Raw genomic sequence first — 54,802 nt, 5'->3', positions numbered from 1 at the left:
GCCTGGCACAGCTCAAGGCGCTCGGCGGCGATGCCCTGGCCGAGCGCCTGCAACAGGCGATGACCGACTATGTCCAAAATCAGTTGGCTCCGTATCTGCAGCAGGCTATGGATCAGGTGATGAAGGCGATCAGCGAGCAGGTGGCAACAACCGTGTCGACCCAGCTTAAGGCCGGCGCGGCAGGGCTCATGGACCAGATGGTGACGCAGATGTCTTCGAGTTTTGCCAACCTGGCGAGCGCCATGCGCGTGGATGCGAGCGCCTTTGCTCGTGCCATCCACTTCAACATGGACGCCGAGGACCTGAGCTCGCTCATGATGAGCTATGCCAAGGCGTCGAAGCTCACCTACGACAACAATCTGACCACGTTGGGCTACGCGGATGAAGCGGATCCCATCTCGGTCAAGATTTTCCCGCGTGACTTTGAGGCCAAGGAGCGCGTACTTGACCATATCGATGCGTACAACAAGCAGGTCAAAGCCGCCGGCCACGACGAGCAGGCAATCTCGTACACCGACTACATGGGCATCATCATGGGCTCGGTGACTGATATCGTGAATACCATCAGCTTGGTGCTCATCGCGTTCGTGAGCATCAGCCTGGTCGTGAGCTCCATCATGATTGGCATCATCACCTACATCAGCGTGCTGGAGCGCAAAAAGGAGATTGGCATCCTGCGCGCGATCGGCGCGTCGAAGCGCAACGTGGCCAACGTATTCAATGCCGAGACCTTTATCGAGGGCCTCATTGCCGGTGTCTTTGCCATTGTCGTTGTGGTGCTCGTGAGTTTTCCGGTTAATGCCTGGGCGCTTGCTGCCAAACAGGTACCCAATCTGATGAGCCTGCCCGTGCAGGATGCGCTGGCGCTCATTGCAATTTCGGTGCTGCTGACGGTCGTTGCCGGCCTGCTGCCGGCCCGCAGTGCATCCAAAAAAGACCCCGTGGAAGCCCTGCGCTCCGAATAATGTGACAAAGGGACTGTCCCTTTGTCACATTGAGTGACATGTAAATCGAGGTCTAATACTTTTCCCGAGAAGTGAACGAGTCAAAATGGACCCCCGAAGCATCGACACTTTTGAGATGCAATTTCCTGCGGTTTTGCCAGCCAAATCCTGCGGGTTTGGCGTCTAAAAATGTCGATGCTTCGGGGGTTCAAATATAGCCGTTCACTTCTCGGGAAAAGTATTAGACCTTGAGATATAGACGGCGTTTGCGAGCGTCAATTAGAGCGTAAGTTGCTAGTCCTCCTTTGCGGAGAGCATGAGGCTAATTTCCGGATGGGTGTACTTGTCGAACTCTTCTTTGGGCTCGGTGTCAAAGGTGTAGTACGACTTGATAGATTCGTCCTCCGTCTTGATGCTGATTTCTTTATATAGGGATCCGGCTAAAAATGCCTGTTTAAATTTATCCGACAGGCTGCATGGCGTGAGGAGGCCCGGTGTGGCAACGGAAATGTCCAACCCGTTGAGCGGGGCGCAGAGTGTCGCGATATCCTGCTCGCTGCAGGCGAGGTTGTTTGCAAGGCTTGCCTCGGGGTCGATCTGACTGGTGTAATCGACGTCCGTGAGCATGCCATCTGCATCGAAAGAAAGGTAGACATAGGCTGCTTGAGCGCCGAGGTCAATATCACCCAGATAGCCGATAATGCGGTAGCCGTAGTCGTGATACGACTCGTATGGGTCGTCTGCCGCGACGCGTTTGCACACGGGCTCCAAGGCATCTTGCGCGGCGAGCATGCCGGCGACCTCCGCGGAGCGGTCTTTGTTGGTTTGGGCTACCGCAAGCCTGCTCTGTAGCTCCTTCCACTGTTTGACCTGCATTCCAAAGCGTGGCGCAAGAGCGCAATAGCAAAAGATGATGAGTTCGATTGCGGTGAGTGCAATGGCGGTATATATACCCGCGGGTTGGAATTCCTTTTGGTGGAACGCGATATCGTTGATCATTTGGAGCGGCAACATCAACAGGCATGCTACGAACGACATGACGAGTGCAGTCGCTGCGATCTTGGGGTATGTGCAGTACCGCTGGATGCGTTTCTTTTCTTGCTCGGTGAGCGGCTGCACGGGGCCTCGACACTCATCGTTTTTCGGGGGCGATGCGCATACGCTCTTGAGTATATGAGTGGAGGGTGTCTGTTGTTCAGACATGGCGGTCAGCAGCGTGCTGTTGGTGATCGACTGATCGCGAACGTCCTCTTTTGGACAAGGAAAAAGTGGCGAGTGAGGGAGCTGCTGTGGGGCGGCCCTGCTTGCTGTTTGCGGGCGCCATTCACCTTCGTTGCACAGGGATGGTCGGAGGGCTGGTTGGTGTCAAGCAACCGCCTCCGCCTTGTGGGCCGCCTCAAGGACAAGGCATAATGCATGTGACAAAGGGGCGGTTCCTTTGCCGCATTGATTTGAGAGTAGATGTTGATGATTCTATCGTTGGCCCCCATGGAGGGGATTACCGGGCATGTGTTCCGTCGCGTGCATGCGGAGTGCTTCGGTGCGCTCGACTGCTATTACACGCCGTTTTTGCCGCCGCCGCGGGTGGGCAACCGCTTTGGCGGCAAGGCGTTTAAGGAAATCGATCCGGCTAACAACCAAGGGCTTAACGTGGCGCCTCAGCTGATGTCCAAGAACGCGGATGAGTTTGTGTGGGCGGCGCGCGTGCTCGCCGACATGGGTTACCGCGAGGTTAATCTCAACCTTGGTTGCCCCTCGGGTACGGTTGTTGCCAAGGGTAAAGGATCGGGCTTCTTGCGCAACTTGGACGAGCTCGAGGTGTTCTTGAGTGACGTGTGCGAGCGATCGCCCTTGCCGGTGTCGGTAAAAACCAGGCTGGGGCTGGAGAGCGACGACGAATACGAGCGCGTGCTCGACCTGTACTGTCGCATGCCGCTGGCAGAGTTGATCGTGCATCCGCGCGTACAGAAGGATCGCTATACGGGCTCGCCGCGCAAAGGGTTTTATGGCGAGACGTTGGAGCGGGCACCGTTTCCGGTGGCATACAACGGCGATATTTTTGATCTTGAGGACATGGAGGCGCTGGTGGAGGCCTATCCCGGTACACGCCATGTGATGCTGGGGCGTGGCTTGCTTGCGAACCCCGCGCTGGCCCGCATGGTCAAGGGCGGCCCTGCTGCCACGGCAGCCGAACTGCAGCGCTTCCACGACACGCTGTTTGCGGCATATGCAGAAGAGATTGGCGGCAACGCGGTCTTTCGCATGAAGGAGTGGTGGTTCTACGCTAAATGCGCCTTCGCCGATCCTGCTACCGTTCACAAACTCGTACGCAAGACTAAAAAGGTCGACGAATACCGCGCCGCCGTCGAGCGCGTCTTTCGCGAGCAGCCACTTGCGCCCATAGCCCGCTTCCACGGTTAGCTAGTCATTGGGGACGTTCTTTAACGGCTAGTCATTTAAGAACGTCCCCAATGACTATGTTGCAAAAGCTGTACGTCAGCATCCAAAGATATCGAAAAATGTCGACTTTGGATGCTGGCGTACATGTTTGGATTCGGTGGGGGACTAGGCAATCATTGCGTCAAGGGTAATGAGTTCTCTGAGTCGCTCTGTGCGTGTTTGCCCATGGCGCTTTGCCTTCTCGTCAAACGCTTCAAGAACCGATTCACCCACACGTGCCGATAAAACAACGCTTGGCTCATCAGAGATCGACGGCCTTCCCAGCTTGATGGTGCGACCCTTCGGCCACTCATCTTTTTCGTATGCCTCCGCGGCTTTCTCCAACTCTCCGGGGGCAAATCCGATCATCTTTTCGAGTTGCTTAGCGTCCATAGCGCCTCCTATCGATCGATCCCGATTTCCCTGAGCACCTTGCGCGTAGGAGGGACAAGGGCGTGGTAAATGATATAGCCATCTCGATTGGAGCAATATCGAGCGATGAGCTCCATGAGACGGCTTCTTCCATCAAGTCCAACGAGAACGTAATCGATACCTCCGTTTTCAAGATCACGCCTGAACCATGCAAAAGCGGAGTTCCAGGCGCAGGTGATATCCGTCTCCGTCAGCCCGTGTTTGAGGGCGTGGGGGTGGATTGCGATGAGCTCCATAAGGGCCTCTCTTTTTGTATACAGTTTTGTAAACAAAAATGCAAGCAGTTAATAGGCTTAAGCGACTTGTTTTGATTGGACTTTTCGATGTAAAGCCGACATCGGAGGCTCCACTACTCCTTCGCTTTTTAGTTCGGTATGTGAACGTCCGTTGAACTCCCAGAGGGGAGCGTTTTCATAGATTATCGAGAGGAGCTTGGAGACTTCGGCTGTTTTCTTGCGTTCGTAAAACTCGGGCCGTACGACAATCAATAAGAAAGCTGCGTCTTCGGTAATTTGCTGTGCTGTCGGCATACCGTTGAGTCCAACGGAACGCAAAAGCTTTGTCATGATGAAATCGAACTCATCTTCTCTTGCATGGAGATCGGATGCCTTAATCTCAGGGTCTCTCAGGACGTACTGCTTGAGTCGTTCGACAGATCGACTGCACTTTATATGCCCGCAGATGACTTCGTCATAACTGAGCCTTTTGATTGGGAGACGTTCGTGACCGGCGAAGATGGCTGCCACTCTGATGCCAACGCGCCGTTCGCGCAGCGCGCGCATCTCACCGGTGTATTCGCTGCGTCGTTCATATTTTCGATAGGAGTATCCGTAGTCATCGTAGTAATAAGGGGCTTCATCGACAGCGTCATCGAGCTCAGGCGCTATGAGATAGAGTTTTCCATCTCTGGATATGACGCAGGGATTGTCGATTTGCCCCGATTCGTTCCTGATTTGCCAAATAGTTTCATTTATCTCAAATCTCGAGACTGGATTGGGGGCACAGGAGTTGTAGAGCTCAATAAGTTCATCGAGTGAAATGATTCCACAGGCATCTGTGTAGGCGCGGGCGAAGCGCCGTACTTCTTGATTTGATTCAAGCACACGGCGCTCCCAAGCATCCAAAACGTCCTGCGGACTTCGATAGCGGGCATGACGATCGATGCGCGATGCGCTCCAACGGTTATCAGCGGCAACGTTCATCAGATCCAAGCGCAGATCTTTGTCGGCGATGCGAGCGAGCGACTGATAGTGTTCTAGATCAAGCTCCGGTCGAAAACTCATGTCTTCCGGAACAGTTCGTGCGAGCTTTATGCAACGCTTGAGATAGGTCGGGCCCAGGCTTGGGCTAAAGTGCTGCTTGAGGTGGCAAGCGATGGGCGAGAGTAGGCCATTTAGATTGGAAATGGGGTATCCGGCAATCTCTTGCTCGAGACGGCGCCCGATGAGCAGAGCCCCTTCCGAAGAGGCCTCATGGTCGGTGCCTTTCTGGCCGAGGTGTTTGGCCTCGACAATCCTGCTGATATCCGAGCAGGTGTTTGAAATAATGTCGGGTGAAAGGGTTGGTATCTTTTTTGCCATAGCGATGCGCTCCTGTGTGACTCACGGAAAAGAAACAGTCTGATTGTGAGTGCCGTTCTTTGATGGCGACGGCGAACAGGAGCGCAGCCTGTCTGAGATGGGCGAGTGCGGTAACCACCGATCTTACTTACCGAGCTCGCTCCAGCGTGTCATTGGGGACCTCCGCAGGAGCTCTCGACCAGTCTCATGCCTTGGGATGAGTATAACACAGAGAGCAAACATATGTTCTATATATTTGAGAAACCGAAGCCCTACCCACTCATTTAAGAACGTCCCCAACGAGTACTCGCACGCTAGAGCAGGTTCTCCTGTACCCATGCGATGATGTCGCTCGATTCGTAGAGCGGCTTGCCGTCGATGAACAGACAGGGAACCTGGCGTTTTCCGCCGACGGCGATAAGCGTCTGCTCGGCATCGGGGTCGGTCGAGATGTTGCGCTCGGGAACGGTCACGCTGTTATCCGCCAAAAAGCGCCTGACCTTCATGCAATACGGGCAGCCGGTCATAACGTACAGCGTGAGCTCATGATTAGTAGCCATAGGTCTCCAATCGGTTGAGGTTTTGATTGAAATACCCAAAGCCGCCGCGGTCTATGCATGAGCTGACGACGACTCGATGGCCTGTACCAGAAACGCCGTGGCTCCGGTGCCGCAGGGCTTGTCGTAGTAGTCGATAAAGCGCTGGTCAGCAAGATAGCCGTGGGCGAGGCCCAGGTATGCTTCGTCTTGGGGCTTGTGCCCCCAGTTAAGGCCAATCCATCGACGGTGCATCGCGACAAGTTTGCGGGCCTCGCTTCCATCCGCATCGCCGTCGCCCATGGCAATCGAAAGCTGACCCAGAATAGCGCGTTCAAGTTCCTTCATGTCGTTCCATGTCTCGGGGTCCATGTCCAGCAGTGCTTCGTTTGCTGCGTCGATCGCCTCGTCGCCATAGCGCGCCCGCGCCTCGGCACCGTAGCGCTCCTCGTTTTCTTGCACGGAGCGCCAGCGCTCTAGTTGTGGCAGGACGGCGCCCATGAGCGAGACGGCTTCGTCGAGCGACATGCCGGTGTTTTGCGCCAGCCGCGGGGCACAATCCTCGATCATCGCCTCCATGGTGGTGTCGTAGGTGTACTGGCCGTGGTCGTAGCACCACTTGCAGTAATGGTCGGTCGTGGCGCCCACAGCATCGGTGCCGCAGTCGTCGGGTGTGAGTATCATGCCGCAGCTCTGGCAATAGTGCTCGGGCATTTCGAGCAGGTGGGACAGCGGTTCTCCGGTTACGGCGGCAATGAGCTTCATCATGTCGATGCCCGGGGTGACTTCGCCGCGTTCCCAACGGCTGACGGCTTGGCGTGTGACGAAGAGCTTGGCGGCGAGCTGCTCTTGGGTAAGGTGATGGGCGCGGCGAATGGCAATGAGCTTTTCTGCAAAGGCCATAGCGACTCCTTTCTGCTGGTTGATGGCTTAAGCATACGCGGCGGCCAGCTTCCTTCCAAGCAACCGTTGGTTGCACGACGGGAGACCGCGGCGAAGAATTGCGCGCTGCACCCCACACCTCCATGCCGTACAATGACCGGCATGGAACCTATCGCACACATACATACCGACCTGCCGCAGAAGTTCGGCATTCCGCGCAACAGCTTTTTGGCGCCCCATCTGCAGGGACGCATCGTCTTTGAGCCGGAATTTGCCTCCAACGCAGCAGTTGAGGGTCTGGACTCCTTCTCTCACCTATGGCTGCTGTGGCGCTTCGAAAACGGAACGCCCGGCGGCGCGGCTAAGGATATAGCTGCCGATGCCAAGACGCAGGACAGGTCCGGCACCAACGTCAAGTGGTCGAAGACTGTGCGCCCGCCGCGTCTGGGCGGAGCCGAGCGCGTGGGCGTGTATGCCACACGCAGCCCGTTTCGCCCCAATCCCATCGGTCTTACCTGCGTCAAGCTCAGCCGCGTTGAGCGCACCGACGACGGCCCCATCATCCATGTACTGGGGGCCGACCTTCGTGACGGCACGCCCATCTACGACATTAAGCCCTACATCCCGTTTGCGGACTGCCACCCGGATGCGACCGGCGGCTGGATTGAGGGTGCTCCGTGGCAAGAGCTCGATGTTGAGTTCCCGCAAGCGCTTCAAGACATGGTCCCGCCCGCAAAGCTCCCCGGCCTGGTCGAGGTTCTTCGCCAAGATCCGCGCCGCGCGGGCAGCAAGCACGAGCCAAACCGCGTTTACCACTTGGCTTACGCCGGACTCGACATATCGTTTACGGTTGACGGGGCCAGGTTGACGGTAACCGCCATCAACGACGCGCGAGACTAGCCAGCCATTCGTCAGCACCCGTCAAATTAAGCGCCAAACCCCATCCCAAAATCGCCTACGCTGGTGGACAATAACGCCTACCGAATCATTCCGCTCTGCACGGGGGCTCAGCATGAAATACGACTTCACTTAATCATCGACCGCCACGGCATGGACTCCATCGCCGTTGACTCTTGGGGTGAGATCCCCGGTATGGCTCCGAACGCACCCGACGAGGGCTTCGACCGCATTCCCATGTGGGTGGCGGACATGAACTTCGCCACGGTGCCCACGGTCCAGGAGCACATCATTCAGCGCGCCCAGCACCCCATGTTTGGTTACTTCAATCCGCGTTCCGAGTACTTCGACCGCATCATCGAATGGCAGAGCCGCCGTAATGGCGTCGAGGGCCTGGCGCCTGAGCATATCGGCTACGAAAACGGCGTGCTGGGCGGTGTCGTGTCGACACTGCGCGCGTATGTCCAGCCGGGCGATGCGGTGTTGGTCCACAGCCCCACCTACATCGGCTTCACCAAGTCCATCGAGGCCGCGGGCTATCGCATTGTCCACAGCCCGCTTCAGCTCGACGACCAGAGCGTGTGGCGCATGGACTTTGAGGACATGGAGCGCAAACTCGCCCAAAATCACATCCATGCCGCAGTGTTCTGCTCACCGCACAATCCCTGCGGCCGCGTATGGGAGCGCGACGAGATCGAGCGCGCCATGGACATTTATCGCGAGCACGATTGCGTGGTGATCTCGGACGAGATTTGGTCCGATATCATTCTGCCGGGACACAAGCACATCCCGACGCAGTCGGTGAGCGAGGATGCCCGCATGCGCACGGTTGCCCTCTATGCGCCGAGCAAGACGTTTAACCTGGCGGGTCTGGTCGGCAGCTACCACATTGTCTACAACGAGACGCTGCGCGACCGCATGTGCGCTGTGTCTAACAAGACCCATTACAACGAGATGAATGTCCTTTCGATGCATGCGCTTATCGGTGCCTACCAACCGCAGGGCTACGAGTGGGTGGACGAACTCAACCAGGTGCTTGCCGACAATATCGAGTACTTCTGCGATTACGTGGACGAGCATTTTGAGGGCGTGTCCTATTCGCGTCCGCAGGGCACGTACATGGTGTTTCTGGACTGCACCGAGTGGTGCCGCGAGCATGGCCGCGATATTCAGTGGTTGCTCGACGAGGGGGCACGCGTGGGCGTGGGGTATCAGGATGGACGTCCGTTCCATGGCCCCTGCCACATTCGCGTGAATCTGGCGCTGCCGCTTTCGCGCGTAAGGGAAGCGTGCGACCGCCTAGACCGTTACGTTTTTGGGGTATAGGGGTCGCACGATTCGGGTACTGCGGCTTGCGCCCGTGTCGTCAACGTGCGTGGGCGCATAGGGCGCAGAGGGTTGCGAGCGCGTTTTCCACGTTTGCTACTTTTCTTGAATTTGCTTGCCGCAAAGGTGTTCAACCGTAATTTCATACAGCTGGACGACCCTGATACTTTGCTTAATCTCCTCTTCGACCTCTTCGGCAGAAGGATAGTACTTGAGGGCAAACTGTCGGACTTTGTCTTCGACAAACGCCGGGTCATCGTTCACGAGGCGGCAACGGCCAAAAACCACAGTGCTTTGAACATAGGGTGCCCAGTCGTCGTCTTTGTACCAATCGTTGCCATAGACGGTAAAGCAGACTTTGTCGCTGCGTTTGAGTGCATCGACCTTATGCCCCGCCTTGGCTCCATGAAAGTAAATTTTGTCGTGCTCGGGGTCAAAGTAGTAGTTAACGGGAATGGCGTAAGGATAGCCGTCGTCTCCGTTGACGGCAAAAATGCCGCGTTTGCAATTAACAAGCAGCTCTCGTGCCTCTTGATCGGTGATAGCACGCTTCTTTCTACGAAGAGGTCTAAACATCGTGGGTTTCCTTTCTTTCCGCGTGTTGCGTGCACGGCGGTGGGTGGTATGTCTATATCAAGATACTAGTTCAGGCTGCGAGGCCGACGGGAACATCCTATTTGTCGCAGATTGAAACGCACTTTTTTGTTGTGGAAGGATTGTCCCTTACAACTCGTCGTCTAGGGGCATTCTCGATGGCTGGTTCCGTTTGCGGGGGAGGCGTGGGACAATACCGACCAAAAGCGATTGCTTGTCCTGAAAAAAGGGGGTCTCGATGAAAAAGCTGAGGACGCTGGCCGATGTGTTGCGTCAAGCCGGTTTCGTGCGCATCACGGGCCTTTTTCTCGTCTTTTATCTTCTGTGTTCAATGGCTGTTTGGCTCTCTGAGCCAACAACTCTTACGTTTGGCGATGGCCTTTGGTTTAGCTTTGAAACCGTATCGACGATCGGCTTTGGCGACATTCCGGCCGAAACGCCGGTCGCCCGTGTCATCACGGTCGTCCTGAGCGTTATCAGCATTTTTTACATTGCCATGCTCACGGGCGTGGCGGTGAGCTACTGCAATATGCTCATCAAGATGCATCAAAAGGACACTATGGCGCGCTTTATGGATGATCTTGAGCATTTGGAAGAGCTCGATCGTGACGAGCTCGCCGATCTGTCGCGCCGCGTGCGCGAATATCGCCGGCGCCAGCGCTAAAACGGGCGCCGCGCGTCACGATGAGGGGGACTGAATTTGAATATCACCGTGTATCTGGGTGCCAGTATCGGCAATGACCCGGCGTTTCTGCCTGCGGTGCAGGAGCTGGGCAACTGGATTGGCGCCAACGGGCACGCGCTCGTGTACGGCGGATCCAAATCGGGCCTGATGGGCGCGCTCGCCGATAGCGTGCTTAATGCCGGCGGGCACGTGACGGGTGTGGAGCCGAGCTTTTTTATCGAGGCCGAGTTTCAACATGACGGTATCGACGACCTCATCGTGACGAGCGATATGGCGGAGCGTAAGGCAAAGATGATCGAGCTCGGCGATGCGTTCATTGCCTTTCCCGGTGGGACGGGCACGCTCGAGGAGATTGCCGAGGTTATGTCCGCGGTGTCGTTGGGGCACCTGAGTGCTCCGTGCATCCTGTATAACCTGGACGGTTACTACAACGACCTCGAGGCGCTGCTCGGACACATGATTGATAAGGGCTTATCAAGCCCACGGCGCCAGCAAGGCATTTACTTTGCCGAGGATCTGTACGAAATCGCATCAATTATCAACGGATAAGCCTTGAGCCTGTCCCGCTGTGGTCCCCGGTGGCTCCGTTTGCAGCGCAGACGGTTGGCTTGTCTGGGCCACACTCGTTCTACAATAAAACGTATCTATGTCGACTTTGACCGCGGGAGGACCCGATGGATAAGCTCGCTAAACCTACAAACCGCGCGCTGTTTTTAGTTAGCGTTGCCGTGACCGGTGCGTTCGCAGGTGCCGCGGTCTGGCTGTTCTTTTTTGTGATGGAGCACGGCATCGACTATCTATGGACCGAGATTCCGCACGCACTGGGCGTCGCTTCGCCCGAGCTCGCCAGCGGCCCGTTTGGCTTTCTGCCGTACCCGTTTTTTGTCTGCCTGCTGGGCGGCCTGTTAATCGGTCTGTACGAAAAGATGACAGACACCAAGACCGATAACCTCAATCAGGTGATGGCTAAGGTCAAGCAAGATGGGCGCTACCCGTACGACAATCTGGGCAAGCTTTCGCTTGCGGCATTGCTGCCGCTGCTGTTTGGCGGAAGTATTGGACCGGAGGCCGGCCTGACCGGCGTTATCGCGGGCCTGTGCAGCTGGGTCGGCGACCGCATGCGTCGCTTTGGCGCCGAGTTTAGGGAGCTCACGCTGCTAGGTACCCAGGCTGCCCTGACGGCGCTCTTTACCGCGCCTGTCTTTGGCTTTGTGGCGCCGCTCGCCGGTAGCGCCGACGGCCAGGGCGAAGATGCCGACGATGAGTCCGCGTCCGACGAGATCACCATCAAGCTGCCCAAGGCGCAAAAGACCGTGGTCTACGGCATTGCGATTGCCGGCGGTCTGGGCACTTACCTGTTGCTTGGCCAGCTCGTGGGCGGCGGCATGGGCATGCCCAGGTTCGAGTCCGCCGAGGTGGGCAACCTGGAGCTTGCCTGGCTCATTCCGCTGGCGTTGCTCGGCACCGTTTGCGGTTGGCTGTACTTTGTCTCCGAGCATGCAAGCGAGGCGCTGTCCCATGCAATAGGGGAGCGTCCTGTCGTCAAAGCCATGCTGGCCGGCCTGGCGCTCGCCATCTGTGGCACGCTCCTGCCCTACACCATGTTTGCCGGCGAGACCCAGGCCGATGTGCTCATGGAAACCTATCTGACCATTCCCGCCGGCATGCTTATCGCGACCGGTCTTGTCAAGGCCATGCTGACCCCTGCCCTCATCAATATGGGCTGGCGTGGCGGTCACTTCTTCCCGGTTATCTTCTCGGGCGTAAGCCTGGGCTATGGCCTTGCCATCCTCACCGGCGCCGATCCGGTCTTTTGCGTCGCCGTCTGCACGGCATCGACGATGGGCGCCGTCATGCGCCAACCCGTTATGGTCGTGGGCCTGCTGCTCATGTGCTTCCCGCTCAAGGGCATCGTCTGCATGATCATCGCCGCAGCCATCGCCGCCGGCATTCCACTGCCCAAGCCGCTGCGCAAGTAGCATATTGCGCTTTGCGTTTGTTCAGAACTCGTTTTGAAGAAGCCGCGCGAGGCCATTTGTTTACGGCCTCGCGCGGCTAATGTTTAGAGCTTTCTCAGCACAATGGCGATGGTGTTGAGGTATTCGAGCGCACCGGCTTCAACGGCAGCGCGGTCGCCTGCTGCGTACTCGTTGTCGCAGGCGAGCCAGTCTTTCCATGCTTCGTCCGTGCAGAGCATAGGCTGCATCGAGACAATCTCGACGCCGGGGGTCGGCTCGATCATGGCGCGCCACCAGGCTATGTCGTGCATATAGTCGAGCTGCTCGGGTGTCCAGGATTTGAGCAGGCAAACGGGCAGGTTGTCGTGGCAGTCGCGAACCATGCCGGGGATGCTTAAGTAGAGCATCCCACCTTGCTTTACGTAGGGGAGTAGGCGCTCACCCAGATAGTGTGGGTCACGGCCGTAGTAGTTGTACGAGTCGATACTTACGACCGCATCAAAATAGTCGTGCTCAAACGGCAGCCCCTGCGAGGCGTCTGCCTTAACAGGGTGAATCGTGTCGCGCGAGATACCGAGCGAATCGAAGAACGCACGGTTTTCGACGGGGTCGCTCCACAGATCGACAGCGTAGGTGTCAAACCCGTATTCGCGGGCGAGTAGGGCGCTGGTGATACCGGTGCCCGATCCAAGGTCGCAGACGCGGACGCCGCAGGGGATATGCACATCGCGAAGCAGCTCTTCGCAGAGCTTGAGGGGATTGGGGCCCATAATCTTAGAGCGTACGAGTGTCGCGCCGAAGCTAGTTGCTTTTGGGAAGGATTGAGATTCCTGGGTTTGCATTGTTCTTTCCTATCAGGTGCAAAAATGGCAGATGACGGAGGCGGAACGGCGCAACAAACCACGGCCGTTGGACGGCCGTTTTCGTGGTTCTATGCGATTGACCGTTCCCTAAAGAACAATGACCAAAAAGACATCCCCTTGGATGATCGAGACTGAGCCGAGGCCCGTGACGTTTATATTGTAAAACGTCACGGGCGTGCCGGGATATGCCGTTTGTCACGGATTTGCGAGCGTCTAGATCTCGCTTGGCATCGGCGCTATTTCCAAATCGCGAGCGCGGCGGTGCCCAGGACGATGAAGGCGAGACCGATGGCGCTGCGCCGTGAGAGTTTTTCGTTGAATGCCAGGTGCGCAAATAGTACCGATACGACAATCGATAGTTTGTCGATCTGCACCACGACGCTCACCTGGCCTGTGGCGATGGCGTGGTAGCACAGCAGCCACGATGCGCCAGTCGCAATGCCCGATGCCGCGAGAAATACGAGTTCGTAGCGGTCTACGTGCACGGCTTGGTCCATCTTGCCTTTAGCTGCCACGATTGCCCATGCCATAACCAGTACCACACAGGTACGGATTGCCGTGGCCAGGTTGGACTCGACGCCTTCGATGCCAACCTTGGCAAGGATGGACGTGAGCGCCGCGAACACGGCGGCGCCGAGGGCGTAAGCGAGCCAGGTCCGGTCTTGCTGCCGCTCGGGTCCGGCAGACTGCTTCTTCTCGATCATTAAAAACGTGCCGAGGGTGATGACAGCGGTTCCCACGAGCTTAACCGCAAGGTTGCTCGTCTCGCCAAAAAGCACGATGGCGATCAGTGCAGCGAGTACGGTGCTCATCTTGTCGACCGGTACGACCTTATTGACGTCTCCGATGCCCAACGCCTTAAAGTAACAGATCCACGAAGCACCGGTAGCGAGTCCCGAGAGGACGAGAAAGAGCCAAGATCTGGGTTCGATGCTGCCGATGGTTCCAATGGATCCAGAAATGCCCGCCATTGCCCAGGCGAAAACGAGCACCACGCAGGTGCGAATGGCCGTCGCGACATCGGAGTCGGTCTGCTTGATGCCGCATTTGGCCAGGACTGATGTGACGCCGGCAAAGAAAGCCGACACAAATGCTGCTGCGACCCACGACACGGGTGAAATGCCTCCCCAAAGAACGACCGCGCCAGATTTACGGCGCTCGTCCGATGATACCGTCCCGCCATGAAGCTTTGATATCGCTGTGGTGAGACAGGGGCCATAGTTCGAGAGGGCATTTGGTTAAGGCTCGAATCGAAGGTGAATGGTTTTCCGCGAAGTGAACGAGTAAATCTGGACCCCTGGAACATGCACACTTTTTTCGAACAAAACTGCAGGATTCTTAGACAAAAACCGCAGGAATTGAGTCCTTAAAAATGTCGATGCTACAGGGCACTGTTTTTACTCGTTCACTTCTCGGAAAAGTATTCACCTTCGATATGCTGACGGTGTCTTTTTGGTTGCCAAGAACTAGACGGCCTGCTGTGAAGGGCGGTGGTGACGCTATGCCGCCTCGTTTCATTGAAAAAATAAGCGGGGTACCACCTAAGCTTTTTTAGCCGTCGATTACAGATCGCGTACTCGATAAACCTTGGTGCTGACAGCGCAGCTGATTACACATAGTGCGAGCGCCAGTACGGCAGTTCCTGCACACAGACAGCCAAGAACGGCGGGATCGGGATTCGCCCCGGCAATCGACATGAGCCAGTTGCTGATGGGGTTGGAGGAGCTTAGCGTGGCCATGGCAAGGCATCCGAGCAGGGCAAACAGGCCAACGGATAGGCGCAGCGCCTCCATGTGTCCAAATCGAAAGAACAGCGGCTGCGCCAAAAACACCATCATGAGGGAGATGAGCATCGATGCTGCCGAGGCGATTGCGATTTCAAAGACCGTCTGTCCCGTCGAAGGAATGCCCGCGCTGTTGAAGAGCGGGATGGAGGCGATGCTCAAAAGCGTGGCGGCGCACGTCATGACGGCCGAGAAGACAACGATGCTCAGGTAGCGGGCACAAATAATGTCTTTGCGCGTGAGGGGCAGCGTTGCCCGATAACGCTCCCATCCGTTTTGATTGTCGAAGCCTGCCAGCGAGCTCATGACCATGATAGGCGACATGGCGCTGAGCGCGCAGGCGCCGGCACTCATGCCGGAGTCGCCACCTGACGTGTTGGCGAGGGTCAGCACAACGAATATGAAGAGGCCGACGCCCGCTATGCTTGGGACAAGCGTGCGAACGATGGCGAGCTCGGACATAAAGGCGCGTTTCATTTCGAAGCCCCTTTCAGCGTGAGGCGTAGATAATCGTCAATGGTTGCCCGATCGCAGGGAATCTCGGGGAAGGCCTCGAGCGTTTCGCGACGGTTGGGCACGAGCACGTCCACGCTATAAGCGTGGTGGGCGGCACGGGCGCCTTCGACGCAAGCCATAAGCTCGGCGGCCTGCGCTTGGGTACAGTGGGCGATGCCGGCGCGGTCGGTAATGTCCTCGCGTGGCAGGTCAAACACAATCGAGCCGTTATCGATGCAGATGATGCGGTCGGCAGCGCGATCGAGGTCGGACGTAATGTGACTCGAGAGCAGCACGCTGCGCTGGCCGTCGGCGACAAAGGCAAGCAGCTCATCGAGCAGCTCCTCGCGTGCCATGGGATCAAGACCCGCGGTGGCTTCGTCCAAAACGAGCAGCTTGGCCTTGTGACTGAGCGCACAGGCAAGCTGCAGCTTCATGCCCATGCCGCGGGAGAGGTCCTTGACCTTCGCCTTGGGATCCAAGCCAAATCGGTCGATGAGGCTGGCGAAGGTGCCGCGGCTCCAGGTGGGGTACGCCGGGCTTACGAGTGCCTCAACTTCGCTCACCTTGAGTGTGGAAGGGAAAGGACACGTGTCCAGCACGAGGCCGATACGGGTGCGCAAGCAGCGCTGCACTTCACCGGGTACGTCGGCGCCACAGCACTGCCCAAACAGGTGCACCTCGCCGGCATCGAGTTTGATAAGCCCGAGCGCGGCGCGAATGGTCGTTGTTTTGCCAGCACCGTTTGCGCCCACAAAGCCAACAATCTGGCCGGGCTCCACGGCGAGCGTGACATCGCGTAGTGAAAAGCGGTCGCTTACAGCGCGTGAGATGCCTTTGAGTTCAAGCAAGTTTTGCATGGTATAGCCTTTCTTGCAGATGGCTACTGCATGGTTTCGGGGGCTACCAGGTCGAGCATTTCGTGCAGTTTGTCGCGCGTGACGCCCAAGGCTTCGGCTTGGCTCGCCGCTTTCGCAAGCAGATCTTCGATATGGCATAGCTGGTTTTCGCGCAAGAGCTCCTGGTTGCCCTCGGCGACAAAACAGCCCTTGCCCTGCACGGTGCAGATAAACCCGAGTTGCTCTAGGTCGGCGTAGGCGCGCTTGGTGGTGATGACGCTCACGCCCAGGTCGCTCGCGAGTGCACGGATGCTGGGGAGTTTGGCTCCCGCAGCGAGCGTGCCCGATAAGATCTGAGCTTTGACTTGCGAGGTTATCTGCTCGTAGATGGGCTTGTCGCTCGAATTGGATAGGATGATGTCCACAGCGGCTCCTTAGCTGTTGGGCTACACGTGTATATAACCGGTAAGCACAGTATATATACACTATGCACAGTTATGCAAGAGGTAAATAGGGATTGTCCGCTCGTTCATTCATCTCAATCTGTAACATCTGGAACCGATTTGGACGGCTACTTGTTACAGATTGAGATTTTGCTGGTGGGCCCCACCTGGTTGTCTCAATCTGTAACAACTGGAGAAGTTTTTGGCTGCTAGATGTTACAGATCGAGATCTTTCTGGGACGCCCACCTGTTTGTCTAAATCTGTAACAGGTAGAGGTTCAAAAACCGTCTAGATGTTACAGATCGAGACAAACTGCTGCGGAGTGCCGTCATCGACTGCTACACAGGCCCCAACTGATGAATTTGTCCAGATAGGCGCCCTAGAGCGGAATTTCGCGGCTACAATAGTGCGGTTACAACGACGTAATGCACTCAATGCAAGAAAGGATCCGCATGGCAAGCCTGTCGGATGAAATCTCGTCGCGCCGCACATTCGCGATCATCAGCCACCCGGATGCCGGTAAGACCACGCTTACCGAGAAGCTGCTGCTCTATACCGGCAGCATCCAGACCGCCGGCTCGGTCAAGGGCAAGAGCTCGGCCAAGCATGCCGTCTCGGACTGGATGGACATCGAGAAGGAGCGCGGCATTTCCGTCACCTCCTCGGTGCTGCAGTTCACTTACAACGGCGCCTGCGTCAACATCCTCGATACCCCCGGTCACCAGGACTTTTCGGAGGATACCTACCGTACCCTTATGGCCGCTGACGCCGCAGTCATGGTCATCGACGGCGCCAAGGGCGTCGAGGCCCAGACCAAGAAGCTCTTTAAGGTCTGTACGCTGCGCCACATTCCCATCTTCACCTTTGTGAACAAGCTCGACCACGAGGCTCGCGATCCGTTTGAGCTCATGGAAGAGATCGAGAATGTCCTGGGCATCAATACGTATCCCATGAACTGGCCGATTGGCAGCGGCCGCAATTTCCGCGGCGTGTTCGATCGTCAGACCCGTCGCGTCATTGCCTTTGAAGGCGACGGTCACGCCAACGCCACCAAGAAGGTCGCCGAGGTCGAGGCCGAGCTGGGCGATTCTTCCATGGATGAGCTCATCGGCGAGGAGAACCATAAGAACCTGATGGACGACATCGAGCTGCTCGATGGCGCCGGCGACGAGCTCGACTTGGATGCCGTGGCCTGCGGCAAGCTGAGCCCGGCGTTCTTTGGCTCGGCGCTTACCAACTTTGGCGTGGAACCCTTCCTTAAGGAGTTCCTGCGTCTGGCCCCGACGCCGCGTGCCTATACCGATACGCTTACCAGTGAACCGGTCGATCCCTGCCGCGACGACTTTAGCGGCTTTGTGTTTAAGATCCAGGCCAACATGGACAAGAACCACCGCGACCGCATCGCCTTTGTGCGCATTTGCTCGGGTAAGTTCGAGCGCGGCATGGATGCCTTCCACGTGCAGGGCAACCGCAAGCTTAAGCTTGCCACGGGCACGTCGATGATGGCCGACGACCGCGCCATCGTGGACGAGGCGTACGCGGGCGATATCGTGGGCCTGTTCGACCCGGGTATCTTTAGCGTCGGCGACACCGTGTGCTCCGGCAAGCGCCATGTGCAGTACCCACAGATCCCGACGTTTGCCCCCGAGATGTTCGCTCGCATTACGCAGGTCGACACGCTCAAGCGCAAGCAGTTCGTCAAGGGCATGGAGGAGCTTGCCCAGGAGGGCGCCATCCAGATCTTCCGCGAGCTGGGTGCCGGCATGGAGAGCGTCATCGTGGGCGTGGTCGGCGTGCTACAGTTTGAGGTGCTCGAGCGCCGCCTCAAGGCCGAGTACCGTGTTGAGGTTCGTCGCCAGCCGCTGCCCTATACGGACATTCGCTGGATCCAGAACGACCCCGACACCATCGATATCCCGGGCCTTTCGCTCACGCGCGACACGCTGCGCGTCGAGGACATGCGCGGTGGCAAGCTGTTGCTGTTTACGAGCCCGTGGAACGTGGATTGGGCAACCGACCACAATCCCGACCTTATCCTGTCGGAGTTTGGCAACGTAGTCTTTTAACGCATCGGCGCGGTGGCCCTGCGGGGCTGCCGCGCTGCCTGCTTGCCTGATGCCGCATGAGCGGCTATCATGCCCACCGTCGCCTCAAGACCGGGGCGTCCGAGCAGTTCGGGTCCGATATCCTGCTCGTTAAACCTAAAACCAAAGGAGTACATAATGATCAAGAAGGTCATGGAGGACTACAAGGTCCTGTTGCGGAGCATTCCCGCGGCAACGGTTTCGCTGTTTTTCGTGAGCGTTATCATGATGAACCTGCTGGCCAACAAAGAGCTCATCAGCCTGCCGTATCTGGCACTCGATTGCGGCTTTGTGGTGAGCTGGGTCTCGTTTTTGTGCCAGGACATGATCTGCAAGCGCTTTGGCGCCAAGGCATCCATCAAAATCTCTATCCTCGCACTGGCGGTCAACCTTGCCGTGAGCCTGTGCTTTTGGGCGTGCTCGCTCACACCCGGTATGTGGGGCGCCTACTACGACACGGGCATGATCGAGGTCAACACCGCCCTTAACGCCACTATCGGCGGCACCTGGTACGTGGTGCTGGGCTCTTCGCTGGCAATGCTCGCTTCTGCCGTGGTTAACTCCACGCTCAACCAGTCGCTCGGCCGTATGCTCAAAAAGAATAACTTTGCGAGCTTCGCCTTCCGCTCCTATGTGTCCACGGGTGTTGGCCAGTTTATCGACAACCTGGTCTTTGCCATTGTGGTGAGCCACACGTTCTTTGGTTGGACCTGGGTGCAGGTCCTTATGTGCTCGCTGACCGGCGCTGTTGCCGAGCTGCTGTGCGAGGTCTTCCTGAGCCCCGTGGGCTATAAGGTCGTGCGCGGCTGGGAGCGTGAGAATGTGGGCGCCGAGTACCTTGAGCGCCACGCAACCGCCTAAGGAGCAAGTATGCGGGTTTTGATTACGGGCGCTTCGGGCGGTATCGGAGCCGCGTGCGTGCAGCGCTTTTTGGACGAGGGCCACGAGGTAGTGGGCTTTGATCTGCTGCCGGCGGCGATCGAACACGAGCGCTACCGCCATCTGATTGTTGATGTCCGCGAGCCGGGCTCGTTTCCAGGCGACCTTGAACCCCAAGTGATCGTGAACGTTGCGGGTACGCAGGATTCGGTCGACGATATCGCCGCCAACCTGTGTGGCACCATCAACGTGACCGAGCGCTACGCCTTTGTGGGGGAGGGGCTTGTCGCCAAGCCGGCGCCCGCTATCAAATCCGTGGTCAATGTGGGGTCGGCGAGTGGGCATACGGGATCGGAGTTTCCCGCCTATGCTGCCAGCAAGGGCGGCGTTATCGCCTACACCAAGAACCTTGCAAACCGCCTGGCACCGCAGGCCATCGCCAACAGTGTGGACCCGGGTGGCGTTATCACGCCGCTCAACCGTTGCGTGATGGAAGACGAACACCTGTGGAACCAGATTATGGAGCTTACACCGCTTAAACGCTGGGCAACCGCCCAAGAGATCGCCGAGTGGATCTACTTTGTGGGCGTGACCAACCGGTTTATGACCGGGCAGAGCCTGCTCATTGATGGCGGCGAGGCCGGCCGCACACAATTTATTTGGCCCGAATAGGAAACGCGCCCGATGGAAAGCCGGCGGGCGCGTTTTTGATGTATCGATTTTTAGGCGAGACAAGTCCAGTTGACGGGGGTCGAGCCGTGCTGTTCGAGTAGCCGATTGGCTGCCGAGAAGGGTCGCGACCCCATAAAAGCGGGGAGTTCTGCCGTGGCACGGTTGGCCGAAAGCGGCGAGGGGTGCGTGGAGGCAAGGCAGAACTTGCCGGTTGTTTTGCCCGCGTCGATTGCGGCGAGCTTGCCCTCAACCATCTGCTGGGCAAAGCGGCCCCATGCCAAAAAGACTACCGGTTGGGGTAGCTGGCAGCAGCGTTCGATAACGTAGTCGGTGAGCGTACTCCAGCCCAGCTTGGCGTGTGAGTTCGCGGCATGCTCGCGCACGGTGAGCGTAGTGTTGAGGAGCAGGACGCCCTGTTGTGCCCATGGCGTCAGATCTCCCGTGGCGGGAATGGGACAACTCAGATCGGCTTTGAGTTCCTTATAGATATTGCGCAGGCTTGGCGGCAACTTGGTTTGCGTCGCGGGGACCGAGAACGATAACCCCATGGCCTGGTTGGGCCCGTGATAAGGATCTTGGCCCAAGATGACAACTTTGACCTGGTCGGCCGGCGTGTAGGCGAGGGCATTGAGGATGTCGTCTTGTGCCGGGTAGATGGTCTGCTCGGCACGTAAAAGGGCGATGCGCTCGAGCAGCTGGTCCGTAGTGTCACGTACCGGCTGCGGCGCATCGCCCAACCAAGTTGCTATGTTGCGGTCACGAGTTGCGGTGTCCATGGAGCTCCTTTATGGCAAATGCTATGTTGGCATCTATTGTAAAGGTGCACCGGTTGCCTTTATGCCGCGGCTGTATGAGGGGCGGGGTCTACGAGGCGCGCTCGGGCGCTCCTGCCATATGAGCGCGTCCATGTGCGCGGAGGTGCGGAAGCTCGACGGTTGCCGCCATGACGCCGGTGAGGATGAGAGCTGCACCCAGGAAGGCGATGGGGCTCAGGACCTCGCCGACTAGGAAGAACGAAAAGACGGCGGAGCAGACTGGCTCGAGCGAGAAGGCAAAGCCGGTGGTCTCGGCGGGCACGTGGGGCTGCACGAGCGTCTGGGTGATAAAGCCGTAGGCAGAGCAGATGAGTGCGAGTGCGACGACGACCACGACCTCGCCCGGCGTGCCGGGGAGTGTGAAACCGCCAAAGGTGAATGCGGCGATGCCCGAGAATAAGCCGCCGAAGCCCAGCTGCCAAACGCCCAGAGCAAGCGGATCGACTTCTTCGACAAAGCGCTTGGCCACGATAATGTGGCCGGCATAGACAAAGGCGGAGAGCAGCATGATGAGCGCGCCCGGGTTCAGGCTGGTGAAGTCGGCGCCCGAGAGCAGCAACATACCGCAGGTGACGATGGCGGTGCCGACGAGCACTTTGCGCTCGGGGGCGCGGTGCAGCAGGGCGGCGTTGGCAAACGGCACGATTACGACCGTCAGGCTCTGCAAAAAGCCGGCAGTGGAGGCAGAGGTGAGGCTGGAGCCCAGGCACATGCAGGTGAGCTCGGTTGCCATGATGGCGCCGATGATGGCGGCACGGACCATAAGGTCGCGGTTAATGCGCAACGCGCGCTTGTGGAAGAGCAGCAGGCAGGCCACAAAAGCGATGACGCAGCGTAGCGCGACGATACTCGTGGCGTTCATGCTGTCCATGCCGATCTTCATGAGGGGATACGAAAAGCCCCATGCGACGGGAACGGAAAATGAGAGCGCGATTGCTTTTTTGCGATCCATGGGACTCCTTTTGTTGCAGAACGGTTTCGTAAAAAGGATTCTGCTCCCAGATTTGGATGTAGTAAAGCGAATGTATCTTCAGTATGATTAAGAAATGCTAATGTCATTAGGAAAAGCACTGGCAAAACGTTTTACGGCTGCATTGTTGTGGAGGCACGATGGCGTCGCGGTATCAGATTGTTTGTATGGTGGTCGATTGCGGCAGCCTGAAACGCGCGGCGGACGAGCTGGGCTATACGCAAAGTGCGGTGAGCCAGGCCGTCAAGGCACTCGAGCGCGAGCTGGGTACCACGCTTATCGAGCGCGGTAAGCAGGGCGTTTCGCTTACGCGCGACGGTAAACAATATCTGCCGTATCTGCGCCAGATTGTGACTGCCGAGGCTGAGCTCGAGGGCAAGCGCCAGGAGCTGCTGGGGCTTTCGTCGTCCGATATTCGCATCGCGACGTTTACCAACGTGAGTCGAACCGTGTTACCGCGCGTGATCCGCGACTTTGGGGCGCTGCATCCGGGCGTACGCTTTACCCTCAAGCAGGGCGACTACACGCGCAACGCCCAATGGGTGCACGACGGCGTAGTGGATTTTTGCTTTACGGCACGTGGGTTTATCGCAGGGCTCGAGAAGCGCGTGGTCTATCACGACGAGTTGGTGGCACTGTTGCCTGTCGCGCATCCGCTGGCGGCAAAGGAAAAAGTGACGCTCGCCGACCAGGCTTCCGAGCCGTTTGTGCTGCTGGATGAGGGCGAACAGAGCCTGGTGCTCGATGCATTCGCGGCGCATGGGCTGTCGCCGCACGTGACGAGCGAGGTGACCGACGACTACACCATCATGGCGATGGTGGAGGAGGGTCTAGGCGTGAGTATGCTCTACCGTCGTACTGTGGAGGGCATGCGGGCCGATATTCGCGTACGTCCCATCGTGCACGCCCCCTCACGCGACGTAGTGGCGGCCTGGCGCAGCTGGGACACCATGCCTATCGCCACGAGGCGCTTTATCGACTATATGAGCTCGCATATTGTCAATTAATGACTGGCGTGGCGTTGAGTGCGGTGTTTAGCAGGCTGTCGCTTTGGCTTGGGTAGCGCGATGGGTGCGTGCCGGGTGGCAGAGTAGTACCGCCACGACCATAAAGAACGCCGTGGTGCCCAGGCTGATGGGGTAGACCATCATGATGTTCGCAAAGGTGCGGAAGTGCGGGAACACGCAGAATACCCAATAGAAGCGGATGCCGCAGACGCAGATCATGGTGATAAGGGCGGGTATGAGCGAGATACCAAAGCCGCGCAGGTAGCCGGACATGTTCTCGTAGAGCATGATAAAGGCGTATGCAGGGAAGATAGAGCACACGCGGATATAGCCGATTGAGACGATGTTGGGATCGCTGTTGAACAACGACAGGATCTCGCGCCCCAGGCCGACAATAACAATAATCGTGGTGAGCGCGACGACACCGCCTTCGACCAGGCAGACCTTAAGGGTCTTGGTGCAGCGGTCGATCAGCCGGGCACCGTGGTTTTGTCCCACAAAGGTGGTGCAAGCCTGGCTAAAGCTGTTGAGCAGGTTGTAGCACACGCACTCCAGGCTCATGGCGGCGCTCGAGGCCGCCATGACCTCGGTGCCCAGGCTGTTGATGGCGGACTGGATGATGATGTTGGCGACGGCAAAGACGGCGCTTTGGATGCCGGCGGGCAGGCCGATCTTGACGATGCGCTTGAGGGCGACGGGGTCGATAGCAAGGTCGCGCGGGGTGACGCGGACGACGGAGTCGGTCTTGAGCAGGCGGATAAAGAGTGTAGCGGCGCTGACGGTGTAGGCGATGGCGGTGGCGATGGCGACACCCGCGACGCCCCAGTGGAGTACGGGGACAAAGATGAGGTCCAGGCCAATGTTGAGGACGGTGGACACGGCAAGCGCTTGCAGCGGCATGCGGGTGATGCCGACGGAGCGGAAGATCGCGGCCTCAAAGTTGTAGAGCAAGATTGAGGGCATGCTGAGCAAAAAGACGCGTAGATAGAGCGAAGCGAGCGGCATGGTCTCGGCGGGAACGTTGAGCGCGGCGAGCATGGGCTCGGCAAAGATCTCGCCCAGAGCGATGACGGCAAAGCCCACGAGCGCCATTAAAATCGAGGTATGGACGGCGCGTTTGACCATATTCTGATCGTTGCGGCCGATAGCGTTGGCGATGACCACGTTGGAGCCAAGCGACATGCCAATAAACAGGTTGAGCATAAGGCTGGTAAGCGGAACATTGGAGCCGACTGCCGCCATGGCGAGGGTTCCCTGGTCGCCCGAGAAGTTACCGATAATGACCGTGGCGATGAGGTTTGACAGCTGCTCCAAGATGCTCGTGGCGGCCACGGGCAAGGCGAACAGGGGGATATTGCGCCACAGTGAGCCGGTGGTCATGTCGATGTGCTTAGATGCGGTATCAGCCATACGCTCTCAATTTCTAACGTGCTATTTCGTGCTTATTTGCGCAGACGATGATACTCCTAATCACCTAGTCATTGGGGGCGTTCTTAAACGACTGGTCATTCAAGAACGTCCCCAATGACTAGGTGGGGAAGGCGTGCGACAATGGTATACGTTGTGTTGTTCGCGCTAAGGAGTTGCCATGTTGTTGTGTCCCGTTTGCCATGAGCCGTTGGTGGACGACGAGCGCGGTGCTGCATGCGCGGGCGGACACCGGTTTGACCGTGCGCGCGAGGGTTATCTATATCTGCTACGTTCGTCCAAGAGCGGCGACTCCATGGGCGATCCCAAGTCGCAGGCACGCAGCCGTCGTGACTTTTTGAACCGTGGCTACTATGCGCCGCTGCGCGATGCAATGGTCGAGCTGGTGCGCAAACGGGTTTCTGGGCGTGCTGCGTCTACAGGCGGTCCCATGACGCTGCTCGATATTTGCTGCGGTGAGGGTTACTACACCAGCGCGATGGGCGCGGTGCCGGGCGTGGACGCTTATGGCTTTGACCTGGGCAAAGAAATGGTACGCCTGGCGGCCAAGCGCGGCGATGCGACCTATTTTGTGGCCAACATGAAAGACATCCCAGTGGCCGATGGCGCCTTCGATATGGTGACCGAGCTCTTTGCTCCCTTTAACGAGCGTGAGTTTGCCCGCGTGTTGGCGCCGGAGGGTTCGCTCTACACCGTGGTGCCGGGTGCCCGTCATCTCTTTGGGCTCAAGGAGGTGCTCTACGACACGCCGTACCTCAACGACGAAAAGCTTCCGAAGACGATGGAGCTTAAACTGGTCGGCACACAGCGGGTGTCCGCGAATATTACGCTCCAGACCCAGGCCGACATCGAGGCGGTGTTCCAGATGACGCCGTACTACTACCGCACACGCCCTACCGACAAAGAGCGCCTGGCAAACCTGGACACCCTTAAAACCGACATCGACTTCATCATTGCCGAGTACCGCCACAGCTAACCAACCTGCCAAAAAGGGACAGGTTTATTTTGGCAGGTTTTATCTGGGCAAATGTAAAGGGCCGACCGCGTTACTGCGCGATCGGCCCATGTTAGTTGCTTGGCTGCAGGGGTTATGAGAAGCGAGTGCCTACAGGCGGTCCTTGTTCTCGGCCTTAACGGCGTGCGCCTGCTGAACAAAGAACAGGTCGTAGACCACGATGACAAAGGCACCGATATTGACGGCGCTGCCGCCGAGTGCGGGAAGTGTGAGCACGGCCTGCGCAATCGTGGCGATTGCGGCAACGATGCCGAGCTTAAACGCGCTATCCACCTGCGAGGGCTTGTTGGCGCCCTTGATGCCCGCAACACCTGCGGAAAGATCGACAATGCCCTTGACGACAAGCACGACCGCGGCGAGCATGGCGTTCGACCCGTACGTGGAATCGAGGCTGCCCCTGGCGATACCGATGCCGGCGATGACGAGGCTGGCGATGCCCAAAACAAAGTAGATGAGGGCAAGGATTTTGAGAGTCTTGCGAGCGGAGCTCATGGCTGGTCCTTTCGATACGAGTACGCCGATCTGGCGTAGCCCATGTGTTGCACATATGGTGAAGCACATTGTAGTTCAACGCAGCGATGCGTGCGCCTGAAAGCGCTTTGAGCCCGCGCAGCCCAATCCGACCTTTCAAAAAGGAAAGCTGGACGTAAGCCAAATCGATGGCAGCTCATGTGCGGCGCTGCGATGATGAGACCGTAACAAGGAGCTGTTCTTAAGGAGGAGCCATGATGTACGGAGCAGGGCGAGTGCATGAGCCGCGGTCGTTGGGAAGGCGCATGGGCGATTCTGTGATCGCTGCCGTGTGCACGGGATTGATGGCGGTGCTTTGCATTGGGATGCTGTGGGCCATGTCGCATGTGGGACAATAGCGGACGGTTGGGTGCTGGCATAAACGGCGCTCACGTATTCATTTTGCTTGTTAAGGAGTACCCATGGGCGTCGTCGATCCCTTTTCTGTTGCTCGGGCCGCGAGGCTTGAGCTGACCGGGAAGTCCGCGGGCCTCACGCTCACCGACGGCACGATGGAGTTGCGTGCCGATTTTGTCCGCATGCTGCCACGGCTCAAACAGGGTCGTCTGCAGCAAGAGCTGTTGGTAAAGGCTGCGCGCGCAAAAGGCGTCGAGTGCCCATGGGCGATTGATGCCACGGCAGGCTTTGGCGAGGATTCGCTGCTGCTGGCGGCTGCGGGCTTTACCGTCGATCTGTATGAGCAGGATTGCGTGATCGCGGCGCTCCTCAAGGATGCCTTGGATCGCGCGGCAGATAATCCGGCGCTTGCGACTGCCGTGGCCCGCATGCGCTTACATGCGGGCGAGGACAGCATTGCCGGCCTTCACCATATAACTGAGTTGATCGGGCAGGGCGAGCTCACCGCTCCCGACGTGGTGTATCTGGACCCCATGTTTCCCGAGCGCACAAAGAGCGCGGCGGTTAAAAAGAAGTTTCAACTCCTGCATCATCTGGAACAGCCGTGTGCCGATGAGGAGACGCTGGTCGAAGCTGCGCTTGCGGTGCGCCCGCGCAAGGTCGTTATCAAGCGGCCGGTGAAGGGGCCGTTGCTTGCCGGCGTTAAGCCGAGCTATCAACTTGCGGGCAAGGCCGTTCGTTACGATGTTTTGGTGCCGCCGCGCCCGTAGCTTGCGGGCGATGGTTGGCGCTCCGTCAGTGCCGTGCCGATGCGGGGCCTATTTCCAAGGGTGCGACGTCAGGTGCCAGCCGCCGCAGTATTCGCATTTGTAGCAGGCCAAACCACGCCGCCCGCGGTTTTCGCAGTCGGCCATAACGGCCTCGGCCTCGGCGCGTGTGCCGTAACGGTTTTTGCGCTCGCACGACTTGTAGCGCCAGGCTTCATCGCGCTCGGCGTTCAGGGCGTCGCGGCGCTCGTCCTCGCGCGCAAACAGGTCGCTCATAGCGCCACCGGTGGCAGCGCCCAAAAACTCGCTTTTGGCCTTTGACCAGGCGGCTCGCTTTTTGCTTCCCATCTGCTTCTCGCCCCTCTTCAAACGCTGGTATCATTGCTCAATCAGAGTGATACCAATAAACGTGAGGTCGCCGCGTGATGATCAGAAAAACCCTCGATACCGACATTCCCGCCGTCATGGCTATCTATGACGCGGCCCGTGCCTTTATGCGCGCGCATGGCAACGCCACGCAGTGGCCCGAGGGCACGCCTTCTGCCGAGCAGCTGGCTGCCGATATCGCCGCCGGTGGTAGCTATGTGTTCGAAGTCGACGGCCGCGTGGTGGCGACGTTTGCCTTTTTACCGGGCCCGGACGAGTGCTATGACGTAATTGAGGACGGGCAATGGCGTAGCGACACTCCGTACGCCGTGCTGCACCGTGTGGCGTCCGACGGCACCGTGCACGGTATCGCGGCTGCGATGTTCGCCTTTGCCAAAGAGCGTGCCGACCACCTGCGTATCGATACGCATCGGGACAACCTGCTCATGCAGGGCGCGAGTATTAAAGCGGGGTTTGAGCGTGCCGGCGTCGTGTATGTGTCGGACGGCACGCCGCGTGTTGCATTTGACTGGCTGCGCGAGGCATAAGAGCGGGGGCGCGTATCTACGCTCCAAGTAAGCGAAAATGGCCCCGGGTGGGGCCATTTTTAATCGCTGCGATGTTTTGCAAGGTGGTAGATGCCGCTCGCTGTCGGCTCTAAGGCACCTACGCTCGGGGCAGCTCGCTTCCGCAGTGGCAACACTTGGTCGCGCCTTCGTGCACCTCTTCCAGGCAATACGGACAGACGGGCGCCGGTGCGGCTTCCTCGGCGGTGGCACCGGCGAGCCTGTCGCCGATTTCCTGCGCCTTGTTGAATGCCTTGACGATGGCAAAGACGATTGCCGCCACAATCAAAAAATTGATGCACGAGCCGATAAAGGCGCCAAAGTCGATATTAGTGCCCGGCACCACCAGCCCCGAGATCTCGGTAGCGCTACCGCCGGCAATCACGGAGATAAGCGGGTTGATGATGTTATCGGTAAGTGAGGTCACGATGGCGGTGAATGCGCCGCCGATAATCACGCCGACGGCCATGTCCATCACGTTGCCGCGATTGATGAATTCCTTGAACTCGTTGAGCAATGTCTTCATGGTGACTCCTCGCTGTTGTGGGGTTCGCGTTGTTGCCGCCCCGGATGAGCCCGTGCAGGCAAAAAGGGGAGGTGCCGGCTTTCGCAAGGCGCGAACCTACGAAAATCGCCGCACGGCAACGCGGGGCGATGAGCTCGGTCGGGGGATAGGGCCCGCTTCGCCCGCCGGCCTGTAAATTGTATCATCCAGTGTGGAACGAGAGCGCCCGTTGCCGCGTGCGACGGGCTTGCAATAAGAGGAGAGCCATGTCGAAGCAAGCGGTCGTTGGAATCTTGGCGCATGTCGATGCTGGCAAGACCACGCTGGCCGAGGCCATGCTGTTCGATGCGGGTCGCATTCGTAAGCGCGGCCGCGTGGACGATGGCGATTCGCATCTGGACACTAACGCGATCGAGCGCGAGCGCGGCATTACGATTTTCTCGTCGCAGGCCGTGCTCGACCACGGTGATACCCGCGTCATGCTCGTGGATGCACCGGGGCATGTCGATTTTTCTGCCGAGGCGGAGCGCACGCTGCGCGCACTCGACTACGCGATTTTAGTTGTGGGCGCCAACGACGGCGTGCAGGGGCACACCGAAACCCTGTGGCGCCTGCTTGCACGCTATGACATTCCGACGTTCATCTATATCAACAAAATCGATTTGGAGAATCCCGGCCGCGATGTTTTGCTGGCACAACTTGGGCGGCGTCTTTCCGAAGGCTGCCTGGATGCCAACGAACTGCTGGAGGGCGGCGCCGTTCAGGAGGACGCTGCAGCGTTGGACGAGGCGGCGCTCGAGGAGTTTCTTGAGGCAGGTGAGCTTTCCGTCACAACGCTGTCGCGCATGGTTGCCGAGCGCAAGCTCTTTCCCTGCTTTGCCGGCTCGGCGCTCAAGGACCAGGGCGTGAGCGAGCTGCTGGATGGCATATGCGTGCTGATGCGCGAACAGATATGGCTTCCGGAGTTTGCCGCGCGCGTCTATCGTGTCAGCCGCGGGGATCGCGGCGAGCGCTTGGCATGGGTTAAAGTGACCGGCGGCACGCTGTGTGCAAAACAGATGATCAGCGGACGTTCCGGTGCCGAGGTGTGGGAGCAGAAGGTCGATCAGGTGCGCATCTATAACGGCGAAAAGTATGAGCTTGCCCAAAAAGTTGCTGCTGGCGGTATTTGTGCCGTGACGGGTCTTGCGCACGTTCGCCCAGGGGACGCCTTGGGTGCGGAGCCCGTGTGTGATGCGCCCGTCATCGCTCCGGTCCTCACCTATACGGTGCTTCCGGGCGAACACGATGTCCATGCGGTGTTTAAAGCGCTGACTGAGTTGGCGGACGAAGACCCCATGCTCGGCGTAAGCTGGAATACTCATCTGGAGCAGATTCACCTGCAGCTGATGGGTGCCGTGCAACTCGAGGTCGTGCAGCGGGTGTTGGTCGATCGCTTTGGCCTTTCGATTTCGTTTGAGCCCGGCGGCATTCTCTATAAGGAGACCATTTCGCAGCCGGTCGAGGGCGTGGGCCACTTTGAGCCGCTGCGCCACTATGCCGAGGTGCATCTGCGCCTAGAGCCGTTGCCAGCGGGTTCGGGCGTGCAGTTTGGCACTGTGACTTCGACCGACGAGCTCGATCTTAACTGGCAGCGCCTGGCGCTCACAAACGCCATGGAGCGCGATCACCTGGGCGTGCTGACCGGCTCGCCCATCACCGATGTGCGCATTACGCTCACAGGCGGCCGCGCGCATGCCAAACACACCGAGGGCGGCGATTTTCGTCAGGCCACGTACCGCGCGATTCGCCAGGGGCTCATGCAGGCGCGTGAGGCCGGCGCGGCGGTGTTGTTGGAGCCGTGGTATCGCTTTGAGCTCGAGGTGCCGGGGGAGTGTGTGGGCAGGGCGTTGTCAGACGCCACGCGCATGGGTGCCGAGTACGAGCCGCCGACGATGGCGGGCGAACGGGCGAAGCTTGTGGGTCGCGTGCCGGCATCCGAGGCGCAGGATTATGCGCTGGAGGTGGCCGCCTACACGAGCGGTCGCGGGCATCTGTACCTGGAGTTCGCCGGTTATGCGGCATGCCATGATGCCGAGCGCGTCATCGAGACGGCCGCCTATGAGCCCGAGGCCGATCTACCCAACACGCCCGACTCGGTCTTTTGCTCTCACGGCGCCGGCTACACGGTCAAATGGTACGACGTGCCCGCCGCGGCGCACGTAAAGGTCGATCCCGCCACCTTCCGCCCCTGGCGAGCGGCGGACGTCGAGTTTTTCGGCCATAGGTGATGGAGGGTCAGTCTCTTTGTCGCATCCTGTTGGTATAACTCGGTATAAGTTGGTATAACTGTTACCAGGGTTTGCCAATCCGAGGAGGCCGACATGAATCCAAATCCCTTTAAGCCCACGGCTGGTAAGCGGCCTCCGATACTCATCGGCCGCGAGTCGGTCATCGAGGATTTCGAGGAAGGGCTCGATAACGGCGCCGGAGCTCCGGGCAGGCTCATGCTCATTACGGGAAACCGCGGCTATGGCAAAACGGTTCTCTTGCGGGAGCTGCAGCGTTTAGCTAGCGAGCGCGGATGGGCGGTTGTCTCTGATTCCGCCTCGCTTGGCCTATGCGACCGCCTGGCCGATGCGCTTCGCTCGAATATGTCGGTTGCGACGTCAATGGAGTTCGGGCCGTCACTTGGCCGGATGTCGGTCGAGGCGGCGCGGGCAAAAGGCGAGACGTTGCGCGGGTTAGTCAACGAACGCCTCGAGAAACTCGGGCCGGGAAAGGGCTTACTGTTTGCGATTGACGAGGCCCAATCGGCATCTATCGAGGAGCTGGCGGCGCTGGCCGTTCTCTATCAGCAGGTGCTCGGAGACCAGGATGCTACGGGCTTGCCCGATAGAGACCAGCACGGTCTTGCGCTGGTTTTTGCCGGCTTGCCCAGCATGGTTGATGACTTGCTCGAAGAGCCGATCGTAACGTTTTTGCGCCGCGCCCAGCAGCGTACGCTGGGTGCGATTTCTTTGCCCAAAGTGCGCGATTCATATATCCAGACGGTCAAAGGCACTGGTCTTTTCGTTGATGCGGAGACGGCGGACCTTGCGGCGCACAAGAGCATGGGGCATCCCTATATGGTTCAGCTGGTGGGATATTACATGTGGAGGTCTGCTGTCCGGCGTGACTCGCGGGTCATTGAAGTGTGCGATGTCGAGGCTGGCTACGCGGATGCCATCTCCGAGTTCTATGAAGCAGTGGACGCTCCCTTGTATTACGGGTTGCGCAGTCCGCAGCGCCTCTTTACCGAGGTCATGGCGGCTGATGGGGGCAAGCCGACGCGCATGGCGGCCATCATTGAGCGCTGCGACCCACCCAAAGCTGAGCGAGCAAATATCGCGCAAGCCTGATTCGCGAGCGCGTCATCGAGGCTGCCGGATACGGTCTCGTCCGGTTTACCGTGCCCATGCTGGGCGAGTGCATCCGCGACCGCGTTTTATGGCATGAGTAGGGTGATAAAGGTGACGGAACAGAAGATGAGCCCGCAGGCTATAGAGGTACGTGGCGCGCGTGTGCACAACCTCAAGGACATCGATATCGATATTCCGCTGGGAAAGCTCGTGGGTATTGCTGGCGTATCGGGTTCGGGCAAGAGTTCGCTGGCACTGGGCGTTCTTTACGCCGAGGGCTCGCGTCGCTACCTGGAGGCGCTTAGCACCTATACCCGCCGCCGTCTGACGCAGGCCGAACATGCCCAAGTGGACGAGGTGCTGCACGTACCGGCGGCGCTCGCATTGCATCAGCGCCCCAGCGTGCCGGGTGTGCGCTCGACCTTTGGTACCATGACCGAGCTCAACAATAGCCTTCGTCTGCTCTTTAGCCGTTGCGCCCATCACGTGTGTCCGCACTGCGGGACGCGCGTGGAGCCGAGCCTTAACGTGGCCGCGGGCCTGTCGCTCACGTGCCCCGAGTGCGGCCGTGAGTTCTACGCGCCGGGTGCCGAGGACCTTGCCTTTAACAGCGGCGGCGCGTGTCCCACCTGCGGCGGCACCGGTGTCATGCGCGAGGTGGACGAGGCGAGCCTGGTGCCCGACGAGTCCAAGACCATCAACGAAGGCGCGGTGCTTCCTTGGGGCACGCTCATGTGGGATCTGATGAAGCAGGTGGCAGGCGAGATGGGTGTGCGTACCGACGTGCCGTTTAACCAGCTCACGCCTCAAGAGCGTGACATTGTGTTCCACGGCCCGGCGGTTAAGAAGCACATTCTCTACGTTCCCAAAAACGGCGAGGGCGCTACGCCGCTCGACTTCACCTATTACAACGCCGTCTATACCGTCGAGAATGCGCTCGCCAAGGTTAAGGACGACAAGGGCTTAAAACGCGTGGCGCGCTTTTTGCGCGAGGGGCCATGTCGTGACTGTGGCGGCACGCGCCTCTCCGAGACCGCCCGTCAGCCCCAGGTGCGCGGTATCAATCTGGCGCAGGCCGCGGCCATGACGCTGGGCGAGGCGATTGAGTGGGTGCGCGGGGTGCCCGCATCCTTGCCGGCCGAGATGCGGCCCATGGCGGCGGATATCTGCGATTCGTTTTTGAGCGCGGCCCGTCGCCTGGTCGATCTGGGTCTCGACTACCTTTCGCTCGATCGCGCCGGTGCCACGCTCTCCACGGGCGAGCGTCAGCGCGTGCAGCTCGCCCGCGTGGTGCGCAACCGATCGACGGGCGTGCTCTATGTGCTGGACGAGCCTTCGATTGGCTTGCATCCTGCCAATGTTGATGGTCTGGTAGGCGTGATGCGCGATCTGGTGGATGACGGCAACACCGTGGTTGTTGTCGACCACGATACACGTGTGCTGGTGGAAGCCGACTATCTGGTCGAGATGGGCCCCGTTGCCGGAGCAGGCGGCGGTAATGTGATTGCCGCTGGCACGGTGGACGAGGTCGAACAATCGCAGGGCAGCCGCATCGCCCCGTTTTTGCGCGCAGACCCCAAGCGTATGCGTCCGCAGGTGACTGACGAGGAAATGTTCGACCAGGGCCACATCCGCATGGCAACCGATGCCATCCATACCGTCAAACCGCTCGAAGTCGATATACCGCGCGGCCGTCTCGTTGCGGTGACGGGCGTTTCGGGTTCGGGTAAGACGACGTTGGTGCTCGAGACACTCATCCCGGCGCTTAAGGCCCAGGCAGCTGGCGAGCGCCTGCCAAGCCATGTGCGCTGGGTCGACGCCGAGGGTATCGCACGCGCAAACCTGATTGACGCTACACCTATCGGCGCCAACGTGCGCTCGACGGTAGCGACCTATGCCGACATCCATGATGAGCTGCGTCGCGCTTTCGCCCGTACGCCCGAGGCCAAGGCAGCCGGCTACAAGGCGGGTGCCTTTAGCTACAACACCGGCGCCTTGCGCTGCCCTACATGCGATGGCACGGGCTCGATATCGCTCGACGTGCAATTTTTGCCCGACGTCGAGATCATCTGCCCAGCATGTCGAGGCTCGCGTTATGCAGACACGGCTTCGCATATCCATCGCGAGGGCAAGGACGGGAGCAAGCTTACGTTGCCGCAGCTCATGGACATGAGCGTGGACGAGGCTCTCGACGCCACGGTGGGGCTCAAGAAGGTTCAGGCGCGCTTGCTGACCTTGCACGACCTGGGCTTGGGCTATCTTACACTCGGTGAGCCCACACCGGCGCTTTCGGGCGGCGAGGCGCAGCGTTTAAAGCTTGCGAGCGAGATGGGCCGCGTGCAGGACGATGCCGTATTCGTATTCGACGAGCCCACGATCGGCCTGCATCCGCTCGACGTTCAGGTGCTGCTGAACGTGTTTGACGGCCTCGTCGCCAAGGGCGCCACGGTTATCGTGATCGAGCACGATCTCGACCTTATCCGCAATGCCGATTATGTGATCGACATGGGGCCGGGCGGTGGCGATGCGGGCGGGCAAGTCGTCTGCGCCGGTACGCCGGCGGATATCGCTGCTTGCTCCAAGAGCATTACCGGCCGCTACCTATAGGCAAAGCGACAAAGGGGCAGCCCTTTGTCGCTTTGATGCCAAAACCAATTTCTCAAGGGTTAGAGGGTTTGAAAATCTACCATTTCTACCCCGTCTCCAAATGGCAGGTTTGCTACATGCCGGCAAAGCCTGTCTGGCGCAGGGCTTCGTAGAGGACGATGGCGGCGCTGTTGGAGAGGTTGAGTGCGCTGATGCGGTAGTCGTCCGGATTGACGAAGTTGCCGCAGATATCCTGCCGAAGGATGGCCTCATGGCCGTCCTCGGTATGTCCGAGTGATTCCTCGTGGGCTTCCCATGCCTCGGCGTTGCCAAGCGAATCGCAATCGCGCAGCATGGGGATGCGCTCGCAGCGCTCGGGCGCCGCGGCGAGCAGCTCCTCGGGAATGCCCGAGCTCTCGCTGCCAAGGACCAAATAGTCGCCGTCACGGTAAGTGCTTTGCGCATAGGTTCGGCGTGCCTTTTTGGTCAGCAGATGCAAGCGGTCGTCGGCGGGGGAAAGGTCATTGCGCGCAAGGAAATCCTCCCAGCTGGCATAGGTCGTCACGTCCAAGTTTTGCCAGTAGCCCAGGCCGGCGCGACGCACCGTTTTGTCGTCGAGCGAAAAGCCCAGTGGCTCCACCAGATGCAGGCGGGCGCCGGTAACCACGCAGGTACGGCCGATATTACCCGTATTGGCCGGAATCTCGGGAGCATACAGCACGATATTGAACATGAATCTCCTTGGCATAGAACGAAAAACCACCGCGAAGGGTACCTTCGTGGTGGTTTGGCGGTTACGAAGGCAGAAAAAAGCCCACTTGGATAACCTAAGCGCGGTGCCAGTCGGTCAGGCAGGCATCAAGGGCGGCGATGAGCGCATCCTTGTCCATGTGACGGCCGATGATGCACAGGCTCGTCATGCGGTCGCCCGTCTCGTCGTCCCAAATCTGCATGATCTCGGGGTTCTCGTCGATGATCCTCTGCTTCTCGCCCTCGGGCGCCGAGTCAACGAACAAGCCGTTCTCCATCAGGCGCATCTGGCGGCCGGCCTGCTCGAACATGTAGCACATGTCCGGATCGCCGGTCTGCCACAGCGGACCCTTGACGCGAATGACCTCGTCGGGCCATTCCTGCTCAACAAAATCGGTGAACTTCTGCAGGTCAAACGGCTTACGGCGCGAGTACACAAAGGTCTCGATGTCGTACTCGAGCACCTCGGGATCGTCGTGCTCCTCGGGATGCTCCATGGCCTCGATCCAGGCGGCGGAGTTGTAGGCGCGCATAAAGTCGAAGCGATCGGTATCGAGCAGCTCCTCCATGGGGACCTCGCCGTTTTGAGCCTCGACAATCACGGCGTCCTTCTGCAGACTGCGCACGATGGCCTTGAGCTCGGCGATCTGCTCAGGGCTCACGGTATCGGTCTTGTTGAGGATCAGCGTGGAGCAAAACTCGATCTGCTGGATGAGCAGGCTCTCGATGTCGTCCTCGTCGATATCCTCGGCCAGCAGGTCGCGACCGCCGTTGAACTCGTCGTACATGCGGGCGCAGTCGACCACGGCAACGATGTTGTCGAGCGCGAGCTTGGGTTCGCCGCCTACTTTGGCCTCGTCGCAGAAGCTCGAGATGGTGTAGGCGATGGGGATAGGCTCGCAAATACCGGAGGCCTCGATGATGATGTAGTCGAAATTGCCCGAATCGGCAATGCCCTGCAGCTGGTTGGCCAGGTCGTCCGAAAGCGTGCAGCAGATGCAGCCGTTGGTGAGCGGGATGAGGTCGTCGGTCTCGGAAAGGCCACCGTCGGCGATAAGGCTGGCGTCGACGTTGATCTCGCCGATATCGTTGACGATCACGGCGGCGCGGATGCCGCCGTCGTTGGCGAGGATATGGTTGAGCAGCGTGGTCTTGCCGGCACCGAGGTATCCGGTAAGCATGATGATCTTCACGGGTTTGTTGGGCATGTGCCCTCCTTTGTTAGACATGGCTTACAGTAAAATCATATGCCAAACGCCTGCTCTTATACCCACGCGCCGGTAAATAACACAGGCTACTCCCAGGCTCCCCATACATCGGGGCAATAACCGACGGTGGCCTTTTTGCCGTTGCGCACGATGGGCTCGGCCAGTACCTGCTGATTCTCGAGCAGCTTATCAAAGCGCTGGCTGGGAGTGAGGTGCTGGATAAGTGCGAGTGTCTCCTCGTCCTTGGCTTTGGGGTTGAGCAGCTTGTCGATGCCGCCGACCGCCTGCATCACGCTCGTGAGCTCGCCTTTGCTCATCTCCTTTTCCTTAAGGTCAATAAACTGCACCTTAATGCGGCGCTCCTTAAAATAGCGCTGGGCCTTCTTGGTATCGAAGGACTTTTTGGTGCCGAAGATTTGCACGTTCATGTATCTGTTCCGCCGTTCTAACGAACGGCGGTCACCTCGACGCTGCAAAGCCATCTGATGGGCAATCTGCCTTTCAATCGTCGGGCGCGGGCAACAGCCCAGCGCCCTCCTCTTTCAAGGCACCTTGCCTCATCAGCTGGCTTTTCGCTGACATTGATAGAACATCGAGGTGACCACCGCTGGACTTATCGAATGAAGTTGGTGCGCTCGCGATCGGCTTCGGGCGCGCTGATGCCGGCGGCCTGTCCTGCTTCGATACATTGCAGGAGCCAGGCCATGTTCTTGCCGATGTTGCGCATGGTGGCAAGGCCCTCGGCATCCCCATCGGCGTCGCCGGGCACGCGACCAAAGACGTTGTTCCAGTACGTGGAGGCGACCACGGGCATCTGGTTGATGGTGAAGTACTTGTTGAGCACATCGAAGGTGGTCGACGTGCCACCGCGACGGGCGACAGCGACCGCGGCGCCGGGTTTGTGCGCAAAGGCGTGCCCGCCCGCATAGAAGGCGCGGTCGAGGGCCGAAAGGATGCGTCCGCTGGGGTGCGCATAGTAGACGGGTGAGCCAAAGACAAAGCCGTCTGCCTGCTCAGCGGCAGCGATGAGCTCGTTCACCACGTCGTCGTCAAAGGTGCAGCGACCCCCAAGCTTGCCACACTGGCCGCAACCGATACAATCACGAATGGGCTTGGCGCCCAGCTGAAACACCTCGGTATCAATGCCTTCGGCATTGAGCTGCTCGGCGACCTCGGCGAGTGCGCGGGCGGTATTGCCGTTTGCCTTGGGACTGCCATTGACCAAAAGAACCTTCATCACAAACTCCCTCTGCTGTCGGTGACTTCTGCTGAGAATTATCTCACGTTGCGTGCGATGACGTTGGCATGGTGCGGGCGATGTTTATCCCGCAACGTTCTTAAGGGCGTTCATGCCTAAGGCCATCTAGGGGCATTGCGGTACGGCATGGGGAATGCATTGGGAAACGTTCGATAAATGCTTATAAACACGTTTTTGACGGCATACGTTGACAGATATACTTGTTGAGTTCAAAAGCATGGGAACGGAGATGGTTGCATGGCACAGCCGGAGACATCACACACAGTGGGGCTTGCGCTCGAGGGAGGCGGCTACCGCGGTATGTATACGGCGGGCGTGCTCGACGTTTGGATGGAGCACGGTTTGACCTGCGATCATATGGTGGGTGTCTCGGCGGGCGCGGCGTTTGGCTACAACTTTAAATCGCGCCAGATCGGCCGCGCCATTCGCTACAACAAAGCCTATTGTGCCGACAAGCGCTATGCGAGCGTGACCAGCTGGCTGCGAACCGGCGATATGTTCAATGCCGATTTTGCCTATCACGAGGTGCCGCTTGAGCGCGATCCTGTCGACTTAGAGGCGTATCGTGCCTGTCCTATGCGGTTTACGTGTGTGTGCACCGATATCGAGACGGGTGAGGCCGTCTATCACGACCTGCCGTATGGCGATGAGCGCGATATCGAGTGGATTCGGGCATCGTCGGCGATTCCCGTGGCGACCAAACCCGTTCGGATTGACGGACATCGATATCTGGATGGCGGCGTGGCCGATTCTATTCCCAGCGCATGGCTGTTTGCGCAGGGGTATGACCGTAACATCGTGGTGCTGACGCAGCCGGCGGGCTTTGTAAAGCAGCCGAACAGTTTGATGCCCATGCTGCGACGTGTGTTCCGCCACTATCCGAAGTTTGTCGAGGCGCTTGAACGCCGGCACGAGGTATATAACGCTGCACTCGACGACCTGGCGCGTCGCGAGGCCAGCGGCGAGGTTTTCGTGGTGCGTCCGAGCGAATCGGTGAAGGTGCCATCGCTGTGTCGCGAGCCGGAGGAGCTCGAGCGCATCTACCAGGTCGGTCGTCGTGATGCGGCCGCGACCTTGTCGGCGTTGGAAGCATATCTGGCAGAGTAGGGCAAACTGCAGAGCCCTCGGCGGAAAGTGCGTCCCAGAATTTGCGTCTGGAATGGGATGCAGTTTCCCAATGGAGTCGCATGCGGAAAACGCATCCCAGAATGGAGGTCCAAACTGGGATGCGCTTTGCGCTATTGAAGATATGAGGCTGCGAATCAGTTGCTCGGCCTAGACTTACGCCTGCTGCCAGGTGTCGACAAGCTCCTTGGCTGCGGCGTGGGGGTCGTCAGCGCTGCAGACGGCGCTCACCACAAAGAAGCCCTCGACGCCGGTGGCCTTGAGCTGCGGCAGATCGGCTTTTTTGACGCCGCCGCCGACCACGATGGGAACGGGGCTTGCCTCATGGAGCGCGGCCAGGTCCTCAAAGCTCTTGGTGATGATGGAGCCATCTGCCGCGCGTCCACAGTCGCGCTTGGTCTCGGTCTCGTGGAGCGGGCCGATGCCCAGGTAGTCGACTAGGCTCATGTCGGCGGTCTTGACGTACTCGAGCATTTCCTCGCAACGGGCCGAAAGGCCCACGATGGCATCGGGGCCCAGAAGCTTGCGGCAGACCTCGACGGGAATATCGCTCTGGCCCACATGCACGCCGTCGACGGCGATACCCTGTTCGCGTGCGGCGAGTACGCAGTCCAGACGGTCGTCGATAAGCAGGGCGACCTTGCCGGTCTTGCCGGCGCGAGCGATAGCCTGCGCGGCGTCGCCCGTCAGCGCGATGATCTCGCGGGCACTTGCCACCTTGGAGCGCACCTGGATGCAGGTAAAGCCGGCATCGAGCGCCTGCGCTACCACATCGCCCACGGGACGTCCCAGCGTGTTTTCGGGGCCGAGTACCAGATAGGCCGAGATATCAAGGTTGTCGCGGATGCTCATCGTGCTTCCTCCTGCTTTTTGATCTGCGCTTCCATGCGCTCGAGTTTGCCGGTCATGGTGTCGGTAAAACCGGGTCGAATATCGGCTTTGAGCACGACTTCGGTGCGGATGCCCTTGCTTGCCAACACAAAGGTTGCGTCGCGTACGACCTGCATGACCTCGTCCCAGTCGCCCTCGATCTCGGTGAACATCGAGGTGGTGCGGTTGGGAAGGCCGCTCTCGCGAATGACGCGCACGACCTCGGCGACCTCGGCGGACAGCTCGTCGCCTGTGCCGCACGGGGCGATGGCTACGGCGATGAGCGTGTTCATGTCGGCAGCGGTTGCGGGTTCGGACATGGCTTATGCCTCCTCGAGCTCGAGGTGGTTATTCGCAATATCCTGAGCGGTCGCGCGGTAGAGTTCGTCGATAAAGGCGACCTTAAAGCTTGCCGGGGCATCAGCGACAGCGGCGGCACGCGTGCCGGCAACGTTGTAGACAGCGGTACCGCAGATGGCTGCCGTAAACGGATCGGCGGCGCAAGCGTACACGGCCAGGACGCCGCCCTGCGAGCAGCCACAGCCGGTAATCTTGGACATGAGCGGGCTGCCGCCGTGGGACTTGGCCACGGTCGTGCCGTCGGTAATCAGGTCGACTTCGCCCGAGACCACTACGGCGCCGCCGGTGTAGCGGGCGAGCGCCACGGCAGCGCCGCGGGCGGCGTCGACCGTATCGGTGGTATCGACACCGCGCACGCGGCTCAGGTCAGCCGCCTCGCCTTCAAGACCCCACAGGCCGGCGAGCGCGATGATCTCGGAGGCGTTGCCGCGCACGATGGCGGGCTTGTACTGCTTGAGCTCGTTTACCAGCTGGGTGCGCAGGCTACCGATGCCCAGGCCCACCGGATCGAGCACCCAGGGTTTGCCGGCGTCGTGTGCCGCTTTGGCCGCACGGGGAATCGTCTGCTCGTAGATGGGGAAGAGCGTGCCCATGTTGAGATAGATGGCGCCGCCGCCGGCAACGAGCGCCTCGCCCTCGTCGGGCAGATAGACCATGGCGGCCGAACCGCCTACGGCGAGCTGCGCGTTGGCAACAAAGTCGATCGTCACCGTGTTGGTGATGGAGCCGGCCATCGGGTTGGTGGCGCGAATCTCCTCCACGGCCTTGACCACATTTTGTTTAAGCTGTTTCGAATCAATCACTGCACATGCCTCCTTGGCATAGAAAAGGGGCGCTGTGCATAGACAGCGCCCCTGTAAAGGCGGCATGCTCCCTACGCCAGCATTAACTGACAGGTTCAAAGGATTGGGCCCCATGCCCTCTCAGCCTTGTGGTTTGTACCGCCGGCACTCCCGCATCGAATCTGTTGTTCCCTATACTAGCGCACCTGCCAAAAAGGGACAGGTTTATTTTGGCAGGTGGCAACTGGGGCGTTGCATTTTCCCAGATAAAACCTGCCAAAATAAACCTGTCCCTTATTGGCAGGTCGCTACAATGGATACGGTGAAAATGACTGGGGGCCTTATGATTAAACTTGTGCTGACCGATATGGACGATACGTTGATTCCAGCCGGGCATGACGGCGCCAGCGACTACGCCATCGAGGGCATTCATGCCATGCAGGCGGCGGGCCTGCACTTTGGCCCGGTTTCGGGCCGTCAGCCTTCCGCGATGGGCTGGATGTTTCGTAATCGTTCCGAGTGCTTCTCGACCGGTGCGTTCTGCAACGGCCAGGTCATGTTTGTCGACGGCGAGGTGGTAGCCTCGCATGCGACCGATAACGCCGCCCTTATTCGCTTGGCTGACTACTTGGAGCAAGAGACCGATGATACCTATCTGAAGGTCTACAGCCTGGGTGATGACTTTTGGGACAATGACGCCTATTGTGTGACGAGCGACCCCGAGCGCGTGCGTCGCGCTATGGAGTCGGGCGGCAACGCGTGGCTCAAAGGCGAAGAGGCCCCGTGCCGTCCCGTTGTCGGTGACGCGCCGGTGTTCAAGGCGAATATCTGGAGTGCCCGTTCGCGTGAGGGGCTCGCGGAGCTGCGCGAGCGCGTTGCCGCCGAGGTGCCGGAACTCTCGCTTGTGTTTCCCAACAACCGAGTGCGCCTTTTCGATATCTTGCCGGCTGGTTGGGACAAGGGCTGTGCCACGCTGGAGCTGGCGCGTGCTTTGGGCCTAACGCCCGACGAGGTGGCGGTGTTCGGCGATTCCGATAACGATCTGCCCATGATTAATGCCGTTCCCAACTCCGTTGCAGTCGCCAATGCCAATGAGGCCGTCACGGCTGCCGCGCGTTGGCATATCGGCGCTGCGGCAGACGATGCGGTTGCCGGGGCTCTGCACCAGATTGCCGCCTGCGCCGCGACGGGGGCGATGCCGTCGTTTATGCGCCAGATGGACGCGACGGGTCATGGCGTCACGAACGTCTAGGGAGAAAGTCATGAAGCTTCAGCAGCTCAGGTATGTTGTTAAGGTTGCCGAATGCGGCAGCATTACCGAGGCCTCGCGCCGGCTCTTTGTGTCGCAGCCTTCGATTACCGCGTCGATTCGCGATCTCGAAAACGAGATGGGTGTGCACATTTTTGAGCGCACCAACAAGGGCGTCATTGTGTCCGAGGAAGGCGAGACATTCTTGGGCTACGCGCGCCAGGTACTCGATCAGGCCGACCTGCTCGAGGGCAAGTACAAGGGCGCATCCGAGCAAGTGCCACACTTTAGTGTGAGCTGTCAGCATTATTCCTTTGCCGTTAATGCGTTTGTCGACGTGATCCGTGAGTTCGATGCCGCACGCTACGACTTTACCCTGCGCGAGGAACAGACTCACGAGATCATCGAAGATGTCGCGCACATGAAGAGTGAACTGGGCATTCTGTACTTATCCGAACATAACCGCGAGGTTATCGAGCGCATGCTGGCGGCCAACGAGCTCGTATTCGAAGGGCTCTTCTGCGCCACGCCGCACGTCTTTGTATGCGCCGACCATCCACTGGCGGACCACGCCAGCGTGACGCTCGAGGACTTGGAAGACTATCCGTTCCTATCCTATGAACAGGGCAGCTACAACTCGTTTTACTATTCCGAGGAACTGACCTCGACGTTTGAGCGCCGCAAGAATATCCGCGTGCGCGACCGTGCGACCTTGTTCAACCTAGCCATGGGTCTCAACGGCTACACGGTGTGTTCGGGCGTGATTAGCCACGAGCTTAATGGCCCCGGTATTATCTCGATTCCGCTCGATGTGGATGAATACATGGAGATCGGCATTATCACGCGCAAGAATACGACGCTCACGCGCTATGGACAGGCTTATGTCGAGGCCATCCGGAGGCATATCTAACCGGTAGCGTTTGATGTTGCTGTCTTGGGCTGTCGAAATTGCTATAGGAAAACTATATGGCAAACATATATAAACGCATATTTTACGATAACCAGGAGTGCGCTCATACTCTTTCTCGCCAAAGCAGTCCATGCAAAAGGAGATTCCTATGAGCAATTCCACCCAGCTCAAAGCGCCGTTTCGCGCCGATATCGTCGGCAGTTTTCTTCGTCCGCAGGCCGTAAAGGACGCCCGCGCCGCCTATGCGGCAGGCGCGCTTGATGCCGAGGGACTTAAGGCAGTCGAGGACGAGGCCATTCGCGATTTGGTGGCAAAGCAAAAGGCCGCCGGCCTGCAGGTCATCACCGACGGCGAGTTTCGCCGCAGCTACTGGCACCTCGATTTTATGTGGGGTCTCAACGGTATCGAGCGCCGCACCTCGCGTACGGGCTATATGTTCCACGATGAGGAGACTACCGCCGACACCGCCGTGGTGACCGGGCCTATTAGCGGCGAGAACCATCCGTTCGTCGAGCACTTCAAGTTTGTCAAGGCGCTTGAGGGCGAGGGCCAGGTTGCGCGGCAAACCATTCCGGCGCCGATCCAGACGTTCTCCGAAGTCACGCTCGACCGCTGCGATGGCCAGCAGGAGAGCCTGCGCGCCGTCTACAAGACCGACGAAGAGCTCGCCGATGCCATCACCGCAGCATACCGCACCGTGATTGCCGATCTGTATGCCGCGGGTTGCCGCAACATCCAATTTGATGACTGCACCTGGGGCATCTATTGCGATACTGACTTTGTGTCCAAGACCGGCATGAGCCCGGTTGACCTGCAAAAGGTGAGCGAGCTGGGCGTGGCGCTCAACAATGCTGCCATCGCGGGCAAGCCTGACGACTTGGTGATCAATACGCATGTATGCCGTGGCAACTACCACTCTACTTATGCCTTTGAGGGCGGCTATGATCCCATCGCCCCGTATCTGTTTGCGCATGAGGACGTTGACGCGTTCTATCTGGAGTTCGACACTCCGCGCGCCGGTGGTTTTGAGCCGCTCAAGTACATTGCGCCCGGTAAGAAGGTCGTGTTGGGCCTGGTGACCACCAAGGCAGCCGAGCTCGAGGACGAGGACGCGACCGTCGAGCGTATTCATGAGGCGGCAAAGTACGTGCCGCTTGAGAATCTGTATCTGTCTCCGCAGTGTGGCTTTGCCAGCTGCGAGATTGGCAACAAGCTGACCGAAGGCGAGCAGTGGGCAAAGATCGCGCTGGTCAAGCGTATTGCCGAGCGTGTTTGGAAATAGCGGTACCGTTTGCAAGTGACGGCGCGTGCGAGACATGGCGTATCGCGTACAATGGTTCGGACCGTATCGTTTGGGCAGGTTATCCGCTATGCCCGAGCGCCCTTCCATTCGAAAGGACATCCATGTCCCAGTCCTCGACGCCCGCCGTCACCGATGCCATCTACGACGCTTCGTCGCTCGGCCGCCCGCGTATGTTTCTGCTCGGTCTGCAGCACCTGTTTGCCATGTTTGGTGCCACGGTGCTGGTGCCCGTGCTCACCGGCCTTTCGGTATCGGCAACGCTTTTGTTTGCCGGCTTGGGCACGCTGCTATTCCACTTCCTGTCACGCGGTAAGGTCCCCGCATTTTTGGGCTCATCGTTTGCCTTTATTGCCGGTTATGCCGCAATCGCGCCCAACGGCGAGGCCGAGCTATTGCCCTACGCTTGCCTGGGCGTTGCCTGCGCCGGTTTGCTCTACCCGGTGCTTGCGGCGCTCTTCCGCACGTTTGGCGCCAAGCGCGTCATGCGCTTCTTCCCGCCGGTGGTGACTGGCCCCATTGTCATTTCGATCGGTCTGATCCTGGCGAGTTCCGCTATTGCCAACTGCCAGACTAACTGGCTCGTTGCCGTGGTTGCCGTCGCCGTAATCGTCATCTGCAATATTTGGGGTCGCGGCATGGTCAAGATCGTGCCGATTTTACTGGGCGTCGTGGTGAGCTATGCCGTTGCGGCTGCGCTGGGCGAGGTCGATTTCTCCGGCGTCGCAGCCGCTCCCTGGCTTGGCTTGCCCGTCGTGTGGGACAACACGGTGTTTGCACTCTTTGGGCCGCAGTTCGATAGCGGCCTTGCCACGACGGCCATCATCACCATCATGCCGCTGGCCTTTGCAACCATGATTGAGCATATCGGCGATATATCCGCTATTGGCTCCACCTGCGAGCGCAACTACATCGCCGATCCCGGCCTGCATCGCACGCTGCTCGGTGATGGTCTCGCCACGATTCTGGCTTCGCTCTTTGGCGCTCCGGCCAACACCACGTATGGCGAGAACACCGGCGTGCTCGCCCTGACGCGCGTGTTTGACCCGCGCGTGATTCGCATTGCCGCGTGCTGCGCCATCGTGCTTTCGTTCTGCCCCAAGTTCGCTGCCGTGATCGCCGCCATGCCGGCATGCGTTATCGGCGGCGTGTCGCTCGTGCTCTATGGCATGATCAGCGCCGTGGGCGTCCGTAACCTCATCGAGAACCAGGTCGATTTCCAGAACAACCGCAACGTGCTGGTGGTCGCTCTGGTGCTCGTGCTTTCACTCGGCATTGCCTACAGCGCCGCCGGTGGCATCGTGCTGAAGCTGTTCGGCGTGACGATTTCGCTTTCGGGCCTTGCCGTGGGCTCGCTGGTGGGCATCGTGCTCAACGCGATTCTGCCTGGCAACGACTTTGAGTTCGCCGTTTCCGAACTCGAGGAGACTGTCGAGTAGTAGTTGTGTTCAGCTAAATCAAAAAAATGGCGCCCGTGCGTACGCGTGGGCGCCATTTTTAATGCGTCAGTATCCAGTGTATGCCGCGGGCCATGCGCACACCGGTTTGGGCAAAGTGGTTACCGGGGTTGAGCTCGAAGGTCGCGGGGATGCCTCGGTCGCCGAGTAGTTTTTCCATTGCGCGCGTGTCGTCGAGTACGTGCCGCATCATGCGGTTGGGCGTCTTGGTCTCCTTTTTGCCGAGTGATAGATAAACGGCGTTGGGCGCGGCTGGCATCGTGTGCCCGTGTGCGTAATCGAGAAATCCGGGAAACCATAGGGACCCCGATGCGCTTGCGGCGCGGTCAAAGGCATCGGTCTGCCAGAGCGACCAAAGCGAAAAGAGGCCCGCCAATGAGTAACCGGCAATGCCGCGCCAGGTAGGCGGGCAGGGAAGTGATGGCTCGACCTCTGGGATTATCCGATTCAGCAGTTCATCGAGAAACTCGAACGCCTGTCCACCAAAGGGCTCGGCATCGCGCACGGTTCCGTCGCATTCCCAAGGGCTCAGCTCGCGATTCCAATCGAGCCCGCCAATGGCGACCAGGGTGAATGGCGGGCAATCAAGCTCAAGACAACGGCTATAGACCTCGGTGCCATCACCCATGACCGCGGGAAGGTAAATGACGGGCGCGCTTTCGACATGCTTTGAATGAATGGTTATCTGCTTTTGACGCGCTTCCATGACAGGCTTCTCTCTGCATTTCGACATCTACAAATACGATTGTCGCACGTCGGCGTAGGGACCGTCGCTAAAAGAAAGGCGCAGAGCCGCTTGATACGACTCTGCGCCTTGAGGTTTTGCTTTGGCAGCTTTGCCCTTACGCTACAAAGAAGTAGACGAGGAAGGCGAGTGCTGCGATCCACATGAGCGGCTTGATCTTGGAGGCCTCGCCCTTAAAGAGCGCGACGACCACGTAGGCGATAAAGCCCAGACCGATGCCGGCAGAGATGGAGTAGGTGAAGGGCACGCCGGCGACAATCATGAACGCTGGGAAACCCTGCGACACGTCGGACCAGTCGATCTCGGAGGCCTCGCTCATCATGAGGTAGCCGACGTAGACCAGAGCACCGCAGGTGGCGGCGCTGGAAACGATGGTGACGATGGGGGAGAAGAACGCGGCGAGAATGAACAGCACGCCGGTGGTGACGGAGGTGAGGCCCGTGCGGCCACCGTCGGCAGCGCCAGAGGTGGACTCGACGAAGGTGGTGATGGAGGAGACGCCCATAAAACCGCCCACAGCAGCGGCGGCGGAGTCGACGAGCAGGATCTCCTTGATATTCTCGACGTTGCCGTCGTCGGTGAGGAACTCGCCCTGCTTGGCCACGGCCATCGCGGTGCCCATGGTGTCGAAGAAGTCACTCATGAGCAGCGAGAACGAGATGACGAGGAGCGTGGGGTCGGTAAGGACCTTGACGATGGCGGGCACGCCGCCGGCGTCGGCGATGGGGCCACCGATGCTCGAGAAGTCGAGCGGGGCGATAATACCGGTCGGAGCATGGGTCACACCTAGGGGGATACCGGCGATAACGGCGACGATGATGCCGATGAGCAGCGAGCCGGGGACGTTGCGGCAGGCGAGGGCGACTGTCACCAGGATGGAGATAATGCCGACGATGAAGGTGGGGGAGGTGATGTCGCCCAGACCGACGAGTGTACCGGCGCCAGCGGTGATAATGCCGGCATCGCACAGGCCAATCATGGCGATGAACAGGCCCAGGCCCACCGAGATGGCGTGACGCAGGACAACCGGGATGGCATCCATGATGGCCTCGCGCAGGCCACAAAGCACGAGCAGCAAGATGACGACGCCCTCAAGGAAGATGACGCTCATGGCCACGTGCCAGTCACCGCCGCAGACGGTGGTGGTGATTCCAGCGATCATCGCGTTGACGCCTAAGCCCGACGCGCAGGCGAGCGGGCGGTTGGCGAAGATGCCCATGCAGATGGTCATGATGCCGGCGCCCAGGCAGGTGGCGCAGGCGAGCGCTCCCGCATCGATGCCAGCCCCCGAGAGCACCGCAGGGTTGACGGCGATGATGTAGGCCATCGCCAGGAATGTTGTCAGTCCAGCGCGAAGTTCGGTCCCGATTGTGGACTTGCGCTCACTGACGTGAAAAAGTTCGTCCATGCATACCCTTTCCTTGTTCGGCCCCGAGTTTAGGCCGATTGACACGAATTTACCTACTATATCGCCTTTGGAAGGTCGATGTTTCTCGCATGTTGAAGTTCGGCGCTTTGTAACAGGCGGACGGTATTTTTCGCATGAAAATGTGTAGGTACCGTATACTTAAGCAGTTACATTGAACTCTTTGGAGGAACGTATGATTAAAGAGCTCTGCCGCGACGAGGCCATCCTGTCCCAGCGTTGCGAGGTTGCGACTGTCGAGGACGAGTCGGTCGCACAGGACCTGATCGACACCATCAAGTCGCTCGAGGACGCCGGCTGCCTTGCCGCCAACCAGATTGGCGTCACCAAGAAGGTCTGCGTCTATCTGGACGACGCCGGCGAGCCCCACGTGCTCTACAACCCCCGTCTGGTGTTTGGCCTGGGCGCCAGCAAGATGGAGGAGAGCTGCCTGACGCACGACGAAATCACCAAGTCCACGCGCTATATCAAGTGCAAGGTTGCCTTTGACCAGATCGTCGACGGCAAGATGAAGGAGTGCCGCCGCGACTACACGGGCTTTGAGGCACAAATGATCCAGCATATGATCGATCACTGTCTTGGAAAGTTGGTCTAAGGGGACCAAAGCCCGCACCTTGCCGCTCAATCGTCGCTCGCGTACCTTAAGTACGCTTCGCTCCTCTTTCGTGGCAATCTGCGGTACTTTGACCCCTTAGACGACCTGCGAGGTTGACTTGGTTGAGTTTATCTTGCTTGTGTGGTCCGGGCGTGACGATATTGTCATGTCCGGGCTTTTGTGTTTAGCGCCTATTTGTTTGGTAACAATGAGCTTAGCAAGGACGAATGGCTAGGAGGCGCCATGTGCACGAGCATTCGATTTACCGATAATTCCGGCAACATGTATCTGGGTCGCAACCTCGACTGGAGCTTTAGCTACGGCCAACAGGTTCGCGTGATGCCCCGCGGGTTCCATATCCCGTATTCGTTTATCGACGATGCGTCGGCGGCACACGCGGTAATCGGCATGTGCATCGATTACAAGAACTATCCTATGTTTTTCGACTGTGGTAACGATGCGGGTCTGGCTGTGGCAGGGCTCAACTTTCCCGGTTATGCCGAGTATGCCGAGGACCCGGTTGATGGAAAGACCAATATCGCGGCCTATGAGTTTCCCCTGTGGGTGGCAGCGACGTTCTCGACGGTCGACGAGGTCGAGGCTGCGCTGCGCGACACGGTGATTGTTGCCAAATCTGCCGGAGAGGGGCTGGGTGTGTCGCTGCTCCATTGGATTATCGGCGACAGCCGGCGCAGCATCGTGGTCGAGATGATGGCTGACGGTCTGCATGTATACGACGATCCGGTCGACACCCTTGCCAATCAGCCGACCTTCCCGTGGCACATGGAAAACCTGCGCACCTATATCACCGCCACAAGCGATTTTCCTCAGACGGCGACATGGCGTGGCGCCGAGCTCAAGCCCTATGGCGCGGGTGCCGGCATGCGCGGTATTCCGGGTGACTGCTATTCGCCGAGCCGTTTTGTAAAGGCGGCATACCTCAATGCCAATTACCCGCAAAAAGACAGCGAGGCCGAGAACGTCATTCGCATGTTCCGCTCGCTCGAGGGGGTGGCGATGATCGAGGGTGCGTCCAAGATGGGTGACGGCAAGTTCGAGAAGACTATCTACACCGGATGCTTTAGCGCGCGCACGGGCAATTACTATTACTCAACGTATGAGGATCCGTCGATTCGCTACGTGAGCCTGATGGATGCCGAGGGCGCGAGCCCCGATAGGCTCGTGGTTCCCGAGCCGCGTCGTTCGTAGCCGGCGGTTTTACTGCAATGCAAAGCGGCCCTGCGCCTCCTGTGAGGCGCAGGGCCGCTGTCGTCGACGCGCGACGTCGTTAGAAGTTGGCGTCGCTGAGTTGTTCGCTCTCGAGGCCGTCGAACTGTTGCTGTTCGGGCGTATCGGCGACGCTCCCGAGCAGCTCGGTGGGGTCGACGTTCATGTCCCTACCGGCTTCGTTGCTGTTGACAAGGTCGTTCGAGAAGATACCGACATCCATTTCCTCGGCTTTCTCGATCTGAACTTCGAGCTGGAGTTATGGGCGAGCAGCGCCGCGCCGCCGATCATGGCAGGTAGGATCAGCCACGGCGCCACTTTGCGCACCAGGCTAAACAGGGCGAAGATGCCGCCCTCGTTGTGGTTGTCGGCCTTCATGGCGATTACCACGTACTTGACCGTGCTGGTCTTGGAGGTTTGCTTCCAGTTTGGCGTGCGCCACGTGGACTCCCTTGGACATCCGGTTATCTGTCTTGGACAGATAACTTTTATGCCGTCTTTATACATACAAGAGCTGTTTGGCACATCGGGTAATTTTAGACAATAATCCCCAGCTGGGGATTATTTATGTACGCAGGTAGCATTTCAAAACAGGGGCGCATCCGCTGTATGGCTTTGCTGCAATGTAATAACTGCGGACGCGCTCCTGCCTTGAAACTGAAGAGGGAACTTTTAGACGCGTGCTGCCTGAGCGATACCGGTCTTGGCGCCTGAGCGTTTACCGGCGAGTTCGCAAAAGATCGCGCCGCCGATGATAAGCACGGCGCCCATCAGGCGGACCGGTGTTATGACTTCGCCCAAAAGGGCGGACGAGAACACGACGGCCGAAAGCGGCTCGAGGTAGCCGACGACAGCGACGGTCTGCACGGGCAGTTTGGCGACGGCGCTAAAGTAGAGCAGACAACCGATGCCGGTGTTGACGACGCCGAGCATAGCGACGGCGCGCCAATCGATGGTTGCGGCGATACTGGCGGACAGGAATGAGGGGGTGCCTTGGGTGACGAGCGTAAGGACCAGCGCGGTCACAAAGGCGGCGCTCACCTGGAGCGCGGAGTTCTCGAGGCCTTCGATGTGCGGCGCGCCCTTGCTGGCGATGACCATCAATGCATAACAGAAGGCCGAGGCGATTCCGCAGACGATGCCCGCAATGGGCATATTGCCGCCTAGACCTTGCGCTGCAATGAGAAAAGCGCCGCAGGCGACTGCGATAAACCCGGCGATTTTGCCACCGGTTAGTTTTTCGCCAAAGATAAACGGCGAGAGGGCCATGACGATGATGGGGCCGCAGTAGTACAGCAGCGAAGAAACGCCGACGCCGATCGTCTGATAAGCGCGGAACAGAAAAATCCAGCTGGCGCCCAGCGCGGCTCCCGAGAGGAGGAGGGCTGCGGCTTCGCGGGGGCGAGAAGGCGCCTGCAGCTTATGGCGCTGGGTAATGGCGAGGATGGCGACAAGCGAAAGGGCTCCCAGAAAAGTGCGTAGCAGCACGATATCGGAGCTCGGGAGTGCGATGGCCGCAGCGATGATGCCGTTGGAGCCAAACAACAACAATGCTGCTAAATACGTAATCAATCCGTTGTTCATGCGCTGCCGTCCCCTCTATATCTGTGCATGCTCACTATGGGTGAACTGGCTTTAGAAGAAAAGCGAATATAATGCATGGAAAACATGACAAAAACTCATGCAAGGGTGGAGGCATGTCGTGGAAACGAATATTCAAAAGATGCAGGTGCTGCTGGAGACCGTGCGCGCTGGAAGCTTTACGCGTGCTGCCGAGCGCCTGAGCTACTCGCAATCGGGCGTGAGCCGCATGGTGGCCGATCTTGAGGCCGATTGGGGCTTTAAGGTACTCGACCGCAGTCGTGAAGGTGTTGCTCTTTCTGCCGACGGGCGGCAGGTCATGCCGGCTGTCGAGGCGCTCTGCGAGGAATTCGTTCGCTTGCAGCGACGGGTGGATGAGATGCGCGGGCTCATGCGCGGCAAAATCTGCATCGGTACGTTTTCGAGCGTGGCGACCCACGTGCTGCCGCCGGTGATTGCGCGTTTTCGTGCTGATCATCCAGACGTCGATTACGAGTTGCTGATGGGCGACTATTCAGAGATTGAACAATGGGTGGCAGAGGGTCGCTGCGATCTGGGCTTTATCCCTCGTGAGCCCCGAGAAAACGGCATGACATCGCTGCCTTTGGTGCGCGACGAGTTAATGGCGGTAGTGCCGTCAGGCTCGTTGTTTGCCACGGCGGAGGTCGTCTCTCTTGCCGACTTGGCCAACGAGCAGTTTATTCTGCTAGAACGCGGCACCGATGACGAGATTACGCCGCTGTTTCGTCGGGCGGGACTGGCAGTGCACTCAAAACTGTCGACCTGGGATGACTATGCGATTATGGCTATGGTCGAGGACGGCCTGGGTGTGAGCATTCTTCCCGCGCTCATCATGCGCCGCTGTCAGTTCGATGTTGCCGTGCGTCCGCTCGAAGGGCATCCCCATCGGCAGATCAACGCCATATATCGAACGGCCGATGTTTCGCTTGCCGCCGCCCGTTTTCTCGAATACCTCTAAATGGGCGCACGTCGTTATCGCCTTGGGGTAAATCTTGAGGTTTGGGTCATGTTATTTTTGAAATTGAACTTTTAGAAATAGCACGGCGCTATACTGCTTGCTAAATTGAACCTTGGTTCAATTCGTGTTCTATAAATTGAACTTTGCCAGCAAGGAGGTTCCTGTGACCCAAGAGACGTTTAGCGATCGTCTGCGACAGGCTATGTCCGATCGCGACGTTCGCCAGTCGGACGTAATCCGCGCATCTGAGATGCTCGGCAAAAAACTCGGCAAGAGTCAGATGAGCCAATATGTGAGCGGCAAGACGATTCCGCGGCGCGATGTGGCAGAGCTGCTTGCCCGCATTTTGGAGGTCGATGTTACCTGGCTGCTCGCCGGTGACGCCGATCAAGGCGAGACATCATCGACCCACAACGTTTCCAAGCCCGAACCCTATCCCTCAGCTCAAATTGCAAGGAGCACCACCATGCGTACTTTTTCTAAATCCACCAAACTCGAGAACGTTCTGTATGACGTGCGCGGCCCCGTTGTCGACGAGGCAGCCCGTATGGAGGACGAAGGCGAGTGCATCCTCAAGCTCAACATCGGTAATCCGGCGCCCTTTGGTTTCCGCACGCCCGATGAGGTCATTAAGGACATGCGCCAGCAGCTGCCCGACTGCGAAGGCTATTCCAACTCGCGCGGTCTGTTCTCTGCGCGCAAGGCGATCATGCAGTATTCGCAGATCAAGGGCCTGCCCAATGTTCAGATGGAACATATCTACACGGGCAACGGCGTGTCCGAGCTCATTCAGCTTTCGATGAACGCGCTGCTCGACAATGGCGACGAGATTCTGATTCCCAGCCCCGATTATCCGCTGTGGACGGCGTGCGCAACTCTTGCCGGTGGACATCCCGTGCACTATCTGTGTGATGAGCAGGCCGATTGGTATCCCGATCTGCAGGATATGGAGTCCAAGATCACGAGCGCGACCAAGGCCCTCGTCATCATCAACCCCAACAACCCCACGGGCTCTGTCTATCCGCGCGAGGTGCTCGAGGGCATCGTTGAGATCGCGCGCAGGCACCAGCTCATGATTTTTGCCGACGAGATCTATGACCGCCTGTGCATGGACGGCTACGAGCACGTCTCCATTGCATCGCTCGCCCCCGACCTGCCCTGCATTACGTTTAGCGGCCTGTCCAAGTCGCATATGATCGCGGGCTATCGCATTGGCTGGATGGTGCTTTCGGGCAACCAGCGCTGCATGAGCGACTTCATCATGGGCATCAACATGCTCTCCAACATGCGCCTGTGCTCCAACGTGCCGGCCCAGTCGATCGTCCAGACGGCGCTTGGCGGCCATCAGTCGGTCAACGACTACATCCGCCCCGGCGGTCGTGTCTACGAGCAGCGCAACTTTGTGTATGAGGCGCTCAGCAAGATCGACGGCATCTCGGTGGTCAAGCCGCGTGCGGCGTTTTATATCTTCCCCAAGATGGATGTTAAAAAGTTCAACATCACCGATGACGAGCAGTTTGCCCTCGACCTGCTGCACGAGAAGAAGATTCTCATCACGCGTGGCGGCGGCTTCAACTGGGCTGAGCCCGATCACTTCCGCATCGTGTACCTGCCGCGCATGGAAGTGCTCAAAGAGTCGCTCGAAGACCTCGCCGATTTCTTTGATCACTACCGCCAGTCCTAATTGGTTCCGCCGTTCTACCGAACGGCGGACCGCTTGACGCTACGCGAGCCGCATTCACGCCAATCTGACGTTCAATTTCGAGGGCGCGACCAGAAGGTCAGCGCCCTCTCATTTCACGTCACCTTGGCGCAAATGCGGCTCGCTCGCTGTCGTGTGCTCAGCCTGCGTCGTTACCATGATCCAAAGGGGACGGAGGAAAACAGATCATTTTCCTTGACTCGCGGAACTATATAACGACGCCGTTGCAGTGGTCGATTTCGTGCTGGATGATCTCGGCGGTGTAGCCCGAGAAGTTTTTGATGCGGTGGACGAAGTTCTCGTCCAAATACTCCACCTTAATGCGACGATAGCGGGTGCAGGGACGCTCGCCGATCAGCGAGAGGCATCCTTCGCTGGTCTGATAGGCATTGACCTGCTCAAGAATTTGAGGGTTGTACATCAGGAGCGTTCTGTTGCCGTCCTTTACGCAGATGATGCGTTTGCGCACGCCGATCATGTTGGCGGCGAGCCCCACGCACTCGTGCTCATGCTCGTGGAGCGTATCCAGGAGGTCCTGCCCGATCACGGCATCGTCGGGCCCTGCGTCTTCGGAAGGCAGGCGCAAGACGATATGAGAAAGCCATTTGGGTCGCCTCCCCCGCGGCGCAGCTTCTTTTCGCGGGCTCGGGATGCCACAATGGGCTTTGAGTATCGGCCCGTGCGGTAGCCCTTA

57 protein-coding genes, 1 pseudogene and 1 riboswitch (1 of these 59 cut by a window edge) are annotated in these 54,802 nt (G+C 58.9%); of the genes and pseudogenes, 27 read left to right on the top strand and 31 right to left on the bottom strand.

Annotated elements, in window-relative coordinates:
• Nucleotides 1-965: the end of an ABC transporter ATP-binding protein/permease gene (locus ACTQ48_RS07600; RefSeq protein ID WP_441570508.1), read on the top strand. 2,290 nt of this gene lie to the left of the window's left edge; 965 of the gene's 3,255 nt are visible here — the last part of the coding sequence; its start codon lies beyond the left edge, outside the window; it ends in the stop codon at nt 963-965.
• A 273-nt stretch (nt 966-1,238) separates the two neighbouring features.
• On the opposite strand, the gene ACTQ48_RS07595 is transcribed toward ACTQ48_RS07600, so the two are convergent.
• Complete coding sequence (locus tag ACTQ48_RS07595) at nt 1,239-2,063, bottom strand: hypothetical protein (RefSeq protein WP_441570507.1); 825 nt, start codon at nt 2,061-2,063, stop codon at nt 1,239-1,241.
• A 348-nt stretch (nt 2,064-2,411) separates the two neighbouring features.
• On the opposite strand from ACTQ48_RS07595, the gene ACTQ48_RS07590 reads away from it, so the two are divergent.
• Complete coding sequence (locus tag ACTQ48_RS07590; protein ID WP_441570506.1) at nt 2,412-3,365, top strand: tRNA dihydrouridine synthase; 954 nt, start codon at nt 2,412-2,414, stop codon at nt 3,363-3,365.
• 144 nt (nt 3,366-3,509) lie between these two features.
• Here the strand turns inward: ACTQ48_RS07590 and ACTQ48_RS07585 are convergent, their stop codons facing one another.
• The 5 genes from ACTQ48_RS07585 to ACTQ48_RS07565 all read right to left on the bottom strand — a co-directional run bounded on the left by ACTQ48_RS07585 (nt 3,510) and on the right by ACTQ48_RS07565 (nt 6,813).
• Nucleotides 3,510-3,776 (bottom strand): ribbon-helix-helix protein, CopG family, encoded by a 267-nt coding sequence (locus tag ACTQ48_RS07585; RefSeq protein ID WP_154516940.1) that lies wholly within the window; start codon nt 3,774-3,776, stop codon nt 3,510-3,512.
• 8 nt (nt 3,777-3,784) lie between these two features.
• Complete coding sequence (locus tag ACTQ48_RS07580; protein ID WP_154516943.1) at nt 3,785-4,051, bottom strand: hypothetical protein; 267 nt, start codon at nt 4,049-4,051, stop codon at nt 3,785-3,787.
• Nucleotides 4,052-4,108: 57 nt separating this feature from the next.
• On the bottom strand, nt 4,109-5,395 hold the full coding sequence (locus tag ACTQ48_RS07575; protein WP_441016494.1) for a hypothetical protein: 1,287 nt from the start codon (nt 5,393-5,395) through the stop codon (nt 4,109-4,111).
• 293 nt (nt 5,396-5,688) lie between these two features.
• The gene (locus ACTQ48_RS07570) at nt 5,689-5,934 is read right to left on the bottom strand and encodes a glutaredoxin family protein (RefSeq protein WP_441570505.1); all 246 of its coding nucleotides are present in this window, start codon (nt 5,932-5,934) and stop codon (nt 5,689-5,691) included.
• Nucleotides 5,935-5,985: 51 nt separating this feature from the next.
• Nucleotides 5,986-6,813 (bottom strand): TipAS antibiotic-recognition domain-containing protein, encoded by an 828-nt coding sequence (locus ACTQ48_RS07565; RefSeq protein WP_427794277.1) that lies wholly within the window; start codon nt 6,811-6,813, stop codon nt 5,986-5,988.
• A 141-nt stretch (nt 6,814-6,954) separates the two neighbouring features.
• Here ACTQ48_RS07565 and tsaA point away from each other — a divergent pair, with 141 nt between their 5' ends.
• Both tsaA and ACTQ48_RS07555 read left to right on the top strand, forming a co-directional pair.
• Entirely contained in the window at nt 6,955-7,692 is a 738-nt protein-coding gene (gene tsaA / locus ACTQ48_RS07560; RefSeq protein WP_441570504.1) for a tRNA (N6-threonylcarbamoyladenosine(37)-N6)-methyltransferase TrmO, read from the top strand.
• A gap of 192 nt (nt 7,693-7,884) precedes the next feature.
• Nucleotides 7,885-9,015, top strand: a complete 1,131-nt coding sequence (locus tag ACTQ48_RS07555; protein ID WP_441570503.1) for a MalY/PatB family protein — start codon at nt 7,885-7,887, stop codon at nt 9,013-9,015.
• Between the two features lie 96 nt (nt 9,016-9,111).
• On the opposite strand, the gene ACTQ48_RS07550 is transcribed toward ACTQ48_RS07555, so the two are convergent.
• Nucleotides 9,112-9,591 (bottom strand): pyridoxamine 5'-phosphate oxidase family protein, encoded by a 480-nt coding sequence (locus ACTQ48_RS07550; RefSeq protein ID WP_441570502.1) that lies wholly within the window; start codon nt 9,589-9,591, stop codon nt 9,112-9,114.
• A 256-nt stretch (nt 9,592-9,847) separates the two neighbouring features.
• Between ACTQ48_RS07550 and ACTQ48_RS07545 the strand changes: the two genes are divergently transcribed.
• From ACTQ48_RS07545 to ACTQ48_RS07535, 3 genes are all read left to right on the top strand, one after another.
• Nucleotides 9,848-10,273 (top strand): potassium channel family protein, encoded by a 426-nt coding sequence (locus ACTQ48_RS07545; RefSeq protein WP_154516963.1) that lies wholly within the window; start codon nt 9,848-9,850, stop codon nt 10,271-10,273.
• A 36-nt stretch (nt 10,274-10,309) separates the two neighbouring features.
• A complete protein-coding gene (locus ACTQ48_RS07540; protein ID WP_441570501.1) occupies nt 10,310-10,843 on the top strand; it encodes a TIGR00730 family Rossman fold protein in 534 nt (177 codons plus the stop codon).
• Between the two features lie 125 nt (nt 10,844-10,968).
• Nucleotides 10,969-12,273 (top strand): chloride channel protein, encoded by a 1,305-nt coding sequence (locus tag ACTQ48_RS07535; RefSeq protein ID WP_441570500.1) that lies wholly within the window; start codon nt 10,969-10,971, stop codon nt 12,271-12,273.
• Nucleotides 12,274-12,356: 83 nt separating this feature from the next.
• On the opposite strand, the gene ACTQ48_RS07530 is transcribed toward ACTQ48_RS07535, so the two are convergent.
• The 5 genes from ACTQ48_RS07530 to ACTQ48_RS07510 all read right to left on the bottom strand — a co-directional run bounded on the left by ACTQ48_RS07530 (nt 12,357) and on the right by ACTQ48_RS07510 (nt 16,658).
• Entirely contained in the window at nt 12,357-13,094 is a 738-nt protein-coding gene (locus tag ACTQ48_RS07530) for an SAM-dependent methyltransferase (RefSeq protein ID WP_427747524.1), read from the bottom strand.
• 257 nt (nt 13,095-13,351) lie between these two features.
• Complete coding sequence (locus ACTQ48_RS07525; RefSeq protein WP_441570499.1) at nt 13,352-14,227, bottom strand: EamA family transporter; 876 nt, start codon at nt 14,225-14,227, stop codon at nt 13,352-13,354.
• Between the two features lie 450 nt (nt 14,228-14,677).
• The gene (locus ACTQ48_RS07520) at nt 14,678-15,376 is read right to left on the bottom strand and encodes an ABC-2 transporter permease (protein ID WP_427794271.1); all 699 of its coding nucleotides are present in this window, start codon (nt 15,374-15,376) and stop codon (nt 14,678-14,680) included.
• The gene (locus ACTQ48_RS07515; RefSeq protein ID WP_441570498.1) at nt 15,373-16,254 is read right to left on the bottom strand and encodes an ABC transporter ATP-binding protein; all 882 of its coding nucleotides are present in this window, start codon (nt 16,252-16,254) and stop codon (nt 15,373-15,375) included. Before ACTQ48_RS07515 ends, ACTQ48_RS07520 begins: the two co-directional genes overlap by 4 nt.
• Nucleotides 16,255-16,277: 23 nt before the next feature.
• On the bottom strand, nt 16,278-16,658 hold the full coding sequence (locus tag ACTQ48_RS07510; RefSeq protein ID WP_370450620.1) for a GntR family transcriptional regulator: 381 nt from the start codon (nt 16,656-16,658) through the stop codon (nt 16,278-16,280).
• Nucleotides 16,659-17,129: 471 nt separating this feature from the next.
• On the opposite strand from ACTQ48_RS07510, the gene ACTQ48_RS07505 reads away from it, so the two are divergent.
• The 3 genes from ACTQ48_RS07505 (at nt 17,130) to ACTQ48_RS07495 (ending at nt 20,312) form a co-directional block, all read left to right on the top strand.
• Nucleotides 17,130-18,743, top strand: coding sequence for a peptide chain release factor 3 (locus ACTQ48_RS07505; RefSeq protein ID WP_427719358.1), 1,614 nt, complete (start codon nt 17,130-17,132; stop codon nt 18,741-18,743).
• 156 nt (nt 18,744-18,899) lie between these two features.
• A complete protein-coding gene (locus tag ACTQ48_RS07500; protein ID WP_427794268.1) occupies nt 18,900-19,622 on the top strand; it encodes a VUT family protein in 723 nt (240 codons plus the stop codon).
• Between the two features lie 9 nt (nt 19,623-19,631).
• Nucleotides 19,632-20,312, top strand: a complete 681-nt coding sequence (locus ACTQ48_RS07495) for an SDR family NAD(P)-dependent oxidoreductase (protein ID WP_441032528.1) — start codon at nt 19,632-19,634, stop codon at nt 20,310-20,312.
• Between the two features lie 50 nt (nt 20,313-20,362).
• Here the strand turns inward: ACTQ48_RS07495 and ACTQ48_RS07490 are convergent, their stop codons facing one another.
• Both ACTQ48_RS07490 and ACTQ48_RS07485 read right to left on the bottom strand, forming a co-directional pair.
• Nucleotides 20,363-21,088, bottom strand: coding sequence for a uracil-DNA glycosylase (locus ACTQ48_RS07490; RefSeq protein ID WP_441570497.1), 726 nt, complete (start codon nt 21,086-21,088; stop codon nt 20,363-20,365).
• An 88-nt stretch (nt 21,089-21,176) separates the two neighbouring features.
• Nucleotides 21,177-22,079: a DMT family transporter gene (locus tag ACTQ48_RS07485; RefSeq protein ID WP_441570496.1), complete on the bottom strand. Its 903-nt coding sequence runs from the start codon at nt 22,077-22,079 to the stop codon at nt 21,177-21,179.
• Between the two features lie 158 nt (nt 22,080-22,237).
• Here ACTQ48_RS07485 and ACTQ48_RS07480 point away from each other — a divergent pair, with 158 nt between their 5' ends.
• Entirely contained in the window at nt 22,238-23,104 is an 867-nt protein-coding gene (locus ACTQ48_RS07480) for a LysR family transcriptional regulator (RefSeq protein WP_441570495.1), read from the top strand.
• Between the two features lie 27 nt (nt 23,105-23,131).
• Here the strand turns inward: ACTQ48_RS07480 and ACTQ48_RS07475 are convergent, their stop codons facing one another.
• Complete coding sequence (locus ACTQ48_RS07475) at nt 23,132-24,514, bottom strand: MATE family efflux transporter (RefSeq protein WP_441570494.1); 1,383 nt, start codon at nt 24,512-24,514, stop codon at nt 23,132-23,134.
• 178 nt (nt 24,515-24,692) lie between these two features.
• Between ACTQ48_RS07475 and ACTQ48_RS07470 the strand changes: the two genes are divergently transcribed.
• Nucleotides 24,693-25,508 (top strand): putative RNA methyltransferase, encoded by an 816-nt coding sequence (locus ACTQ48_RS07470; RefSeq protein ID WP_154516992.1) that lies wholly within the window; start codon nt 24,693-24,695, stop codon nt 25,506-25,508.
• Nucleotides 25,509-25,637: 129 nt separating this feature from the next.
• Here the strand turns inward: ACTQ48_RS07470 and ACTQ48_RS07465 are convergent, their stop codons facing one another.
• Nucleotides 25,638-26,039, bottom strand: coding sequence for a hypothetical protein (locus ACTQ48_RS07465; RefSeq protein ID WP_427728325.1), 402 nt, complete (start codon nt 26,037-26,039; stop codon nt 25,638-25,640).
• Nucleotides 26,040-26,272: 233 nt separating this feature from the next.
• On the opposite strand from ACTQ48_RS07465, the gene ACTQ48_RS07460 reads away from it, so the two are divergent.
• Nucleotides 26,273-26,416: a hypothetical protein gene (locus tag ACTQ48_RS07460; protein WP_441563556.1), complete on the top strand. Its 144-nt coding sequence runs from the start codon at nt 26,273-26,275 to the stop codon at nt 26,414-26,416.
• A gap of 63 nt (nt 26,417-26,479) precedes the next feature.
• Complete coding sequence (locus ACTQ48_RS07455; protein WP_441570493.1) at nt 26,480-27,184, top strand: class I SAM-dependent methyltransferase; 705 nt, start codon at nt 26,480-26,482, stop codon at nt 27,182-27,184.
• A gap of 48 nt (nt 27,185-27,232) precedes the next feature.
• Here ACTQ48_RS07455 and ACTQ48_RS07450 read toward each other — a convergent pair whose 3' ends face one another.
• A complete protein-coding gene (locus ACTQ48_RS07450; protein ID WP_441048520.1) occupies nt 27,233-27,529 on the bottom strand; it encodes a hypothetical protein in 297 nt (98 codons plus the stop codon).
• 77 nt (nt 27,530-27,606) lie between these two features.
• Here ACTQ48_RS07450 and ACTQ48_RS07445 point away from each other — a divergent pair, with 77 nt between their 5' ends.
• A complete protein-coding gene (locus ACTQ48_RS07445; protein WP_441570492.1) occupies nt 27,607-28,095 on the top strand; it encodes an N-acetyltransferase in 489 nt (162 codons plus the stop codon).
• Between the two features lie 118 nt (nt 28,096-28,213).
• On the opposite strand, the gene mscL is transcribed toward ACTQ48_RS07445, so the two are convergent.
• Nucleotides 28,214-28,639 carry a large conductance mechanosensitive channel protein MscL gene (gene mscL, locus ACTQ48_RS07440; RefSeq protein WP_154517006.1) on the bottom strand — a complete coding sequence of 142 codons (426 nt, stop codon included), beginning with the start codon at nt 28,637-28,639 and terminating at the stop codon, nt 28,214-28,216.
• Nucleotides 28,640-28,884: 245 nt separating this feature from the next.
• Between mscL and ACTQ48_RS07435 the strand changes: the two genes are divergently transcribed.
• The 3 genes from ACTQ48_RS07435 to ACTQ48_RS07425 all read left to right on the top strand — a co-directional run bounded on the left by ACTQ48_RS07435 (nt 28,885) and on the right by ACTQ48_RS07425 (nt 34,605).
• A complete protein-coding gene (locus ACTQ48_RS07435) occupies nt 28,885-30,888 on the top strand; it encodes a GTP-binding protein (protein ID WP_441570491.1) in 2,004 nt (667 codons plus the stop codon).
• 93 nt (nt 30,889-30,981) lie between these two features.
• Nucleotides 30,982-31,998 carry an AAA family ATPase gene (locus ACTQ48_RS07430; protein ID WP_441016544.1) on the top strand — a complete coding sequence of 339 codons (1,017 nt, stop codon included), beginning with the start codon at nt 30,982-30,984 and terminating at the stop codon, nt 31,996-31,998.
• 93 nt (nt 31,999-32,091) lie between these two features.
• Entirely contained in the window at nt 32,092-34,605 is a 2,514-nt protein-coding gene (locus ACTQ48_RS07425; RefSeq protein WP_441570490.1) for an excinuclease ABC subunit UvrA, read from the top strand.
• 112 nt (nt 34,606-34,717) lie between these two features.
• Here the strand turns inward: ACTQ48_RS07425 and ACTQ48_RS07420 are convergent, their stop codons facing one another.
• From ACTQ48_RS07420 to ACTQ48_RS07405, 4 genes are all read right to left on the bottom strand, one after another.
• Nucleotides 34,718-35,317, bottom strand: coding sequence for a tRNA (cytidine(34)-2'-O)-methyltransferase (locus tag ACTQ48_RS07420; RefSeq protein ID WP_441570489.1), 600 nt, complete (start codon nt 35,315-35,317; stop codon nt 34,718-34,720).
• 94 nt (nt 35,318-35,411) lie between these two features.
• Complete coding sequence (locus tag ACTQ48_RS07415) at nt 35,412-36,542, bottom strand: GTP-binding protein (protein WP_441570488.1); 1,131 nt, start codon at nt 36,540-36,542, stop codon at nt 35,412-35,414.
• A gap of 86 nt (nt 36,543-36,628) precedes the next feature.
• Complete coding sequence (locus tag ACTQ48_RS07410; protein ID WP_055252194.1) at nt 36,629-36,970, bottom strand: arsenate reductase family protein; 342 nt, start codon at nt 36,968-36,970, stop codon at nt 36,629-36,631.
• A 185-nt stretch (nt 36,971-37,155) separates the two neighbouring features.
• A complete protein-coding gene (locus ACTQ48_RS07405; RefSeq protein WP_427728306.1) occupies nt 37,156-37,779 on the bottom strand; it encodes a flavodoxin family protein in 624 nt (207 codons plus the stop codon).
• 258 nt (nt 37,780-38,037) lie between these two features.
• On the opposite strand from ACTQ48_RS07405, the gene ACTQ48_RS07400 reads away from it, so the two are divergent.
• The gene (locus ACTQ48_RS07400) at nt 38,038-38,907 is read left to right on the top strand and encodes a patatin-like phospholipase family protein (protein ID WP_441570487.1); all 870 of its coding nucleotides are present in this window, start codon (nt 38,038-38,040) and stop codon (nt 38,905-38,907) included.
• Nucleotides 38,908-39,081: 174 nt separating this feature from the next.
• Here ACTQ48_RS07400 and ACTQ48_RS07395 read toward each other — a convergent pair whose 3' ends face one another.
• Genes ACTQ48_RS07395 through thiM form a run of 3 tightly spaced genes read right to left on the bottom strand, consistent with a single transcriptional unit; the run spans nt 39,082 to nt 40,958 of the window.
• Nucleotides 39,082-39,777, bottom strand: a complete 696-nt coding sequence (locus tag ACTQ48_RS07395; RefSeq protein WP_441048513.1) for a thiamine phosphate synthase — start codon at nt 39,775-39,777, stop codon at nt 39,082-39,084.
• A complete protein-coding gene (locus ACTQ48_RS07390; protein WP_441570486.1) occupies nt 39,774-40,115 on the bottom strand; it encodes a thiamine-binding protein in 342 nt (113 codons plus the stop codon). The genes ACTQ48_RS07395 and ACTQ48_RS07390 overlap by 4 nt, the downstream gene beginning before the upstream one ends.
• 3 nt (nt 40,116-40,118) lie before the next feature.
• On the bottom strand, nt 40,119-40,958 hold the full coding sequence (gene thiM, locus ACTQ48_RS07385; protein ID WP_370450622.1) for a hydroxyethylthiazole kinase: 840 nt from the start codon (nt 40,956-40,958) through the stop codon (nt 40,119-40,121).
• A gap of 51 nt (nt 40,959-41,009) precedes the next feature.
• Nucleotides 41,010-41,120: riboswitch (TPP riboswitch) on the bottom strand.
• Between the two features lie 160 nt (nt 41,121-41,280).
• On the opposite strand from thiM, the gene ACTQ48_RS07380 reads away from it, so the two are divergent.
• The 4 genes from ACTQ48_RS07380 (at nt 41,281) to ACTQ48_RS07365 (ending at nt 45,835) form a co-directional block, all read left to right on the top strand.
• The gene (locus ACTQ48_RS07380; RefSeq protein WP_441547099.1) at nt 41,281-42,189 is read left to right on the top strand and encodes an HAD-IIB family hydrolase; all 909 of its coding nucleotides are present in this window, start codon (nt 41,281-41,283) and stop codon (nt 42,187-42,189) included.
• Between the two features lie 10 nt (nt 42,190-42,199).
• Nucleotides 42,200-43,096: a LysR family transcriptional regulator gene (locus ACTQ48_RS07375; protein ID WP_427796141.1), complete on the top strand. Its 897-nt coding sequence runs from the start codon at nt 42,200-42,202 to the stop codon at nt 43,094-43,096.
• A gap of 148 nt (nt 43,097-43,244) precedes the next feature.
• A complete protein-coding gene (locus ACTQ48_RS07370; protein WP_441547098.1) occupies nt 43,245-44,378 on the top strand; it encodes a 5-methyltetrahydropteroyltriglutamate--homocysteine S-methyltransferase in 1,134 nt (377 codons plus the stop codon).
• Between the two features lie 122 nt (nt 44,379-44,500).
• A complete protein-coding gene (locus tag ACTQ48_RS07365; protein ID WP_441562719.1) occupies nt 44,501-45,835 on the top strand; it encodes a uracil-xanthine permease family protein in 1,335 nt (444 codons plus the stop codon).
• Between the two features lie 58 nt (nt 45,836-45,893).
• Here the strand turns inward: ACTQ48_RS07365 and ACTQ48_RS07360 are convergent, their stop codons facing one another.
• Together ACTQ48_RS07360 and ACTQ48_RS07355 are read right to left on the bottom strand one after the other, a co-directional pair.
• Nucleotides 45,894-46,559: an alpha/beta hydrolase gene (locus ACTQ48_RS07360; RefSeq protein ID WP_441547096.1), complete on the bottom strand. Its 666-nt coding sequence runs from the start codon at nt 46,557-46,559 to the stop codon at nt 45,894-45,896.
• Nucleotides 46,560-46,695: 136 nt separating this feature from the next.
• Entirely contained in the window at nt 46,696-48,006 is a 1,311-nt protein-coding gene (locus ACTQ48_RS07355) for an NCS2 family permease (RefSeq protein WP_427794244.1), read from the bottom strand.
• A 193-nt stretch (nt 48,007-48,199) separates the two neighbouring features.
• Between ACTQ48_RS07355 and ACTQ48_RS07350 the strand changes: the two genes are divergently transcribed.
• Both ACTQ48_RS07350 and bsh read left to right on the top strand, forming a co-directional pair.
• Nucleotides 48,200-48,619 (top strand): peptide deformylase, encoded by a 420-nt coding sequence (locus tag ACTQ48_RS07350; RefSeq protein WP_154517060.1) that lies wholly within the window; start codon nt 48,200-48,202, stop codon nt 48,617-48,619.
• Nucleotides 48,620-48,862: 243 nt separating this feature from the next.
• Nucleotides 48,863-49,828, top strand: coding sequence for a choloylglycine hydrolase (bsh, locus tag ACTQ48_RS07345; RefSeq protein WP_427719772.1), 966 nt, complete (start codon nt 48,863-48,865; stop codon nt 49,826-49,828).
• Nucleotides 49,829-49,907: 79 nt separating this feature from the next.
• Here the strand turns inward: bsh and ACTQ48_RS07340 are convergent, their stop codons facing one another.
• The 3 genes and pseudogenes from ACTQ48_RS07340 to ACTQ48_RS07330 all read right to left on the bottom strand — a co-directional run bounded on the left by ACTQ48_RS07340 (nt 49,908) and on the right by ACTQ48_RS07330 (nt 51,430).
• Nucleotides 49,908-50,069: a hypothetical protein gene (locus tag ACTQ48_RS07340; RefSeq protein ID WP_441570514.1), complete on the bottom strand. Its 162-nt coding sequence runs from the start codon at nt 50,067-50,069 to the stop codon at nt 49,908-49,910.
• A 41-nt stretch (nt 50,070-50,110) separates the two neighbouring features.
• Nucleotides 50,111-50,251: pseudogene (locus ACTQ48_RS07335) on the bottom strand (KUP/HAK/KT family potassium transporter); the annotation flags it as partial.
• Between the two features lie 267 nt (nt 50,252-50,518).
• A complete protein-coding gene (locus ACTQ48_RS07330) occupies nt 50,519-51,430 on the bottom strand; it encodes a DMT family transporter (protein WP_427747886.1) in 912 nt (303 codons plus the stop codon).
• A gap of 118 nt (nt 51,431-51,548) precedes the next feature.
• Between ACTQ48_RS07330 and ACTQ48_RS07325 the strand changes: the two genes are divergently transcribed.
• Entirely contained in the window at nt 51,549-52,406 is an 858-nt protein-coding gene (locus ACTQ48_RS07325) for a LysR family transcriptional regulator (RefSeq protein WP_370450624.1), read from the top strand.
• Nucleotides 52,407-52,608: 202 nt separating this feature from the next.
• Nucleotides 52,609-54,090 carry an aminotransferase class I/II-fold pyridoxal phosphate-dependent enzyme gene (locus ACTQ48_RS07320; protein ID WP_441048559.1) on the top strand — a complete coding sequence of 494 codons (1,482 nt, stop codon included), beginning with the start codon at nt 52,609-52,611 and terminating at the stop codon, nt 54,088-54,090.
• Between the two features lie 226 nt (nt 54,091-54,316).
• Here ACTQ48_RS07320 and ACTQ48_RS07315 read toward each other — a convergent pair whose 3' ends face one another.
• The gene (locus tag ACTQ48_RS07315) at nt 54,317-54,694 is read right to left on the bottom strand and encodes a peptide deformylase (RefSeq protein ID WP_441570485.1); all 378 of its coding nucleotides are present in this window, start codon (nt 54,692-54,694) and stop codon (nt 54,317-54,319) included.
• Between the last annotated feature and the right edge of the window lie 108 nt (nt 54,695-54,802).

The organism is Collinsella sp. Sow4_E3 (assembly GCF_052116285.1).
Classification (GTDB): Bacteria; Actinomycetota; Coriobacteriia; order Coriobacteriales; family Coriobacteriaceae; genus Collinsella.
Note: the sequence above shows the minus strand (reverse complement) of the source record. Positions and strands in the feature narration are given on the sequence as shown.

Excerpts from the sequence above, each read along its gene's own strand:
- ACTQ48_RS07395 (WP_441048513.1), bottom strand. The coding sequence starts at position 39,777 with ATGAGCATCCGCGACAACCTTGATATCTCGGCCTATCTGGTACTCGGC.
- ACTQ48_RS07530 (WP_427747524.1), bottom strand. The coding sequence starts at position 13,094 with ATGCAAACCCAGGAATCTCAATCCTTCCCAAAAGCAACTAGCTTCGGC.
- ACTQ48_RS07370 (WP_441547098.1), top strand. The coding sequence starts at position 43,245 with ATGAGCAATTCCACCCAGCTCAAAGCGCCGTTTCGCGCCGATATCGTC.
- ACTQ48_RS07590 (WP_441570506.1), top strand. The coding sequence starts at position 2,412 with ATGATTCTATCGTTGGCCCCCATGGAGGGGATTACCGGGCATGTGTTC.
- ACTQ48_RS07415 (WP_441570488.1), bottom strand. The coding sequence starts at position 36,542 with ATGCCCAACAAACCCGTGAAGATCATCATGCTTACCGGATACCTCGGT.
- ACTQ48_RS07565 (WP_427794277.1), bottom strand. The coding sequence starts at position 6,813 with ATGGCCTTTGCAGAAAAGCTCATTGCCATTCGCCGCGCCCATCACCTT.
- ACTQ48_RS07580 (WP_154516943.1), bottom strand. The coding sequence starts at position 4,051 with ATGGAGCTCATCGCAATCCACCCCCACGCCCTCAAACACGGGCTGACG.
- ACTQ48_RS07500 (WP_427794268.1), top strand. The coding sequence starts at position 18,900 with ATGATCAAGAAGGTCATGGAGGACTACAAGGTCCTGTTGCGGAGCATT.
- ACTQ48_RS07355 (WP_427794244.1), bottom strand. The coding sequence starts at position 48,006 with ATGGACGAACTTTTTCACGTCAGTGAGCGCAAGTCCACAATCGGGACC.
- ACTQ48_RS07470 (WP_154516992.1), top strand. The coding sequence starts at position 24,693 with ATGTTGTTGTGTCCCGTTTGCCATGAGCCGTTGGTGGACGACGAGCGC.
- ACTQ48_RS07575 (WP_441016494.1), bottom strand. The coding sequence starts at position 5,395 with ATGGCAAAAAAGATACCAACCCTTTCACCCGACATTATTTCAAACACC.
- ACTQ48_RS07350 (WP_154517060.1), top strand. The coding sequence starts at position 48,200 with ATGATTAAAGAGCTCTGCCGCGACGAGGCCATCCTGTCCCAGCGTTGC.
- ACTQ48_RS07390 (WP_441570486.1), bottom strand. The coding sequence starts at position 40,115 with ATGTCCGAACCCGCAACCGCTGCCGACATGAACACGCTCATCGCCGTA.
- ACTQ48_RS07505 (WP_427719358.1), top strand. The coding sequence starts at position 17,130 with ATGGCAAGCCTGTCGGATGAAATCTCGTCGCGCCGCACATTCGCGATC.
- ACTQ48_RS07365 (WP_441562719.1), top strand. The coding sequence starts at position 44,501 with ATGTCCCAGTCCTCGACGCCCGCCGTCACCGATGCCATCTACGACGCT.
- ACTQ48_RS07535 (WP_441570500.1), top strand. The coding sequence starts at position 10,969 with ATGGATAAGCTCGCTAAACCTACAAACCGCGCGCTGTTTTTAGTTAGC.
- ACTQ48_RS07460 (WP_441563556.1), top strand. The coding sequence starts at position 26,273 with ATGATGTACGGAGCAGGGCGAGTGCATGAGCCGCGGTCGTTGGGAAGG.
- mscL (WP_154517006.1), bottom strand. The coding sequence starts at position 28,639 with ATGAAGACATTGCTCAACGAGTTCAAGGAATTCATCAATCGCGGCAAC.
- tsaA (WP_441570504.1), top strand. The coding sequence starts at position 6,955 with ATGGAACCTATCGCACACATACATACCGACCTGCCGCAGAAGTTCGGC.
- ACTQ48_RS07475 (WP_441570494.1), bottom strand. The coding sequence starts at position 24,514 with ATGGCTGATACCGCATCTAAGCACATCGACATGACCACCGGCTCACTG.
- ACTQ48_RS07445 (WP_441570492.1), top strand. The coding sequence starts at position 27,607 with ATGATCAGAAAAACCCTCGATACCGACATTCCCGCCGTCATGGCTATC.
- ACTQ48_RS07480 (WP_441570495.1), top strand. The coding sequence starts at position 22,238 with ATGGCGTCGCGGTATCAGATTGTTTGTATGGTGGTCGATTGCGGCAGC.
- ACTQ48_RS07450 (WP_441048520.1), bottom strand. The coding sequence starts at position 27,529 with ATGGGAAGCAAAAAGCGAGCCGCCTGGTCAAAGGCCAAAAGCGAGTTT.
- ACTQ48_RS07340 (WP_441570514.1), bottom strand. The coding sequence starts at position 50,069 with ATGGATGTCGGTATCTTCTCGAACGACCTTGTCAACAGCAACGAAGCC.
- ACTQ48_RS07455 (WP_441570493.1), top strand. The coding sequence starts at position 26,480 with ATGGGCGTCGTCGATCCCTTTTCTGTTGCTCGGGCCGCGAGGCTTGAG.
- bsh (WP_427719772.1), top strand. The coding sequence starts at position 48,863 with ATGTGCACGAGCATTCGATTTACCGATAATTCCGGCAACATGTATCTG.
- ACTQ48_RS07555 (WP_441570503.1), top strand. The coding sequence starts at position 7,885 with ATGGCTCCGAACGCACCCGACGAGGGCTTCGACCGCATTCCCATGTGG.
- ACTQ48_RS07515 (WP_441570498.1), bottom strand. The coding sequence starts at position 16,254 with ATGCAAAACTTGCTTGAACTCAAAGGCATCTCACGCGCTGTAAGCGAC.
- ACTQ48_RS07545 (WP_154516963.1), top strand. The coding sequence starts at position 9,848 with ATGAAAAAGCTGAGGACGCTGGCCGATGTGTTGCGTCAAGCCGGTTTC.
- ACTQ48_RS07490 (WP_441570497.1), bottom strand. The coding sequence starts at position 21,088 with ATGGACACCGCAACTCGTGACCGCAACATAGCAACTTGGTTGGGCGAT.
- ACTQ48_RS07400 (WP_441570487.1), top strand. The coding sequence starts at position 38,038 with ATGGCACAGCCGGAGACATCACACACAGTGGGGCTTGCGCTCGAGGGA.
- ACTQ48_RS07585 (WP_154516940.1), bottom strand. The coding sequence starts at position 3,776 with ATGGACGCTAAGCAACTCGAAAAGATGATCGGATTTGCCCCCGGAGAG.
- ACTQ48_RS07425 (WP_441570490.1), top strand. The coding sequence starts at position 32,092 with ATGAGTAGGGTGATAAAGGTGACGGAACAGAAGATGAGCCCGCAGGCT.
- ACTQ48_RS07405 (WP_427728306.1), bottom strand. The coding sequence starts at position 37,779 with ATGAAGGTTCTTTTGGTCAATGGCAGTCCCAAGGCAAACGGCAATACC.
- ACTQ48_RS07330 (WP_427747886.1), bottom strand. The coding sequence starts at position 51,430 with ATGAACAACGGATTGATTACGTATTTAGCAGCATTGTTGTTGTTTGGC.
- ACTQ48_RS07410 (WP_055252194.1), bottom strand. The coding sequence starts at position 36,970 with ATGAACGTGCAAATCTTCGGCACCAAAAAGTCCTTCGATACCAAGAAG.
- ACTQ48_RS07420 (WP_441570489.1), bottom strand. The coding sequence starts at position 35,317 with ATGTTCAATATCGTGCTGTATGCTCCCGAGATTCCGGCCAATACGGGT.
- ACTQ48_RS07465 (WP_427728325.1), bottom strand. The coding sequence starts at position 26,039 with ATGAGCTCCGCTCGCAAGACTCTCAAAATCCTTGCCCTCATCTACTTT.
- ACTQ48_RS07360 (WP_441547096.1), bottom strand. The coding sequence starts at position 46,559 with ATGGAAGCGCGTCAAAAGCAGATAACCATTCATTCAAAGCATGTCGAA.
- ACTQ48_RS07380 (WP_441547099.1), top strand. The coding sequence starts at position 41,281 with ATGATTAAACTTGTGCTGACCGATATGGACGATACGTTGATTCCAGCC.
- ACTQ48_RS07375 (WP_427796141.1), top strand. The coding sequence starts at position 42,200 with ATGAAGCTTCAGCAGCTCAGGTATGTTGTTAAGGTTGCCGAATGCGGC.
- ACTQ48_RS07520 (WP_427794271.1), bottom strand. The coding sequence starts at position 15,376 with ATGAAACGCGCCTTTATGTCCGAGCTCGCCATCGTTCGCACGCTTGTC.
- ACTQ48_RS07320 (WP_441048559.1), top strand. The coding sequence starts at position 52,609 with ATGTCCGATCGCGACGTTCGCCAGTCGGACGTAATCCGCGCATCTGAG.
- ACTQ48_RS07570 (WP_441570505.1), bottom strand. The coding sequence starts at position 5,934 with ATGGCTACTAATCATGAGCTCACGCTGTACGTTATGACCGGCTGCCCG.
- ACTQ48_RS07435 (WP_441570491.1), top strand. The coding sequence starts at position 28,885 with ATGTCGAAGCAAGCGGTCGTTGGAATCTTGGCGCATGTCGATGCTGGC.
- ACTQ48_RS07430 (WP_441016544.1), top strand. The coding sequence starts at position 30,982 with ATGAATCCAAATCCCTTTAAGCCCACGGCTGGTAAGCGGCCTCCGATA.
- ACTQ48_RS07495 (WP_441032528.1), top strand. The coding sequence starts at position 19,632 with ATGCGGGTTTTGATTACGGGCGCTTCGGGCGGTATCGGAGCCGCGTGC.
- ACTQ48_RS07485 (WP_441570496.1), bottom strand. The coding sequence starts at position 22,079 with ATGGATCGCAAAAAAGCAATCGCGCTCTCATTTTCCGTTCCCGTCGCA.
- ACTQ48_RS07550 (WP_441570502.1), bottom strand. The coding sequence starts at position 9,591 with ATGTTTAGACCTCTTCGTAGAAAGAAGCGTGCTATCACCGATCAAGAG.